Source organism: Zavarzinella formosa DSM 19928 (assembly GCF_000255705.1).
Taxonomy (GTDB): Bacteria; Planctomycetota; Planctomycetia; order Gemmatales; family Gemmataceae; genus Zavarzinella; species Zavarzinella formosa.
Genome location: NZ_JH636445.1, coordinates 9,818 through 52,601, shown reverse-complemented (window position 1 = coordinate 52,601; position 42,784 = coordinate 9,818). Strand labels below are relative to the sequence as shown.

Here is a 42,784-nt window from a genome sequence, read left to right as displayed (position 1 = left end):
CGGCTTGAATGGCGCCTTCCTGCTGAACAGCCAAACGATCTTCCGCGACACGGTCCCCAACCAGATCTTCGGCGGCCCCGGCAATGACTGGTTCTGGGCCGTGCGCACCACGACACTGGCCGACAAACTGACGGGTTACGCCAGCGGCGAAGTCGAGACGTTTGAATGATGACTGATTTGGTGGGCCATGAAGTCATGCGCGCTCACAAGAACGAACCTGCTTGCCGTTCATTCTTGGCGAGCCGAACGCCGTCAGACGTCGGGTAACGACTTTTGCCCGCCAGAAGCGTTCACCACGGGTCATGGTCTGGCCGGGAAAAAGGGAAGCGGTTCGCCCGCCGGAAGCCACCCGGCCGCTCACACTGCTCGGCTCGCCAATACCAAAACCAACCTTTGAAAACCCAAAAAGCGCAACATCAAAACTGGCGCGTCGGGCTATGATTGCGGATGGTTCCGGGGTGGAAAGGCGTCACCGATTCCCAAGCCCATAGCCCGATGCAACCATAGCCCGACGCGCCAGCGAGGGAACCGCGACTCCCGATGGTCCAACGGTTCCCCGACGGGCTGACGACGCTGCCGATCATCCTTCCAAAGGGTTGTCAGAGCAAAGCCCTGCCGGGCGTAAAGACGTAGACTCTGTGGGGATTTGGCCTTTAAATCGCTATATCTTGCGGAACTCTGCTGTAGCCATGTTGCGGTTCTCCAGTTCTTTTTCAGCCTTGCTTTTGGCTGCCTCCCGCATCTCCGTCGCCAGTTGCCCGTTCATAATCGTTTCCATCTCCACTAATGTCTTCGCGGCATGGCGGCCATCCATCACGCGGTGGTCGAAGATCAGGCGGACGGTCACGGTTCCGTCTTCGGAGATGGGACCGAACGTCAGATAGGCGGATAACGGCATGATCGGCGTGATGAGATCGACGCCGTAATTGCCGAGGCTGGAAATCGTGAACGTCCCGAAACGCTTGCTCCGTTTGCGGCCCGTCCAACTCAGATACCACCACAGCATCAGCCAGCGCATGAATCCCGGCAAACGAACGAGGCGAATCAGCAACAAGAAACCGGAAACGGACAGCACCGGGTCGTCTCGGAATCGCCGGATATGGTTGGTGATGTCGGCAAGTGAAGTATCCTCCGGGCTGCGAATCGATGAAGTGAGGACACACATCTCCCCCTCGTATTCCCGTTCCACGATCACGGCGCATTCGCTGTACGGATGCTCGTAAATTCTCCCCCAAGGAAGCCGGACCCAGCACCAGCGCAAGTTGGGGATGCGAAGCCCGGCGACCCCGTAAGCCTTGGCGAACAGGGCCACCCACGATGTGTTCGGCTCAACCAGCCGGCGGGCGGCCATCACTTCCGGCAATCGAAACTGGCGTTCGACGACGATCAACGGGACATCACGGGAATGCCGCATGATCTCGTTGATGAGGACTCGACCGGGAGTGACCCGGAGGTATTTGCCGCGGGGATCTTCGGCCATGATTCATCGGGGGTAGAGAGTCAAACATCGATTGTGATATGGAAACCTTTCGCGGCCGCCTTGAAGGCGAACCTTGCAAAAGGATGGTTTCTCCCGTCTGGCATGGTACATTGAAGCGCATTCCCGGAGGACGGTTTGTGGGTTCCATCGACATCCCGGCATTGCGGTCGCATTTTCCTGTCACCAAACAATGGGCCTTCCTCGATCACGCGGCCGTCTGCGCGCCGTCTGCCGCGTGTGCGGCGGCGATGGCCGAATGGGCGACCGATCTCGCCTCCAATGGCATCGCCAGTTTCCAAAAATGGCATGATCGTCTAAAGGCCGTCCGGTTGCTGGCCGGGCAATTGCTGAACGCGGACACCAAGGATGTCTGCTTTGTCGGCAACACCACGCAGGGGGTGAACATTGTGGCCGAGGGCTTCCCGTGGCGGGCCGGGGACAACGTGGTGACGGCCGCCGAGGAATATCCGACGAACCAATACCCGTGGATGAATCAGCGTGATCGCGGCGTCGATGTGCGGGCGGTTCCGAGCGTCGGCCCTCGGGTACGGGCGGCCGATTTGATGGCCGCATGCGATTCCCACACCCGCGTGCTGACGATCAGCAGTGTCGAGTTCGCCAGCGGCTTCCGGAATGATCTCATTGCCCTCGGCGACTTTTGCCGGCAACGCGGCATCTTCTTTTTCGTGGACGGCATCCAGTCCCTCGGGGTGATCCCGATGGACGTGCAAAATCTTCCGGTGGATGCCGTGGCGGCCGACAGCCACAAATGGCTGCTCGGCCCGGAGGGGGCGGGCATCACCTACATCCGGCGGGAATGGGTAGAACGGCTGCACCCTATCGGCGTCGGCTGGAACAGCGTGGTTCATGCCGGGGATTTTTCCCGCGTGGAGTGGAACCCGCATCCACACGCCGGGCGATACGAGGGGGGAACGCAAAACTACGGCGGTATCCTCGGCATGGGGGAAAGCATGCGGCTTTTGCTCGGCCTCGGGATTGAGGCCGTCGAAGCCCGGATCGCCGAATTGACGGACCATCTGGCCGAGCGCGTCCGGCAAAAAGGCCATGCCGTTTTCAGCAGCATGGAACCGGGCGAACGCTCCGGCATTGTCTCCGTTGACACGCCCGGCCACGATCCTCATGCGATCATGCGACGCTGCCGGGAGGCGGGCGTGATCGTGAATGTGCGGGGCGGGCGTCTCCGGGTCAGCCCGCATGTGTATAACACCCCGGAAGACCTGGACCGTTTCGCGGATGTTCTCCCTCAGTCACACTCCTGAGTTTCGCCAATGAGCCAATTGTCCTTTCGCCGGGCCGTGTACACGGGTGTCTTCGATCCGATTCACCTGGGCCATCTGGATGTGATCCAGCGAGCCAGCCGGATCGTCGACGAACTGATCGTCGGCGTCGGCAACAACCCGGACAAGACACCGTTCTTCAATCTGGAAGAACGAGTCGAGTTGGTGAACCGGGTCACCAAGCCATTTCCAAACGTGCGGGTGGTCCCCTTCACCGGCCTGGCCGTGCGGTTCGTGCGTTCGGTGGGAGCGAGCCTGATGGTTCGCGGCCTGCGAACCCTGAGCGATATGGAATACGAATTCACCATGTCCCTGATGAATTTGAACCTTGACCCGGAGATCGAAACGGTCTTCCTAATGTCGAAGGAAGAATATTCCCACGTCAGCAGCACACTGTTGCGACAGATCGCCACACTGGAGGGAGACCTGCGAAAATTCCTCCCGCCGGAAATTCTGGACGCGCTCAAAACCCGCGCGTTTGACCGCCGCCAGAAATAGGGATGGCAGATTCGTCGGCGTATAATTGACCAAATCAACGCTCTGCCTTTCAAACAAGGACAATCATCATGGCCGACATTCTTTCGCGTCGTTTGTTCACGGCGATGGCCGCCGGAGCTGTCTTTGGTTCCGGAAGCGAACTGTCGGCCGATGAAAAGCCGAAGGCCGAACTGCCCAAGGCGGGTGTTGGCCCGGTCGAGGCCCCTTTTGAACGGGATTATGCCCCGCCGGAATTCAAGCCTTCGTGGAAGAAGCCGCAGACCAATCGCTTGTTGGTGCAGGACTTCGTGATCTTCGCCCACATGGATTTGCCGATGGTCAAGAAGTTGCTGGACAGGGAACCGAGCCTTGTGCTGGCGACGATGAACTGGAGCGCCGGGGACTGGGAAAGCGGCCTCGGCGCGGCCTCGCACATGGGCCGTCGGGACATCGTGGAAGTGTTGCTGGAACGAGGCGCCCGGATCGACATTTTCTGCGCCGCGATGCTCGGCATGACTGACGTGGTGAAAGCTTTCCTGACCATGCAACCGAAACTGATCGACGCCAAAGGCCCGCACGGCTTCAGCCTGCACTTCCACGCCCAAGTTGGCGGGAAGGAATCGGAAAAGACGCTGGATTACCTGCAAACGGTGAAGAAGATCGAACTGAAGCCGAACCCGTTTCTGAAAAAGGATGATGCCCCCGCGAAGAAACCGGCGTGAGGATTGGGGCCGACGATCATTAGACGATGAGATTTGTGAAGCCGCGACGCGGAGTCTTCGGAGCGGAGCGCGGACTGCCCGCGTTCAATTGCCGATAGAAATGGCAATCACATGATGCAGCAAGTCCGCGCTCCGCTCCGAAGACTACGCGTCGCGGCTTCACGATATTACTCGATTCTACTTTCCAGATGATCCACAATCTTTATCGCTGAAAGATTGGCAAGTAGTCAGCGGGAACAGAAAGCATCAGCACAGCGATGGCCGTTTGATACACCGGGCCGGCGGATTGGGATTCGAGCTTGGACCAGCTACCGTCGCTTTGCTGGCTGGCGAACAGTTTCTTTTTGATGGTTGCGTAGTAGTCGTCCCAATCTTTGCCGCCGATTTGGTACATGGCGTGGCAGGCGTAGTAGTGGCCGTACCAGTAGTGTTCCCGCGGGTTCTCCATGTTGGCCTTCATATACTCGATCGACTTGTCAATCTTCTTGTCGTATTCGCCGACGAGTTTCAACACGCAGATGCCGGCGGCCGTGCGGGCAAAGCCGGGCTGGCGGTTGAAGGGTTGGTAGGTGTAACCGCCGGAGGGGGCGTCGTAACAGGAGTTGATGTACTCCAGGGCCTTCTTCATCGTTTTGTCCGGGATGTGCAGGCCGCTGTCCTTTGAGGCTCGCAAAGCCATCACCTGCATGATGGTGACGGAGATGTCCGACCCGGTGGGTTGGGGTTCATAGCGCCAGCCGCCATCCGGGCTTTGGCAGCGGACGATCAGGTCCACGGCCTTTTTCAACACTTTCTTCACGTCTTCGTCACCGGTCATGCCGAACACTTGCGACAGGGCCAGCGTGGCCATGCCGTGGCAGTACATATTCCCGGCCCGCGTGCCAATGAGATAACCATCCCCTTCGCGGGAGGAGGCCAGCAGGAAACGCACCCCCTTGGCCACTTCCGGGCCGTACTTGCCCTGATTGGGAACATGCCCCTGGGACATGAACGCCATCATCGCAAATCCGGTGAGGGCGGTGTTGTTCGGATAGCGGGTGTCGCCCCACGAACCGTCGGAGTTCTGTTTGCTGGCGAGCCACTCAAGAGCCTTGGCGGTGGCCTTCTTGGCCTCTTCGTCCATCTTGCCTTTGTTCTTGTCCTTGTCCTGAGCGAACGCCGGAGCGGCGAACAGACAGGACAGGGCGACCAAAACCGATGGTGTGATGGCTCGAAGAGAGATCATGTTGAAGTCCTTGCCTGCAAAAGTTCGTCGGGCAAACGCAACAAGGTGACATGGCTCGCGGCCGTGTCACCTTGTCATCATAGTCACTTCATCATTTTACTTCTTGGGTTGGGCGGCACCAGTGGCGGGTTTGCCGCCGGCGACGTTCATGAAGTACTGGCGGATCATCGCCCCGTATTCCGGGGGAAGGGTGCCGCCGAGGGCTTGCTGGATCATTTCCCGCTGACGGGCCGGGAGGTTGATGAAGGCGCCGTCGCCCTTGATGTCATTCAGCTTGGAGGCCGAGTTCTTCAAATTGCCGTCCGGATCGCGGTCACCCTTGCCCATCGGTTGGTTGTTTTCCTGCCCCATGCCGGGCTGCATTCCCATGCCCGGTTGCATGCCGGGCTGCATTCCCATTCCGGGTTGCATCCCCATGCCGGGTTTCATGCCCATGCCGGGCTGCATTCCGGGTTCCATGCCCATGCCGGGTTCCATTCCCATGCCCATCGCTTGCTGGGCTTCGGCTTGAGCTTGAGCCGCTTGCAGGGTTTGCAGGGCTTGTTGCAGGGCTTGTTGAGCCTGGGCTTGGGCTTGGGCCGCTTCCATCGGGGTCGCCATGCCGAGGGCCTTTTGGGCGTCGGCCAGTTGTTCGGCGGCTTTTTCAAGTTGCGGCTTCACGGCCATCGGAGCCTGAGCTTGGGCTTGTTGCAGGGCGGCTTGGGCCTGTTGGTTCGCTTCCTGAGCCATCTTCAGGGCTTCGGTCGCGTCCTTGATCTGGGCTTGGGCCTTGGCCAGTTCACCGGGGTCTTTGGCCATTCCGGGCATCGGTTCGCCCATGCCCATCGGCTTGTCGCCCATTGGTTTGTCCCCGGCAGGCTTGTCTCCGGCGGGTTTGTCGCCCATTGGCTTGTCACCGGCCGGTTTTTCACCCATCGGGTTCTCACCCATCGGCTTGTCTCCGGCGGGCTTGTCCCCATCGGTTTTTTCGCCCATCGGCTTGTCCCCGGCGGGTTTGTCGCCATCGGGCTTGTCGCCCATCGGTTTGTCTCCGGCGGGCTTTTCACCCATTGGCTTATCGCCAGCCGGTTTTTCACCCATTGGCTTGTCGCCCATGGGTTTGTCCCCGGCGGGTTTGTCGCCCATCGGCTTTTCGCCCTTGAGGGCATCCAAGGCTTTTTCCTGGGCTTCGATGGCGGCAGGCAGGTCGCCCTTGGCGAGAGCGTCGGCGGCCATCTCGGCGGCTTTTTGGGCCTCGGGTTGCTTCAGTTCGTCGGCCTTCTTCGCCACTTCCTTTTGAAGTTTCTGAAGGTCGGCCGCCGGGTTCTTCTGCATCGGCTTTTCACCCGCCATCGGCTTCTCGGCGTTCATCGGCTTTTCGCCGAGTTGGGCCTGGGCCTTCTCGGTTTGGGCTTGGGCCTTCTCGGCTTGCTCAAGAGCCTTGGCGATTTCGTCGGCGGCGTTCTTCGGGGAGACTTCGTTCGGTTGCAGTTTGGCTTGTTCGTTGGCTTCCTGAGCCTTCTTGTCGGCGAGGGCCTTGGCCACTTCCTTCTGGGCATCCTTCAAATCTTGGGCGGCTTTGTTGCCATCCTTCGCGGCCGGGTCCAGTTTCTTGTCGTCGAGGTTCTTCTTGGCCGCTTCCATCTTCTCTTCGGCCGCTTCCACCTTCTTGCCGGCCTCGGGAGCGGCGTTCTTCAGTTCGTTCTCAAGGTTCTTGGCTTCGGGCTTCAGGTCGCCTTGTTCCTTGGCCAGTTCTTTCGCCTTGTTGTCCTCGGCCTTGGCGTTTTCAGCCTTGGCTTTGTCATCGGCCTTCGGATCGGCGGCATCGTTCTTGGCCTTGTCGTCGGCGGCCTTGGCGTCGTCGGCGACCTTGTCTTGCTTCTTGGCGAGGTCGCCGAGTTTCTTTTCCAAGTCTTCCAGCTTGGCGATGTCCTTGCGGCGTTCTTCGATCTTCTTTTCTTGTTCCTCAAGGGCCTTCTTGGCGGCTTGGAGATCCTTCAACGCCTCGTCTTGGTTCTTGAGGGCGTCCATCGCCTTCTTGTTGTCGAGTTCCTTGGCCGCCTTCTTCATGCTCGTCTCGGCTTTGGCGAGGGCATCCTGAACCTTCTTGTCTTCCGGCAACGGCGTGGCCTTCAACTCGTCCGTCTTCTTGGCGATTTCCTTTTGTTCCTTGGAAATTTCCGGCAGCTTTTCCGTTTGGGTGCCCTTGGTTTGCTCGGTCTTTTCCTTGTTCTTGGTCTCTTCTTTGATGAGTTGATCAACCTTTTCCTTGGCGGCTTTCACGGCCTCCAGCGGGTCGGTCTTCTTCTTTTCTTCCTTGGCGATCTGGTCTTCGATCTTGTCGAGGGCCTTTTGCAGTTCGTTGGTGGCCTTCTGTTGTTCTTCGACGGCCGTGTTGTTGTCCGGCTTGTTCGGAGTGTTCAGCTCGTCCTCGGCCTTTTTCATCTCGGCTTCGGCCTTCTTGATGTCCTCGGCAGCCTCTTTGGCCACTTCCTTGGCGAGTTGCCGGGCTTCCTTGGTCTCAAATTCCACGCGGGCCTGCTTGGCGGCCATGTCGCGGTTGTGCTGATTGAGGGTTTCCTGCCACGGCTTGCGGAAGTCCCGTTTCGGCGGATTTTCAGTTTCTTTCTTCACTTCCTTCTGGTCCGTCAACGCTTTGTCCAGCTTGGCCTTCGCCTCTTTTAAGGTTTCCAGCTTGTCCTTCGGGGTGCGTAGGGCGATGGCCAGTTCCAGAAGGTTCTGGGCGGCGGTCGCTTGGTGCGGGTGGGCGGCGTTCGGCTCGTTGCGACGCAGGTGTTCGGAGGCGAGGAACTGGATGTCGAGAATCTTCTTGCCCTTCTCGCTCACCTTGGCGGCGGCGAGGCGTGCTTTTTGTTCGTCGTTCAGCACGGCGGGAAGCTTTTCAATCAATTTGAAGAGGGCTTCGAGATCGCGGTGCAGGTCGCTCTGGCGGTCGCATTGATCGGTGGAGCTTTCGACAATGCCCCGGCCCCGCGTGCGGCCTTCGCGTTGTTGGTTCGCCAGGCTGCGGGCGAGCAGCATCATTTCGTTCTCGTCCTTGGCGGCCCGGTCGAGCCGTTCGGCCGCCTGGTCGAGGGACTTGATCGTGTCGTACTTCAGCAGCAGGCCCTTGAGGCCCTTCACCACGTCCCGGTGTTTGTCGTAAGCCTTTTTGGCCTCAACAGTAGCCGTCTTCTCGTCGGGGGCCTTGATGGAGGCTTCGAGGTGGCTGATGACCGCTTCCATTTCGGTCTTGGTCAGCTTGTTCAGCGTCCCGGCGGCTTCGGTGAGGAGCTTTTGTTCCTCGCCTTGGTCGAGCCGGTGGTAGGCCATGAAGCGGAGCATGGTCCCGAGTCGCTGGGCGACCTTGTCCGTCTCGGCCTGGATGCGGCGTTGTTGTTCCGGCACGGCGGCGGTCGGCCGGTTGGATTCCACCACGGCCGGGGCTTTTTCCTCGGCCTTGGCGGACAACATAAAGATAGCTCCGCACAACACGGCGGAACCTCCGGCGGTTTGACGGCTGATACGGAACATGCAAACTCCTCTGGAACCCCCGGCTTGGTCCGGGTCGGTCTGGCGGGAAGATCTGTTATCGGTTTAAAGCCCCATCGGGCAGGCGGTCATCGGCGGGCGTTCTGGCGGGATTGAAAGGCGGGAGAGAATCCCACAACATACAACCTTCACAGTATCCGTTTACTTTCAGGCGAATGCAAGAGCGTTTTTCTCTCCGTTACCGGAAACTCGCTTTTTGTCCGGTCACCGTTTTCCCGGTGCCACCGGCACGCCGAAAATACTTCGCTGCTTTTGTTCAATGTCCCGGATTTTCCCCTCGGCTTGCCGGGTCTGGTCAAGCCGCAGCAACACGTCGGAGGCGCTGAGGATTTCCTTCATCCGCACTTCGGACTTTCCGGGGGGGCGGGGTTTGCCGTCCTTCGCCAATTTCGGATTTCGGTCAAACACCTCAACATAGAATTCGACGTGGTCGCCGACCTCCAGTTTGGTCGTTTTGCCCTCATCGGTCACTTTGGTCAGTTGGGCGGTCTGGAAATCGAAACGGCCGCCGCCGGTCAGGTAGTCCGGGGTGGATTCCCGGTCGGACGATTTGGCCGGGTGAAACTGGACCTGTTCGCCGTAGCCGGTTTTTTGGAATCCTCCGGTCAGCGGATTGAACGGGCCGGTTTTTTCGGTTTCTTCCACAGTGGTCAGCGGGAAAGCCAGCCACGGGCCTTTTTCGTTGATGCGGTAACGCAAAACACCCTTCGATACCCCTTGCGGGGAGCGGCTCGTATAGGCCACCGGAATCTGCCCCCCCAAGGGAATCGGCAAACCGTCAATCACGTCTTCATCCGAAGAATTACCGCCGAGTTCCGCATAACGTTCTTGCAGCAATCGAACCATCGGTGCCTCATCCGGGGCGAGCAGGATGCCCCGGCGAGGAGGCGTCGAGTTGGCGAAACCGTGGACGTCCTTGACCTCCACTCGGTAGGCGATCAGGTCGGGTGTCAAATCAAAGGTCAGTTCGGCCGGAAATTGGGCGGCGCCTTCGGGAGTTTGTTCTTCATCCCGCAGGTTCATGCGTTCTTCTTTCTTCACGACTTCGCTGGTGCCGTCGGTCCCGCGAGCGATCAGAATGAGTGTTGCCTCGGAGAGGGCCTTCTGGGCGCACACCCGGACGCGGGCCATCGAGTTGGGCAACCCGGCGATGTCCCCTTGGGACTGGTAAGTTTCGTAGGGGCCGCCATCCGGCTTGTTCCCGAGGAACTTCGGAAGCCGAACCCAGGCATCCGTGCGGGTGATGACCGGGCGGGGTTCAAACCGCACCTCGTAAGCCTGCTTGGTCCGGCCGTCGCCGATCCACGCCCGATGCCGGAAGTTCACCGATGAGTGCGGCACGCGGGCGGCGAACACCGGGCGGCCGTCGTCGAGATAGCGGGAGAACTTCAATTCGTAATTGTCGGCCGGAAGGTTTTCCGGCTTCACCCACGCCCGGCCGATTTCGCTTTCATCAATGCGGCCACCGGCGACGGCGAATTCCAACGTCACTTCATCCCCGGCGGGCCACAAGCCGGGGGTGAGGTTTTCCAGTTGATGGAACCGGGGAATCTCGGCGCTGGCAAACAGTTGCCGTTTGACCAGCACGCCGAACAGCGTCGGGCCATAAAGCAACAACATCACCGCGAACAACAACAGCGGCACGGCCACCAGCGACCCGGCCCATTTCAATCGGCGGGAATCCGCGAGGGCGACGAAGTCATGCCGCCGGGCGATGTCTTCCGATTCCTTCGTTAAGTTTTCGATCAGCAGCGGAGACATCCCGCGAGTGTCGGCGTTGGCCTTGTTCAACTGAATCGACGTGACGAGTCGATGCCCGAACTCCGGGTAACGCTCCTCGACCCGCCGGGCCAGTTTGACGATGGACGGCCCCCGCATCCACGGCTTGGCCAGCCAATGCCACCCGGCGAAACCCAAGACGGCAAACTGAATCAACGACAACGGCACGCGAACCCATTGCGGGGTTTCCCGAACCTTGTCAATTCGCCAGTCAATGAACGTGGTGACGGCCAGCAACACAAGGGCCAGACTGACCCACCGGACAACGCCCCAAGCGGCATGGTAAAGCTGTTCCCGCCCGCGAAGGGAGGATAACTTGGAGAGACCGATTTGGGGAACAATAGCCGCCATGATTTTATCTGTTACTCATTGCTTGATCGTGAGGCCGCGACGCGAATTCTTTGCTAACTCATGTTCGCAAACTTCCGCACCAGCCATTCCAGCGTGAACAACCCGATGATCGCCCCCCACACATACCAACTTGTCCAAAGGAGGACTTCCCGGCGTTGCGTCAGGCTGACCGTCTGCGGTTTCACATCGCCGGGGAGTTTGAACAAGTCTTCCTCGCGGTAGAACTTGCCGCCAGTTTGCTCGGCGAGGCTTCGCAGCGTTGATTCGTTCATCACGCCGGGGGCAAGTTCGTGTTCCGGCGGCAGGCTCACGCGATAGTCGAGCGTTGATTGTTCAGAACCGCTCTCCACTCGCAGGGCGTATCGGCCGGTGCGGTCGTTCGGCAGCGTGGCGGTGTATTCTCCGGGTTGGTTCGGCACGGCCTCGAAGGTCACCGTGCGATATTTTTCATCATTCGGACCGCCGTCAAGCCGTTCAATGGTGGCCGTTACCCGCTCTTTGGTCAATGGCCGAAATTCAGAAGTGAACAACCGGGCGAACACCGTGCCGGGTTTGCCGAGCAACGCCTCGCCCCCCGCCAGCGCCAGTTGGGCCGACTTGGCCCCGAGCGTGTGCGGCAGGCCGATGGCGTAGACCACCTGGCCCCAATAGCGGGAGAAATACTTGTCGGCCTCGTTGAACCGCCAGCGCCACGTTTCGTCGATGGCTGAGAAGTAAACCAGCCCTTTGCCGTAATACTGCATGGCGATCAGCGGCATCGGCTTGTCATCAACAATCTTTTCTTTCGGGTGGTCAAGCAGCGACATCGCGGCCGGGCGAAGTTTCGTCACCGGGTAATGCCAGTAAAAGCCGGGAAGCTCGTTCCAAATCTTGGCGTTTTCCGTCGAGTCGTCGGCAAGGCTCATGATCGAGCTTCGACGGCCGAAATCGTTGAGTTGCGGCTTGAACTCGGCCGGGCGTTTGTTGTCGTCCACCGGGAACTTGATGGCGGGAATCTCGACGGGCAACACCTCGGCCAACGGCGTGTTGAGCCAGCTTGCCGGGGCATGCAACCGGCCGGCGAGGACGACGAGGCCGCCCCCTTCCGTCACAAAGTCCTTGATCCAGTTTCGCTGTTCGCCGGTGAAGTAATTCGCGTCCACATCCCCGATGACCAGCAAGTCGAACGCGAACAAATCCTTCCGGGTGTCCGGGAAGTTCGGCAGGAACGGCGCCCCGGATTCCAGTGCCTTGCGATCCCCGTTGATGACGATAAACGTCGGCTCCACACGGCGGTCCCGCACGAAGGCCCGCTGCATGAACTTGAATTCCCAACGCGGGTTGCTCTCCACAAAGAGCATCTTCACTTTGCGGTCGGCGACGCGCACCACCTTGGCGAAGCGGTCTTCCAGGCTTTCGGTTCCCTGCGTCACCTTCACGGTGACAACCATTTCCTGTTTCGGCGAGTTGGCGTCTTCCTTGGTTGGCGTGAACGAAAGCGTCTCATTGGCTTCCTGCCCGTCCCGGATGGGAACCCGTTTGGTGGCGACCGTGCGGCCGCCGAGGGTGAGTGTCAGTTCGGCCTCACCGGCCTTGATGCCCTGCACCCAATATCGCACGGGAACGGTGACCGTGTCTTCGACGAAGATCGTGTCTTGGATCGTCGCGTCCTTCAGTTGCAAGAAGCCTTGGGCTGAGCCGCCGATGCCGTAGACATTGATGGGAATGCCAAGCCGTTTGGCCTCGGCAATCACATCCTCCCATTGGGCCGTGCTGCCGTTGTCCCGGCCGTCGGTCATCAGGACGATGGCGGCGGGGAGGTCTTTTTCATCCCGTTGGAACAGGTCGGTGATCGTGTCGGTGATCTGGCTCCTGGGATCTTCGGCGGTGAGATTCGCCAGCCAGTCGTTCTTGGGCGAATCGGCAAAGCCGCGAGTCTTGGAGCCAAACAAATACGGCTGAATCGGCCCGACCGGCCGCAACTTGTTCACAAGATCAAGCCGGGGGTTTTCGAGCGTCTTCTTCAACACTTCCAGCCGGGAGGGCTTGTCTGTCGGCACCGTGTCCGGCGAGGGGGGGGAGTTTAGCCCGAATTCCGGGGCCACCAAGTCGCGGGCAATGGCCACGCGCATTTGATCGCCAAGCGTGAGCCGGGGGTCTTTGAGGGTCATGCTCTGGCTGTTGTCCGCGAGCAACACGACCGGGCGTTGCTTATTGGTGGTGACATCCGACACCCAGACGGGTTTGCGGAGCAGCCAGACGACAGCGATGAGAATGAGCGACCGCATCACGGCCAGGCCGATTCGCCGAGGCGTGCTGATCTTCATCGATTCGGTGAAATAAAACCCGAATCCAATGGCCAGCGACACCACGACCAACAAGATGGCCATCCACAACGGGAACGACCCGCGGGAGACGATTTCGGCAAACAGAAGCGGACAGTTCATCAGACTCTCAAGCATTCAGATGATTACCAAGCCTTGCCGCAGAACCACGCAAACCCGGTTTCCAATCCCGCCAAGAGCAGCACCATTAGCAACACCGTGATCGTCCATTCGTTCCGATTTCGCACGCTGTCGGCCTTTTGCGAGGCTTCTTCCCCGGAGTTCAGATGCTCCGGTTTGAAACCGAGCAGGTCGTCGATCTGCGAATCGGGCAGCGGGTCCATCGTCTCGCTTTCGCGAAGGTCCGGGGCGACGGCGAATCGCACGCCTGTTTCGGCCCCCGACTCGACAATCGTGTAAATCCCCGCCTGACTGGTGCTTGGGATGGTCAGGGCCAATTGCTCGTTGGCCCCGCCGACTGGCTTGCCGAGGGTTTCCTTTGTGCCGTCCGGCCGGATCACTTGATAGGTCTTCGTGGCATCCTTCGGCGAATATCGGATCGATTCTCCGGCGATCTTGTTATATCCGGTGGTCGAGCGTTCAATCAGGTGCGTCATGGCCCCGTGAATGAACGGCTGGAACGTCAGGTTGGTGGCGAAAAAGCCCCAATCTTTGTCCAGACTAGTGGTGAGGAACAACACTTCTCCCTCGCCAACCCGCTTGGAAATCAGGGCCGGTTTGCCATCGTTGAACCGCATCAACACCCGCCCGGCGGCCTTCGCTTGCTCCCCTTGTGGTTCCACAGTTTGTAAAGCCTTTTGCACAAACGCTTCGCGGATTTGCAGGAACGGATCGTTCGCCGAGAGCCGGAAGCGGGCGAGGAAGGATTGCAGGTCGATGCTGTTCGGATCGGGGAAGAACGGTTTGTCCTTGGCCGCTTCGTACACATCTCCCAATTCAATCGGCAACAGGTCGGCGCCCGTCGGCCCAAGCACGCGGTTGTACGTATTCTTTTCGACGTTCGGCCCGGAGGAAACAAACAGCCCGTGCCCCTCGCGGACGAACTCGCCAAGCCGTTGCACGACATCGGCGGGCAAGGCCCCGGCCCCGCCGAGGGGGACGTTCAACATGATGCACACTTCCTGATCGGCCAGCATTCCGGGCGACACGTCGGAAGCCTTCACGATGGTCGGCCGGACGTGGTATTGAAGCCGATATTCTTCGGGCACCGGCAAAAGGGCATGACCCACAAAGAAGCTGCCGGCTTTTTCCGGTTCGCGGTCGTTCGGCGAGCCGTCGATCACCAACACGCGAACCTTCTCCCGCACAAGGATCACGCGGTCGAGGGTGTTGTCGTCAGCCAACTGATCGCTTTTCACTTCGGCCGTCAGCACCCGCCAACCGGCCTCGTCGATCTTGCCGGTGAGGGTAACCGGCTTTGTTTCTCCCGGCCCGAGCTTTTCAATCGGTTGGGCGTCTTTGTCAAGCGGCTTGCCGTCCACCTTCAGCGTGACGGTCAGTCCGTTGACGGTTTCTGAACTGGTGTTTTTGACAATCACTGTGAACGGCATCCGCGACCCGGTGTGCGGAATATCGGTCTGCGGCCGCAGGTCGAGAATGCTCACATTCTTGATGGACTGACCGCCGCATCGTACCAGATACAAGGTGCCGATGGCTTTGAGTTCTTCGCACTTGGCCCGGATCGCGGCCGACTGCCGCTCCCAGCCGCCACGGGACATGTCGCTGAACAGATACGCTTCTTTGGCGTTCCCCTCGGCCCGTGCGAAGGCAGAGACCGCCTCGGTGAACCCGGCCAGATAATCCGTCGATTGGGCGGTGGACTTGAGATTTTGAATCAGCAATTTGGCCTGATCCAGATTACGCGGCGACTTCGGCCCGGCGGCCACGGCCCGGTCGGTCGTCGTGATGACCTGCACGGTGGAATTCGGCGGCAAGTCGTCAGTCACCTTCAAGGCGGCTTGCTTGGCCATCTCCAGCCGGGTGATGTTCTCTTGGGCGTTCATGCTGTACGAGATGTCGATGATGAACACCGCATCGACGGCCTCGCCCCGGTTCCCGGCCGTCACCCCCGAACACATGACCGGCCGGGAGAGCGCCATCGCCAGCAAGGCCACGACCAAAATGCGGAGCAACAACAGGATCAGTTCCTGAAACCGCAACCGTCGGCTGGTCTGCTCGACGGCCAGCTTCAAAAACTGCATGGCCCCCCACGGCACCGGCTTGTACCGGGCGCGATAGAAGAAGTGCAACGCCAGCGGAATCCCCGCCGCCGCCACGCCAAACAACATGCTCGAAGCCAGAAAACCCATCGTTGATCCACTTGGAATTTACTTGTTCGCACAACCTGCCAATCGATGTTCCGACGGTGGCATCTCAGTCAGCTTGAAATCAACCAACTTCCAATCCACAAACACATTGAGAATTCCACCGATAAGCCAACTTCCTTCTTGGCACATCGACAACATTCGCAGACTTTCAGCATGCTCCCAAAGATACTCCCGCCAGTCATCTTCCCATTCATCAGTTCGCCAAGCGTCATCATTCGGGGAGAAATTGCGGCTGACCACAACAGGCAATTCATCCGTTATTTGATTCGCCACGACTCCGAAAAAACATGTTTCCTGCCTTGGGTCACACAAATGGGACAGTTCCAATCTCTCATTTTCGGAAAGTCGTTCCCACCAAATGGTCACTTTGCCGAGTTCGCTCTCCGGGACACGCAAAAGGAGAGTTGCGGGCGGTTTTCCCATAAGCCTCCATGTTTCTCACAATCGGCCCATCTGCAACCGTCTCACCAAGTACGGCGTCAATGCTTCCGTCAGCGGCGTGGTGGTGTTCAGTCGAACATAATCCACGCGGAAGGCGTCGCAGCCTTTTTGCAGTTGTTCCAGATAGCTTTGCACGGCCTTCAAGTAAGCGGGCCGGATCAGGTGGGGGCGGGTTTTGATCTCTTCCGGGATTTCCAAGCCGTCGAACTTGGTGTTCCCGGTGAAGGGAAAGTCGATTTCGTCCGGGTGCATCACATGGAACAGGGTGACATCATGCCCTTGAAATCGCAGGTGGCGAAGGCCCTTCAACACAGATTCAACATCGTCAAAACAATCGGAGATGATGAAGATCAACCCCCGACGGCGAACCCGGTCAGCCAACTGCTCCAAGAGAGGCCCCATGTCCGTCTTTTCACGCGGCTTCAACGCATCAAGCGTGTGCAGCAGCGTGGTGATCTGCGTCATGTTGCTGCTGGCTTGCAGTTGCTCCCGCCAGGCATTGTCAAACACGTTGAGCGCCATGCTATCGCGTTGCCGAATGACGACATAAGCCAGCGTGGCCGTCAGCAACTTCGCATACTCAAGCTTGTTGGCCTCCCCCTCGCCGTACCGCATGGAGAGGGAAGAATCCAACATCACATGAGCGGCATAGTTCGTTTCCTGTTCGTACTGCTTGATCGTGTACCGCTCGCTGCGGGCATAGCTTTTCCAGTCGATATGCCGCGTGTCATCCCCCGGCACGTATTCTCGGTGCTGGACAAACTCCACCGAGAACCCGCGAAACGGAGACTTATGATCCCCGACACGAAGGCCCTCGACGACGGCTCGGGCTTTCAAGCCCAAGGCTTCGGCGCGGGAAATGGTTTTCGGATCGAGATAGTTAGCCATCGCGGAAGAAATCTCTGTTGCCGTATTGTTGTTTCGGGTGGGTGAGTTCCAAGTTCTAACTTTCATGTTCCAAGTTGAAAAACCATTGACATTACTCGTTTTCCAACATTCATGCTCCAAATTGGAAAACCATTGGCGTTCACAATCGGCAAAACATCATTGGAATTTCCGGCCTTTCATATCCACTTGCTGAAGGTATTTCATTAAACCGCTGAGCATTCGTCCGATTTCAACGGTCATCAGATAGAGTTCTTCAAAATTCTCGGGGCTGGAATAACCCACATCAAGCGCACTGTACAATTGCGAGCGAACTTCTCCGGTTGATCCTTTGGCAATGGAAAGGAACTGGATAAACTCTCTGTTCCCATCCCGCTCAAAACCCTCCGCAATATTTGACATGATCGAAACGGCAGCGGATCGAATCTGTCTGACAAATGCAAAATCTTTGGAACACGCTCCTTGCATTGTCATCCCGTGAATTCTCGCGGACAACACCCTTGCTTTTTGCCAAACCTCCATGTCTTCAAATCGATTCCAAGTCGCCATCCCAAACTCCGTTGAGATAACCTTGCCAACTCAAATTTCAGCGATCTGCCTAGCGGTTTGGAGGCTTTTGCAAGTCAATTTTTCAACTTGCAAGTTGGAACTTGAAACTTGGAACACTCTCTCGCAGAGAGCATCAAGTCGTCGCAAACTCCTGAGCCGCCGCTTTCACCAGTTTCTTGATGATATCGTCCACCGTGATTCCCTCGCTCTGGGCGCTGAAGTTCACGATGATCCGGTGGCGGAGAATCGGCGTCGCCACGGCGACGATGTCCTCGCCGGACACATGATTGCTGCCTCGCAAAACGGCATGGGCCTTGGCGGCGAGGATCAGGTTCATGCTCGCGCGAGGTCCGGCTCCCCATGTCAGCCATTTGGTGGCGAACGGGGCGGCGTCCGGCGTGCCGGGGCGGCTCAGGCGGGTGATGCGCTTGGCAAACTTAAAGATCAGGTCGGACACGGGAACCCGGCGAACCACTTGTTGCAGGCCGATGATGTCCTCGGCATGCAGCACCGGGCTGACCTTGACCTTGTTGTCGGACGTGCCAAGCCGCATGATTTGTTCTTCCTCGTCGTCCGTGGGATAATCCACTTTGATAAGGAACAGGAAGCGGTCAAGCTGGGCTTCGGGCAGGGGGTAGGTTCCTTCCTGCTCGATCGGGTTTTGGGTGGCCAGCACGAAGAACGGGTTCATCATCGGGTGATCGACCCCGCCGATGGAGGCCTTGCGTTCCTGCATGGCTTCGAGCAAGGCGGCTTGCGTCTTCGGCGGCGTCCGGTTGATTTCGTCAGCCAATACGATGTTGGCGAAGATCGGGCCGGGGAGGAACTTGAACACCCGCTGCCGGGTGACCGGGTCGTCCTGAATCACTTCCGTCCCGGTGATGTCGGTCGGCATCAAGTCGGGTGTGAACTGGATGCGCTTGAAACTCATGTCGAGCGCGTTCGAGAGTGTGCTGACCATCAAGGTCTTGGCCAGACCGGGCACCCCCATCAGGAGGGCGTGGCTTCGGCAGAAGATGGCCATGAGGAGTTGATCGACGACGGCCTCCTGGCCGACGATGACCTTGCCGATCTCCGCCCGCATCCGCTTGTGGGCGTCGCGGAGTTTTTCCAGCATTTGAACGTCGTTTGTCTCGGACATGTCAACGAAACCCGGAAGAGGTTCAGGGATGGTCGGTCTGGGCGGTTCTATTGGGTATGGACGGTCCGCAATCAGGACCAAAGGCAGGCCAGCGATGAATTTAGGCGAAATCAGACCGGAACGCAAGTGTTGAATTGGAAAGATCGCAAAACAGTTCTCAGATTTGTGTTTTGACAGACAGGCATGAAAGCAAATCATCAATCGTTCCCCGTCTTGAGGGGTTTTGCTTGCCGGATGTTCAAACATGTCTCATTTCGACCAAAAAACGAACCGATTCGGGGTCGTTTTGGATCGCTTCGCGTCGAAACAACTGCGATGTGACGAACACTGGCCTGATGACAGCCGATATGGACCCCGCCGACGATCCCCGGTTTGCGGAAGGCATTCGCCTCTTCAATGGCCGCGATTTCTTCGAGGCCCATGAGGTTTGGGAAGACCTCTGGCATGAGATGGCCGGGCCGGATCGCCGATTCGTGCAGGCATTGATCCAGGCGGCCGTGTGTGCCTATCATTCGGGTAATGGCAATGCCCGCGGGGCTTGCCGGCTCTTTGAATCCGCAAAGCGTTACATGACCACCTATGGGTCGAGCCATTGGGGCGTGGATATCATCGGATTTTGGGAGTCGATGGCGGCCGCGTTGGCCGAGTTTCGTTGCGACCCGCCATCGGCCAGCCCGGTTTTGCTCGCCGACTTGTTGCCGATTATCGTGATCCGCCCGAATGAATAACCGCCCCCGACCCGATCCCCACGTGTCACCCCGCAAGGTATGATGCACGCAGACCTGCCCGATCCCGACCAGTTCGACGGCGTGGCGAGATTGTTTCCGCTTCCCGGCCTTGTCTTTTTCCCGCACACGGTGCAGGCCCTGCATATTTTCGAGCCTCGCTATCGGCAAATGGCCGCCGACACCCTCGCCACGGACAAGTTCATCGCCCTGGTGATGCTCGGGGATGATTGGGAAGAAAAATATGATCACAAGCCGACCATTCGCCCGGTGGCCTGCCTCGGCCGGGTCGTCGCCGATCAACTGTTGCCGGACGGTCGATACAACTTGTTGCTGCGAGGTGTTTCCCGCGTTCGCATTATTGAAGAACTGGACACGGACAAACTTTACCGGGCCGCCCGCGTGGAGATTTTGCCGGATAATGTGCCGGAGGACGTGACCGAATTGATGCGTCTCCGCACGATGCTTTCCGAAAAGATGATTCCGCGATTCAAAGACGAAACCGTTCGGACGCAAGTTCTCGCCCTTTTCAAAGGCGAGCTTCCCCTCGGCCACCTGTGCGATGTGCTGGCTTTTGCCCTGCCCATGCCCCCGCAACAAAAGCAAGAACTTCTGGAAACCACCTGCGTGATGACTCGGGCCAGATTGCTCCTCGCCGGATTCCACGGCATGGTCGGCGAACAACTCCCTGTCACCCCGACACCGTCCGGCCGGAAGTTTCCGCCGGATTTCAGCGATAATTAACCGGAATCTTTCAGCTCACATCCCGGCCAATCCTTGTGTCTTCATTGATTCGGCCAGTTCATCACGGATGCGTTGGCGCACGGAGAATTCGTCCGTGTCCAGCCAGGCTCGCACGCCGGGACCGGCGGCGAGGTCGTCGGCCACCACGGCCCGCACACCGGCCTCCACCAGTTGTAACGCGGGCAGGCAGAAATAGCGATTCGCCGTTCCCCGGACATGCAATCCGGAAAGACGCTGGAACATTTCGTCCAACCGGCCGAGGGCCACGCGAAAGGGGGCCTGCCCCAGCGTTTGCACGTAAGCCATTGCCAGCCGGGTGCGGTTCACCGGCGTGGTTTCGGCGTCGTAAAGGTCGGTCTTGGCCTCTTCCAGCACGGCATATGCTTGCTCGTCGCGCCCCGCGTAGTACCAACCGGCGGCCACATGCAGCATCGTTCGCAGCAAGCCGGGCCATTCCATCGGCCGGGTTTTGCGGAGTTTCGAGTACGACATTCCTTGGGTGACGTTCCCCGCCAGATGATGCAACACGCGGTCGGCCTCGGTCTTCAACCCCATGCGGCGCAGGCTGCGGAACGCCTGTGAAGTCATCGCCTCCGGCAAGTCCGGCCCGGCGGGGGCTTTCGCCGGGGAAAGCAATTCCTGCACGAACAACCGGGCGAGATCGGGGCGGTCCGCATAAGAGGCGGCGGCGAGGCCGTGTTCGATGAGACCGGCCCATTCAACCGGCGCCGACCGGGTCGCGTCGAGAGCCGTTGGCAGCAGCCCGAAAAGCGTCTCGATCGTCTCCGGTTGCAGTTCCGTCACCCGTCGCAAGGCATCCCCGGCGAGGCGGGCCAGTTCCACGGTCGCGCCCCGCTGGGAAACTTCCCTCTGCAAAATATCCGGCAAGCGTTCATTCAGCGCGGCGGTGTTCAACCGATTGAGGGTGAACGTGGTCGGGCCGGTTTGCCGGGCTTTTTGGAACACGGCCTCCAGATAAGCCGACGGCGGCGGGTTGGGTTGCAGCACGCGGGAACTCTCGAAAAACTTGTCCGCGAAGTAGCGTTCCATCCCCGGCAGTTGTTCCCGGCGGGCGTGCCATTCCGGCGGCAACGGCAGGCGTGCCGAACGGCCGTCCCGGAGGTTCCGCAAGCGATGCTCGAAGGCTTCGCGGATCAGTCCATGCACCGGGTCCGCGACCGGGAACCCCTCGTCGGCCTGCTTGATGACCGCCTCTCCCCGCAGAGATTCCGACAACCGGGTAAGCCCCCATCCGATCAATAAATCCACATACCTGGCCGTGTTAATCCGTTCCGGCTCCAGTCCGCTTTCCAGCAGAATTCCCGATGGGATGGAGTTCTTGTCGGCCACCAACGGCTTGGAGGCCAGCCCCGTGATCCACTGCCGGATCGGCCGGCGCTTTTCCTCCAGCCAGCGACTGGCCTCGTGGTGGCGGTTCCTGCTTTCCTCGTCCCCGAATCGCAAAAATGGCGGCGTGTCCAGTTCGAGGCTCAACCCGGCTCCGAGCAATCGCTCGGCGAGTCGGTCTCGCGTGCGGGCAAGGGCGAGAACATCCCCCCGGTTGAACTTTGCCAGCGCCCCCTGGGCCAGCCACGCCGCCCGCACGGGGAGCCAGTGTTCGTTGGCCCGCAGATGGTTTTGAAGTTCGACGGCCCGCCGGGACAACCCCTCGGACGTCGGCGATTGGCGGGAAGCCCAGACGACCCATGCCGCGAGGGCCCGAGTGAGATTGGCGGTCGGGGTGGCCGCCAGCCATTCCGCCGGGTCGGCCAGTTTCGCATCCAAGTGGGCATCCCGCGCGGCGGCCCGCAACCAACCCCAAGCCCACAACGGCGGGCTGGCCCGGTCGCCCCACAAGGCATTGAGCCAGCACAGGGCCGCATCGGACGGCTTCTCGGCCGCATCGTAAGCCGTGGCCAGTTCGGTCCACGCGGCGGCGAGATCACCGTCCGGTTTTTCGATGCGGCGAAAGAACGCCATTTCCAATTGGTGGCAACGCTCGCTGATTCCCCCCGGTCCGTCCGGCCGGGCGTGATGCAAGCGGTCGGATTGCCGCAACGCGGTGCGGACCGCCTCGGCCACCGGGATTTCCTCGGGTTCCTCCGAGACATCCGCCAAATCGCGTTTGCCCGGCGCTTTCAGCCAATCGACCGCCCGTGCCAGCAGCCCCTTTTTCTTGGCTTCCTTGGCCAGCCGCTGATTGGTCCGCTCGGGTTCGGGCGTTCGCCGTTCCCGCTCCGGTTCGGTTCGTTCAACGAATGTTTCCGTCACCCAATCATCAGATTGTTCCCACACGGTTCTGACGTTGGCGGCCTGCGGGGAACGATACTCGACCCATTTGGAAAGGGGATGAAAGGAATCAACCGGGACCGATTCCAACCGCCAGCTTGACCCGGTCTCGGCCATCCAGTAAATGCGATCCGACAGCATGTTCAGGGTGTCGAGAACCACATCGCGGCGCAACGGCGGTTCCAAACGCCGGCCCTGTGGCAAAAACAAATTCGAGCGTTTTTGCCACGACACATACGCCTCGGCATTGGCCACGAACACCGGGAGATTCCGCAGGGACGACGAACACCGGACCAGCACGGCGGGCGTTCCATCCATCGCCGTGACGGCCACCTCGAAGGCCGCGAGGGTCTGTTCCCCCGCCGTGCGGCAATGCCGGGAAAGCTGGGCGAGGGCGTCTTTCGTGATGATCCAGAGCGAGGGTGGGTCGTGGGCCACCCGCCGGGACATCCGGGGCGTGAGCGTGAATTTGTCAGGAACCGGCCCAGATCCGAGGACAGATCGGGCCAAACGGAGTGACAGTTGAGGGGCATCGACCGGAAGGGAGCCGATTTCCAGCAGTTCCCCCGGTGAACGGATCAACAGTTGCCGATGCGGTGGCCGGGTGAGAAATGATGCGGGCAACGGCGACTCGGGGACAAAGCCCAACTCCAGCCAGACGCCCGACGCCCATTCCCGGAAGACACGGACACGGCTGTCCCGGCGGGCTTCCTCCATCCGGCGTTCCCGCCAGATGATTGGCGGGTTGGCGACGATGAACACGGCATTGTCGTCGTTATGCAGCCAGGCGAACGAGACATCTTTTCCCGTCAGTTGGCGAAACTCGCCGATCACCCGGACGAGATCGGCGCCGGGAATTTGAAAAAGGAGCTTTGCCGGCCAGTCCGCGACGCCTCGATCCGGCAACAGCGGGACGGCAAGCGAAACGTTCTCGGCGGGCGTTGCAGCCATTGGATGTTGCTTGATGCCTTCACGGAGAGATTGCCGGACAACGGCTTCCCGCAACCAATCAAACCGCCCCTTCCTCCATCAATGCCGCAATCGTTGTTTCCACGGCCTTGACCGTCTTCACCACATCGTCCTCCGTGTGGGTGGCCATGATCCACCCGGCGAGGCCCGGCAGATCGACCCCGGCGAGCAACATGCCCTGCCGGAACAGATGCCGAAGCTTCGGATTGGCGGGAGGGCCGTCGAGTTTGTTCAAGTCTCCCTCGTAAGGGATCAATCCGTCGTTGTCCCCGGCGGCATCGCCCGGTCGCGGCCCTTGATAGTTGGGGATCAACCGGAACATCGAGAAATCGAGATAGGCCGCCCACGGCCAATTGTTCTTGGCGAAGAGCCGATTGAGCCGGTTGCGGAGTTGCCGACCGGTTTCGTTGGCCCGCTTTCCCGGTTCTCCGGTGGCGACGTGTTTCAACGCGGCGATTCCGGCGGCGGCCGATAGTGGGTTGCCGTTGTAGGTGCCGGGGTGTCGCATCTTTGGCTTGCCCGGCCGGAAATCAATGACATCCAACACATCGGCCCGCCCAACCAACGCCCCGCCGGGGAGGCCACCCGCGAGAATCTTGGCCAGCGATGTGAGGTCTGGTTTGATGCCGTATCGCTCTTGCGCCCCGCCGGGGGAGACACGGAAGCCGGTGATGACTTCGTCAAAAATCAGCAATTGGCCGTGTTTGGTGGTGAGTTCCCGCAAGGTCTTGAGGAACTCACCGCGAATCGGCACGGCCCCCCAGTGGCCGCCGGTGGGTTCGAGGATCACCGCCGCAATCGTCGGATCGGTCTTGAGCGTGTGTTCCAATAAGCCGTGGTCGTTCGGCGGGATCACCACCGTGTTCGACGCCACCGATTCGGGGATGCCGGGGACAGTCAGGTTGTCGTAAGGGGCATCGGCCCCAACCGCGACAGAGTCATGCCAGCCGTGAAAATGCCCGGCGAATTTCAGGAATCGGGGTCGGCCGGTGTGGATGCGGGCCAGTCGCAGGGCCATCAGCGTGGCCTCCGTGCCGGACCCGGTGAACCGGACCTTTTCGGCCGAGGGGATGAGATTTATCACCATCCGGCCCCATTCCACCTCCAGATCGTGACAGCCCCCCGCATGGGTGCCTCGCTCCATTTGCTTCTGCACGGCGGCCACCACATCCGGATGCGAGTGGCCGAGCAGCATCGAACCGTGACCGGACCAATAGTCGATGAGTTCGTGGCCATCCACGTCCCACTTGCGCGAGCCGACCTGCCGATCCACGAAGATCGGGAATGGCTCCATGTGCCGCAGATCGTGCGTCACCCCGGCGGGAAACACGGTGCGGGCCTGCTCGTACCGGGCCTTGGACCCGGCAAACTCGGCCGCGTAACGGTCGGTCAACATGCGTTCCTCTCCGGGGTGTCAGCCGGGGTTGGTCTGGGCTTTTCGCTCTTCCACCGGCCCGGTTTCCTCGGGGGCGGCCGGGGTGGCCTCCCCTTCACGCTCAACAATCACCTTGCCAACGCTACCTTTGCCGAGAAGTTTTTCAACGGCTTCGCGGTGCATGTTTTCATGTTCGTGAGGCAGAGCGTCGGCATCTGATTCCAAGTCGATGATGATATCATGTTTCCCCGTCTCGGGATCTTTGCGGAGACGGATCGTGAGTTCGGCCATGATGGGTGTTCCAAAAAATTTAAGCAGGTCACTTGTTCGGCCAACCTCACCCCCCGGCCCCCTCTCCTGACAGAGAGGGGGAGCAAGAGGGAGACCGTCTTCTTTCCGAGCCTGAAGCGTGAGCGAGGGCCACGCTTGGGTCGGGGAAGTTCTTCCCCAACGGACAGCATATCACTCAGGAAGCGTGGCCCTCGCTCACGCTTCAGGCTCGGACAAGGCATTAAAACACACTTGTTCCCCCTCTCTTTTAGGAGAGGGGATCAGGGGGTGAGGTTGCCTTTGGGTTTCAACTCCGGCGTCAGTGTCGCCAATGTTTTGGCGTCGATGGTCTTGTGTTCCAGCAGCATGTCGCGGAGCATGGCAATCATGTCCTTGTTTTCTCGCACGATGTTGCTGGCCCGCTGGCGTTGCTCTTCCACGATGGAGCGCACCCGGTGGTCAAGTTCTTCCAGCACTTTTGGCGAGAGGTCCGCGTGTCGAACGCCGCTGCCGTTCATCGGCCGGTATTGAACCAAATCGTCCCCGCCGTAGCCGTGCATTTCCACCAGTTCGCGGGCAATCGAGGTGGCCGAATGCAAATCACCGGTGGCCCCAAGGGAGAGATCATTGAGAAAAATCTTCTCGGCTTCCCTTGCCCCCAAGGCGACACAAATCATGTCGAGATAGAAGTTGATCGTTTGAACATACTTGTGGGCCGGGTCAGAATGCTTGACGTAGCCGAAGGCCCATTGCATTTCGCTGGCGATCGTGATTCGCTCGATGGCGGGGGCGTGCGGGCAATGCAGGGAAACGACGGCGTGCCCGGCTTCGTGCGTGGCCAGCACTTTCAGTTCTTGCGGCGTCATCTTCGGGCGGTCAAGGTATTCGGTCATCGCCCGTTCGACCAAGGCCGGGTCGGTCGGGCCAGTGATGTTGTCCCGCAATCGCATCCGGGCGACGGAGCGGGCGAGGGCGTTCAAATGGTCGCCGCTGTAGCGGGTGCCGGAGGCTGCCCCGATGACAAAGTCGTTGGTTCGCTTCACGACGAAGTCGATGGCCTCTTCGGTCATCTGAAGCCGCATTTTCTGGTTGTAAATGCGGATGATGTCCCGCCGGTCGTCTGTGTCCGGATAGGGAATGTGCAAGTGAAACTCGAACCGGCCGGGTCGCAGCAAGGCGGGGTCGAGGCTTTCGACAAAGTTGGTGGTGCCGACGACAAAGACGAGTTCTTCCTTGTGGAATCCGTCCATCTCGGTCAACAGTTGGTTGACCATCGAATGCTCAACGCCGGAACCGCTGTATGTTCCGCGAGCAGTGGCGAACGAATCCAGTTCGTCAAACACGATGATGGCCGGGGCCGACTGCCGGGCTTTGAGGAATATTTGCCGAAGGTTTTCTTCCGATTCGCCGACCCACTTTGATTTCAACTCGGGGCCGGAGACAACAGTGATGGCGGCGCCGATGGCCGAGGCCATCGCCTTGGCGAAGTAAGTTTTCCCGGTTCCGGGCGGTCCCCAGAAAATCATCCCGCGAGGGATCAATTCCTCAAGCCGGGCGGCGTCCTCTTCCGTGGTGGCACTGTCCCGCTTGGTCAACACTTCCAAGATTTCCTTGCGGAGCCGGGCCTTCACCTTGGTGTAGCCGCCGATGTCCTTTTCCAGACTCACTTCCGGGATTTCCAAGTTCCCCGTAAGCGTGGCCTGCCGGAGTTGCCGGTAGGCGTTCTTCGGATCGGCGGGATAATCTTCACCTTCGAGTGTGCTAAGCAGTTTCCGCAAACGGACGGCATTCACCCCGGAGACATACTTGTAAAGTCCCCACGGGTTGAACTCGCGGCCAAACTTGCGGCTTTCCTTTTGGGTGGCCAGATAGCGCAACCGATCCCGGCTCAGGCCCAGAAAACTCACCCGGTGGGCAAACAGGCTTTCAATCACCTTCGGCAGCGAGAACGACGGGTCTTTGAACCCGAGGAACACGATGGTCGGATTTTCGTAAAGAAGCACGATCACTTCGCGAGCTTCGCCGGTCAGCCCGCCCTGGCTGGTCGTCAGCAAATCCAAGTGAGGCAACACCGGGACCCGGCGCACGGGATTGCCGTTCTTGTCCACCGCTTGAGTCGAGCCGCGAACAGCATCTCGCAACTGGTTCACCATCAAGGCCATCAATCCCATCGGAACCGGCCCGGCTTGGTCGTTCTGCCTTGGCCGGCCGTCGAGGTAGACGCACTCCATCGCATGTTGACGGAGGCGGCCCCGCAGGTTCATGAACACATAAGGCCCCAGATCCTTGTCGCATTCGATCAGGCAGGGCAGACCGCGATGGAGTTTGGACGCCACCTCGGCCAGTTCGCGGGAATAAGCCGCTTCAACGGCCTGTTCGGGCGTCAACTCGGCGGGGAGATCCTTCTCGGCAATGAAACTGGACATGAGTTCCTTTGTGCGATGTGCGCGTGCAAGAAGACCGGACCCGGCTTACACTTCGACCTTAATCGTGAGCGATCCGGCCTCCGCGTCTTCGGTCATTTCCTTGATGCGGCCAAGCTGGGCGGCCTTGCGTTTCAGGGCTTCGCGGGTGACGGCGTTGACGGCGTCGTTGAGTTCTTTGCGAACGTCTGCCATCTCGCCTTCGAGGGCTTCCGTGGCCTCGGCTTGCAGGCGGTCCTGTTGTCTCTTCGCCCGCTTGGCCAAGTCGGCCTTCGCGGATTCGGCAAGGCTTTTTTTGATTGCGGATTCCTTGGGGCCGACATCGTCGTAGCCCCAGCCCTCGGCCTCGGACTCCAATTCAACGCGATCCGTCTTCACGGCCTTCACGCCGACTTCGCCGGACTTGGGATCGACCGCCACGGTGACGCCGTCCTTGTCGCGGATGAGTTTGCCGTCTTTCTCTTCAAAACCCCGGCCTTTGAGTTCACCCGCCAGCAAGTCCGCCATGACATCGCCGGGGAGGATTTCGAGGATTTCCAAGTCGGAACACACCTCATCCGAGGCGGCCAGATCCTGGCTGATGTTTTCCTTCACGCGGATGCGGTATGCCCGGCTCATGATCTGTCCTCCCGAAACTTGGCATGCTTCAGAATCGTAGGTCAGGCTTTCTAGCCTGACAGATCTGTCAGGCTAGAAAGCCTGACCTACTTTCCGGCAATCCCGGCCAAGGCGAGAATGCTTCCTACCCGATCCGAAGTGGTTCCACCTGTTGAAGCACACGGTCGGCCCGTTCGACCACCGTTCCCAATTGATAGCGTTCCCATTCGCCGAGCCAAAACTGGCTGACGGCATAATCTTCGTCCATGTAACCCGATTGCCGGGCGGTTTGTTCCCATGTCCGCAAGCGGACCGTCTGCCGAAGGACGCTTAAGGCATTGCGCTGGGTTTCCAACCGCTCGGCCAATCGGGGCGGTCCGGCTCCTTGCAAACCGCCGGTCCAGAAACTGGCCGACATGTCTCCGCTTGAAAGCAATCGGGACAACGTCCCGAGCAGGAATCGCCCCAAATCCCGGCGTCCGGCTTGTTCGATGGCTTCCAGATAGGCACCTAATACTTGAAGCTGGGCCAACCCCTGTTGGGCCATCGTTCCCCAATCGCCGATCTGGCCTTTGTTCCGCTCAACCTCCAGCCAGCGATTTTCAAGGAACGGCTGCAACGCCTCCAAGAGATAAATCCCCGGTTCTTCCAGCCAGATTTTGAACGAGGGCACCGGCAATGCCTGCCCCGTGGCAAAATCCCCGGCATACGCCAGCCGGATCAGGGAATTTTCCAGACAAACATTGCTCGTCCGCATGCTAGCGGCCAATTCCGCGTCGCATAGTTTCAGGGCTTCGTAGGTCAGGAAGCCGAAATACTGGTCCCCGATGCTGTGGCGTCGGATGTCGTCCCGCCAAAACGGTTTTTCCTCTTTGGCCCGCGTGGCGGTCAACCACATGAGCAGTTCCACCGTCGGTTTGCCGAAGGAGAGGGCCAATCGCTCGGCCACCGTCCGCTCCCACAATCGGCCAAATTTCGGCGTGCTGTCTCGCAAATAACGATCACGCTTCCATGCCCCGGCCCGCACCAGACACAATACCGATCCTTTGCGAAGCGAATCCTTCAGCAAATGAAGACAGTCGCCGCTGAGACAGCGGGGCCGGTCGATCTTGTCGACGATCAGCCGTTGCGCCTGCTCCACCGGAGATTGCTTCAGGATGAAGCGAGCGATACGAAGCAGGTTCGCCTCGAAGCGGGAGACGGTTCGCACGTCGGCCGGTTCGCTCATGATCGCACGTCATCCTTCCACACGGCGGGGCTTCTTCCACAATCCTACCGCTTGCGGGGCCGGAAAGCCATTGACGGAAATCTCCCCTTTCCGCACCCGGATCTCCAACGTGTTCGGCGACCGCCAGCAGGGATCGTCGGCCCGGTAGCGTTCCGTGAACAAGTGAACCCGCTGATTCGTGGAACCGATCCACCGCCGGGTGGTGTCAGGCTGTTCCCGCACATAGGGGCCGTCAACGAGAATATCTGTGTGGGCCAATAGTTCGGCCACCGCCGGGTCCGGCAATTCGCGGGCGGCTTCCAGCACATAACCGCTGTAAACCATCACGCTCAGGCCATGTTCCCAAGCGGTTTTCGCCAGAATGGCGGCCCCGGCGGCGTGGGCCAGCGGTTCGCCCCCCAACAGGGAAATTCCCTCGATGTTTTCTTCTCGTTTCGCCCGCAAGATTTGTTCAATGACGGCCGAAACCTCAACCAGTTCCCCGCCGTTGAAGGTGAGAAACTCCGGGTTGCAACATCCCGGACATCGCAACGGGCACCCCTGAAACCACAGGGCAAAGCGGCGGCCCGGCCCCTCGGCTTCCGTCGCGGGGACAATCTGAGCGATACGCAGGCGGTCTTCCGTCATAATTGATGATTATACCCCATACGGACGAACCCGCACCACTCCGGGCGAACCTTCTTCGCCGTCAATCTCGATGGTCGCCTTGTTGAACAAGTGAATGACAATGGCATTCGTCAGCAAATGTTGCGTCACTTCGGAAACGCGAAACACCGATTCGCCGTCCGCAAAGGCCAACGGCAGTAGCAATTGATCGGCCGTGTGCGGATCAACCGGGGCCTGCGACAACAGATGCGGCTTCAACTCGTCGATGGCCTCCGTCGAAACCGCGTCGGCCGGTTTGCCGCGAGAACCCAAACCGCAAACCAACGCAGGAATTGGCCCGTTTGTGAGGGTGGCCATCATCACACAGGAAGGGCCGCCGGACCATTCTTCCACCGTTGGCTCCGCCTCCAACCCAAGATCGCGGAGCAGCACCGCCGCCTTGCGCCCTAGTCGCTTACCGATGTCTGGGTCCAACCCGGCGACGGCCCCGACGACCTCCGCACAAGTATGCTTCACCGGCTCCGTGAGATTGATCGGCGACAGCCGTTCCACGGGACGGATTTCGGCTTCGATCTCGCCGCCGCCACGAGGGTAGAACCCCGGCCGGTGCATTTGCAGTGTGATTGAAAGGCCCGTTAGTGACATGGCCTTGGCCCACGTTCGTTCCAGAAAGTGGTAACTCGGTGCGTTGATGACGTGCGTGCCCCCTTCGATGACCACGCGCGAGGCCGCCTTGGTTCCCAGCGCCAACGGCAAATAGACCGTATGCAGCACAAGGGAAGTCGCCCCGGCCGTGCGAATGGGGAAGCGATAAGTGCCGCCGACAATCTCACCGGGGATGAACGACAAGTGGCTGGAACCGAGGCGGTCGCCATCCACACGGGCGTTCCCGATTTCGGCGGCCGCCCGCACACAGGTGAGATGTTGGGCCTGAAGTCCTGGCTTGGGAGTCCGGTTCGCCCGGATTTTGTGAATTTGAATCGGCGTCTTGGTGAGCAGAGACATCGCCAGCGACGTGCGCAGGATTTGACCGCCCCCCTCGCCCTGCGAACCGTCGATGACCAGCATAACCCACCCGTGAATGAACCTGTTAAGCAATCACGGGAAGAGAGAGACTTGGGGTTCCCGTGGTTCGCAGGCCGACCGGCAAGGCCGGGCCTTCGTCGATGTATTCGTAATAGACGTTTCGTTGTCGGGGGATATAGCCCGCTTCGCGGATGGAGCGTTTGATCTGTTCGAGCGTCAGGTAATGCACGGTGCCGGCTGAGGCGACGACGTTTTCCTCGATCATCAGCGAACCCATGTCGTTCGCGCCGTAGAAGAGGGCCACTTGGCCGATCTTCGCCCCTTGTGTCACCCATGAGGATTGGATGTTGGGAATATTGTCCAAATACAACCGGGCAATGGCTTGGGTACGCAGATATTCAAACACGCCGACTTGCGGGAAGTGGGACATCTTGTGTCCCGGTTGCATCGTCCAGCAGATGAAGGCGGTGAAACCGTTGGTTTCGTCTTGCAGACTTCGCAACCGTTCCAAATGTTCAATGCGTTCGGGGATGGTTTCGATATGCCCGAACATCATGGTGCAGGTGGATTTGCCGCCGAGTTGATGCCACACCCGGCTGGCTTCCAGCCATTCGTCGGAGAGGGCTTTGCCTTTGGTCAGTTCCTTCCGAACCCGATCAACAAGGATTTCTCCGCCGCCGCCGGGGAGGCTGCCCATTCCGGTGTCTTTGAGTCGTTGCAGGACTTCCCGCAGGGGGATTTTGTTGATGCGGTGAAAGTGCCAGAGTTCCGGCGGGCTGAAGGCGTGGAGATTGACTTTCGGAAACCGGGCCTTCAAATCACGCAGCAGTTCTTCGTACCATTCCAGTTTCAGCGAGGGGTGCATTCCCCCTTGCATCAAAATCTGGTCGCCGCCGAGGGCGATGGTTTCTTCGATTTTTTTGTAAAGCACTTCTCGAGAAAGCACATAAGCATCGGCATCGGCCGACTTGCGATAGAACGCGCAGAAATCACATACGGCCGCGCAGACGTTCGTGTAGTTAATGTTCCGGTCGACGTTGTAGGTGCGATACGGTTCCGGGTGCAACCGGGTGGTGACGGCATGCGCCGCCCGGCCGAGGGCGTGCAGGTCCATGCAATCGAATAGTTTCACCCCCTCGTCAAACGAGAGGCGGTTTCCCGCGACGGCCTTGTCCAAAATTCGCTGGATATCCGACATCAAACACCCTCCTCAACCGATCCCGACAATCAATTGACTCATCATTTCATCGGCAAACATCAGGCGGCGACAAGCGGGGCGGCATATTCCCGCAATTCCACCCCTTCCGGGGCAAGATCAAGCTCGCAAGCCAGTTGATAAAACCGGCGAAGTCCGGCAAGTTCGGCCTCGCCTAAATCGAAGCTCAAAATATTGCTGAGGTACCGCCGACACATTCCGGCGTCCAGCTGAAGCCCCGGCGCTTCCCGCCACGCGATATGCCCGGCCCGTTGCAAGCCGTGATCGCGGGCCTGTCGAAGACCGGCATCGACGCCTCGCAAATCAACTCCCGGCCGCACGGCCCACACGGCGAAGACGAACGGCAGGCCGGTCCAGTCGAACCACTCTTGGCCGAGGTCGTAGGCGTAGGTGAAGCCCGGCAGGCAGGATTGCATCGCCCGGTCGCCGATCAGCAGCACGGCATCCGTGGTCATGTCATCCGCGGCGACCTCAATCGGCAGTTGCACCGTTCGGGGCCGAAGACCGTGTTTGTGGTGAAGAAGCACTTTCGTCAGGGCGGCACTGGTGCGGGAACCCTCGTCGAGGGCGACGGACTGGATTTGTTCCCACGGAACCCGGCTGAACAATGTCACACTCAGAACCGGCCCGCGCGAGGCGATCGACACCCCCGGCACATGGGTGTAATCCCCGGCCCGGAAGTATTCGATCACCGGGATGAGAGCGACATCTAGCTGGCCGTCTCGCATTTGGTCCGCGAGGCGGCTGGGAAGGTCGAGGCGAAGATCGGCGTTCGGGGCGAACGTGGTCAGGTCTTCGATGAGAGGCTTGGTGTTCAGATAGTTCACCGCCCCCACGCGCACCTTGGCGGGCATGGCCTGTTCTCCGGTCGGGGCGGTTCGCTTCTCCATCAGTTTGGTTTTAAGAACTGGAAACGAAACCGGCCCACGGGATTAACCGCGGGCCGGAAGGATTCACAACGATTGAGCGAGGAGCTTACTTGCCGCAGCAGTTGGCGATCCGGGTGAAGAAGCCGCTCTTCCATTCGGTGGCCACCGGCATGGCACACGGGTCACACACCGGCTCGCAGACGGGTTCACAAACCGGCACATAGCGGCAGGTTTGGTAGCTCACGCAGTACGGTTCCATGCTGCAGGTTGTCTTGGGCACGCACCGGGTGTGGGTTTCTTGGATCATCTTGCAGGTCGTGTAAGGAACCTGGCAAACCTTTTCCTCACACACCCAGTTCGTCCGGCAGCACCGCACCGTGCGGCACATTTGCTCGGGGACCATCTTGCAGACCGTGTAAGGAACCTGGCAAACTTGCGGTTCGCAAATCACATTGCACTTGCGGCGGGTTTCATACCGGACATGTTGTTCGGTAATCATCTTGCAGGTCTGGTAGCATTCCCGGCGGCAGAGCGTTTCACACACCGTGTAGCAGTGGCGGCGGGTTTCACACCGCACATGGTCTTCCTTCACCATCTTGCAGGTCGTGTACGGCACATTGCGGACGCATTGTTCGTTCACGGTGTAGCATTGCTTCCGTGTTTCATACCGCACGTGGTCTTCCTTGATCATCCGGCAGGTCGTGTAGGGGATGTCCCGCACACGCTCTTCGCAGACGGTGTAGCAATGACGGCGGGTCTCGCAACGCACGTGCTGTTCGGGAACCATCTTGCAGGTCGTGTAGGGGATGTCCCGCACATGTTGTTCCGGCACCGTGTAGCAGCGGGTGCGGTTTTCACATCGCACATGCTGTTCGGTCACCAGACGGCAGGTCGTGTAACATTCGTCCCGGTAGGTCGTGTAGCATTCCGTCCGGCAAACCGGCACTTGAACCGTCGTGGAGTACGGCTTGCAAACAAAGCTGCAAGACTTCACCAACTTGGTTTCTTCCTTCGGAACCCAAACCTTCTTGCAGGTCCATGTGCCCGGACATTGAACTTGGTAGCTCACCGTCTGCCCGTCACAATAACGGCTGGTGCAGGAACACGGGTCGAACGACCAGCAACCGGGGGTCTTGGCGCACTTCGTCACCACCGGGCCGGGACAATATTCCCGGGTTTCCACCCAGTCGCCGCCGCAGACCTTCACGCATTGTGTGGTTTCCACCGGCTCCATGCGATATTCCGTCCGGCATTCCGTCCGGTAATCGGTCACCTGTCGATAGCACGTTTGCGGAACCTTGCGAACATGCTGTTCGTAAACCGGCCGTTGCGTGCAGTAAGGAATCTGAACCTGATAAGGTTCCGTCACGGTTCGATAGGTGCAATATCGTTCTTGGCGAACGTGTTGCTCATACACCGGCTTGCACACGGTGTAGGGAATCTGAACCTGATACTCTTGCACCATCGGCTTGCTGACGGTGTATCGTTCTTGCCGAACATGCTGTTCGTACACCGGCCGTTGCGTGCAATAAGGAATCGCCACTTGGTATTCCTGCACCATTTGCCGGGGCACGGTATAGCATTCTTGGCGAACGTGCTGCTCATACACCGGGCGGTAGGTGCAATACGGAATTTGCACTTGGTATTCCTGCACCATCGGCTTTTGCACCGTATACGGCACGTCACGATAGTGAGTTTCGTAGACAGGTTTGCAAGTTGTGTACGGGATGGCGACTTGGTATTCCTCGACCTGCTGTCGATACGTGTTATACCGATGCTCGCGATAATGCTGCTCGTACACGGGCTTCATCACCGTGTAGGGTTGCTGCACATCGTAGTATTCAGTGACCGGACGTTGCACGGTGTAACGATGCTCGCGGAAGCATTGTTCGTACACCGGCTTGCACACTGTGTAAGGCTGTTGCTCCATCACGGTTTGATAGACGGGACGATAACAAACCTTGGTTTGTGTCTCGGTGACCGCTTCATACCGTACCCGATGCCGGACGGCCGGCATGCAGCATTGATCGCTGCTGAGGATGGTGGGGCTGGAATAAGAACACACGCCGCAAAAGGCGGCTGAGGAGTACTGCGTAAGGGCGAATACCCCCAGCAGACTAAACAGGCTGATCCGTAATTCCTTCATGAACAGGTCACTCGGGTCATGGAGTCTGATGGCGGAAATACCGTCCTGGAACGATTCCTGCGGTTACATGTATATTTCTGCCTTGCGGGGTTGGTTTCTCCAAGGCGATCCGGCGGTTATTTAGACAAGGAGGGGGGCTTGCACTGGCATGGCTGGCTTTCCGGGCATGATGCGGAGAATTGCAAGATCCCGGATAACCGGAATAATCAAAACAGATTCACAAAAAGTAATGTATTTGAAGCGCTGGGCGGCTCAGGAACGGGGGCGGGCCAGTCGCACGACGAGTCGTTCGAGTTGAAGTCGTTCGGGGAGTTCACTGCCTCCCTTGAGGCCGGAATTGAGTTCCAGAAGCCAGTCGTGGATCTTTTCCAGGCGGGCCATGCCGAGATGATTTAACTGACGCCGGGCGGCATCGCGGGCGGCGGGGAAGTTGGGCACTCCCGCTTTTGCAAAGGCATCTTCTAAAGTTGCCCCTTGCTTTCTGGCGCGGGCCACGCGGGCCAGCTTGCGAAGCTGGAAGCCCAACCCGCCGAGTAGCTTCATCGGTTCTTCGCCGTGATCGAGCAGTTCCACCAAAATGCGAACCGCTTCCTCGGTCTTTCCCTCGCCGACGGCATCCATGATCCGGAAGACAATCTGCTCGCGGCTCTTGCCCACGAGTTCGTCCACATCCTTCGCTTCGATGCTTGGACGATCACCGACAAAATCTCGAAGTTTTCGCAATTCCTGGTCAAGCTGGCCCATTCCGGTGCCGACCAATTCGACCAATAACTGAGAAGCCGGGGTGGCGATTTTCTTGTCGTAATGGGTCTGGCACCAATCGACGCACCAAAGCGGCAACCGATAATCCGGCGGCCCCTTGCACACCAGATGGGCGTCCTCCGGCAGTGCCTTCGCGAGTTTGGTGGTGGCGGGAAAGGATTTCACTTCCAGGACCAACACTCCGACAGACGAGGGCTGGGCGAGATATTTTTCCAGCGTCGGCCGGAACTTGGTGACGAAGTCCTCGGCCTGTTCGACAATCACCAAGCGAACTTCAGAGAAAAATGAAACGGAATCGAGTTCATTCCGCACCGTCGAGAAGTCGAGGTCTTCGCCGTTGTAGACGGTCAGGGCGTAGGCGGGATCGGTGTCCCCCAAGATGTGCGATTCAATGATCGTCCGACAATGTCGCTTGAGAAAGTCTTCATCACCGGACAGCACATAGACGGGCTGGCGTTTCCCCTTCGACTTCGCATTGATGAACTTCAGGGCATCCATCGGCGGTCACCCGGCGTCTCGGCGAGCCTCGTCAAGTAGTTTCTTCGGCACGCCAATGTCGATCACATGAATTTCGCCGGTGAACAATTTCGCGTTTGAATTTTGAAACCCCGCTTTGTGGGCGACGAAGGTGGCCGTGTGACCAGCCCGCACCGTCGGCCCCGGCGATTCGCCGCTGTTCGCGTTCAACCCGCTTGGCAAATCGATGGCGAAAATCTTCTTTCCGGAAGCGTTGATCGTCTCGATGGCTTGAGCATGCACTCCCGCGACGGGCCGGGTCAACCCGGTGCCGAACAGGGCATCCACGATCCAACCGGCTTGGCGACACGCTTCCTCAAAGGGCGCGAGCCAGTCGCCCGGTTCCAACAGATCGGTGATGACCAGCGGGATTTCGGCCGATTTGGCGATCTCGAAATTGATCGCGGCATCATCGGACAAACGGGGACTGCCCCGGCGGGTCATCGGGGCGAATAGTCGCAGTTCAACGGTAATGCCGAGATTTTGCAAATGGCGGGCGATCACAAAGCCATCCCCGCCGTTGTTTCCCTCGCCGCAGACGATGAGGACCGGTTCGCGGTCGGCGTTTAGACGGGCTAGCGTTTCGGCCGCCCCGCGTCCGGCGTTTTCCATTAGGAGAACACCGGGCATGTGGAAAAGGGCCATCGCCGTTGCGTCGATGGCCCGGACTTGTTCACGTGTGAGATACCAAGGTTCGTTCATCACTTCTTTTCTAGCAGTCCTTGCGTCTTCATCCATGCGGCCAATTGGTCGGGCCATTTGGCCAGCCCGCCATCGGCCCCTTTGGTCCACTTCGGATCACGGGCCAAGCCGACGCCGTGCGGCCCTTTTTCATGGATGTTCAATTCGGCCGGAACACCGGCTTTTTTCAGGGCCTCGTAAAACTTCTTGGCATTCTCCACCGGCACGGCCTTGTCGTCGGCCGTGTGGAAGATGTACGTCGGCGGGGTGTCTTTGGTCACTTGCTTTTCATTGCTGAAAAACTCAACCAGTTTCTCGTCCGGTTTGGCCCCGATCAGATTGTTGCGGGAACCGCCGTGCGTGGTTCCGGTTTCCATCGAGATGACCGGATACGCCAAAATGGCGAAATCGGGCCGGCAGCTTACTTTGTCAATCGGGTCGGCGGCATCGGCCTTGCCGGCGTCAAAATGCGTGGCGGCCGTCGAGGCGAGGTGGCCGCCGGCGGAGAAGCCCCAGACGCCGACTCGCTTCGGATCAATCTTGTATTTCTCCGCGTTGGCCCGCACATAACGGATCGCCCGCTGCACATCGTGCATCGGGGCGTTCATCAACGGTCCGGGCCGTTCCTTGGACGCGATGCGGTACTTCAGCACAAAAGCATGGACGCCGAGACCGTTTAGAAACTCGGCCACCTGCTTGCCTTCATGATCGTCGGCCAAAAAGCCATATCCGCCGCCGGGGCAAACCACGACGGCCGCACCGTTGGCTTTGTCGGCCGGGGCCGCGAAAACCATCACGGTCGGCTTGTTCTTATCCGGCGCGCCGACGACATCGGGAACTTTGCCGTCTTCCCACAACGGGACGACGGGTTCGCCGGCCCCGATCACGGAGGCAAGCAACAGGGAGAGAGAAAGCATGTGACGATTCCTTTGGGAAAAAGATTAGTCGCCGGGCGAAGAGGTTTCACGCCTTGACCAAGGTCCATTTCGTGCCGTGGGTGCGTGTTTTGTCGTACACGAGCCGCATGAGGGTCAGGTGCTTGTTCACCAGATTGGGAGTGACTTCCAATTCCGAGCCATCGGTGGCCTTGATCGTGAATTTGGTTTCCCGGTTCATGAACGGCCGGTCGTTCTCGTCCCGGCCGTCCTGTATGCGGGTTTGTTTCACTTCGGTGATGTCCTCGTAGGGGAACCAGCGGATTCCCTTGGGATGCTCGAAGGCCAGACCGTCTTTGCAAACGATGATCCGTGTTTTGCGGTTGTTGTAGGCCCAGCGCAGAGTCACCCAACCAAAGACGGCGACGAAGGGAAACACCAGTGCCTTCAGCACGCGAGCGTCAAAATGTTCCTCTGTCAGGGCATACCAGATCAGGAAGCCGGTCCCGCCGATCCCGGCGAGTATCATTAGCGGCCCCACGATAAAACCGGCGATCACATTTAACATGTTACCGGGGTAAAGCGCCACAAACGGCCCGAGTTTTTCGGTGATGCCGTCGATGTCCGGCGGGGGTTCGTTGTTCATTGCGATGCACCAAGGGGGAGAAAGTGTTTTTATGGAGAAAACCGAGCCGAATCCGTGACATCAATGCCAAATCGGCGTCACTTTCTGGCTTTCCATACTCCCCGCAACATTTCCCGGAAACCGGCCCAGCGGCTTCCGCGTTGTTCGGCATGTTTCCATTGCAACAAGCCGTTAAGAATTTCGGCCGTGCCCGGCGCGTCCGGGCCATCATAGTGCGGGCGAAAGCGGCCCGGGCGGGTGAGAACCGCCTGCGGGGTCGTCATCGCCATCAAGCCTTCCTCGCCGCGGGTTACCCCCCACCCGGCCGACCGGCAGCCGCCGAATGCCGCCGCCGGATGGGCGGTTGGCATAATCACATCGTTGACCACCAACGCCGACACTGTCAAAACTGCGGCCCATGCCTCAATTTTGGCCGATTCTTGTGTGAAGACGGAAGCGGATAGCTGAAAGGGGCTGGCCTTCCATTTGTAGTATCCATCATCGAAATCATCGAACGGCATCACGGCCGCAATGGGGGCGAAGGACGCCTCCCGGCAGACCGCCATTTCCGGCGTGGCATCCCACACCATTGTCGGTGGAAATCGGGGCGGGTCGTTTTCGGCGGCTGGGGGATTACCGGCAATTAACTTGGCCCCTTTTGCAAGGGCGTCATGGATGAGCCGTTCCGCTTGTTGTGCTTGCGGCCACAAGGCGAGAGGTTCGGCACGGGAGGCCGGGGCGTGCTTGCGGAGAGCTTCAATCATCGCGGGATAGACGGGCCGTTCCGCCAAAATTCGGCGAACAGCAAGGCAAGTTTGCCCCCGATTAAGCGTTACCCCGTGCCAGGCGGCCCGCGCGGCCAAATCGATGTCGGCATCCGCGAGGACGATCATGGCATCACACCCGGAAAGCTCCAGCGTGGAGGGGATCAGGCGTTCCGCGAGCCGAACCGCGATCTTCTTCCCGGCGGCCTCGGAACCGGTGAATACCAGATGGTCGATGTCCGTCTCGATCAACTCTGGCCCGGCTTCGCGGGTGGCGGGAAGCGTTGTCAATAAATGGTCGGGAAAGCCCGCTTCTTGGCACAAACTCGTGATTTTTTGTGCAACCGTGGGAGTGAGTTCGGAAGGCTTCCACAAGACAGCGTTTCCGGCAACGAGTGCTTGGATGATTGGCACAAGGTTCAGGATAATCGGATAATTCCATGTGCCGATCATCCCGACAACACCCCAAGGAACACGGTTAATGTGTTCCCGGCCGCCAAAGAGCCAAACCGGCCGGACACGGCGGCTCAAGTGTTTTCGTTGAAGAATTCGAGAAGCATTTCGTTCGAGAAACCAAAGGGCGTCGGCCGAGGGAAGAATATCCGAGGCGAGGACTTCGGTGGCCGAACGTTCGACATCTTGGGTGACGGTGAGGGCCAGTTCGCGGGCGTCGCGGGCCAATAAATGCCGCAATTTCCTCACCGGAACCAGTCTCTCATTAAGAGAGGCGCGGCCCCAGATTTGCTGAGCGGTTCTGGCGAGGCGGCAATGCTCGGCAAGGGTGTCTGGCATTCCGGATTTATAGCAAAGGTTGTCCCGGACTTGGCGGCTCTCCTAGATTAATGTTCTGACCCGGAGGATTTGGCCTGTGATGACGAGACGTTCCCGAGCGCGTGAGGTGGCTTTGCAGTTGCTCTTCCAGCGTGACTTAAACGCGGACGTGCCCCGGAAAGCCATCGAGCAATTCACCCGCGACCGGCTCGGCGTTCGTCGGGATGAAACGGGCCGAATTCGTCCCGAAGAGGCGGCGGCCTACGAGTTCTGCCTCGGTTTGTACGATGGCGTCGTGGAAGTGCTGAAAACACTGGACGCCCGCATCTCGGCCGCCTCGGAAAACTGGAAACTTCACCGGATGGCCGCGTCGGACCGGAACGTGCTGCGGCTCGGGGCTTACGAACTGGTTCATGCCAAGGAACCCACCCCGGCGGCCGTCGCGCTGGATGAAGCCATCGAACTGGCCCGGCGTTATGGCTCGAAGGATTCACCGTCGTTCGTGAACGGCGTGTTGGACAAAGTTTTTCGCGTCTACACGGAAGAAAAAGCGAAAGCCGCCCCATCGGCCCCGGTGGCCGTTGCGGAAACCGTCGGATGAATGGTTCCCGGTTCACCCAAATCTGTTCGCAACTGGCCCGGTTGCGCGATCCCTTTCGAGCCGACTTACACCTTCACACCAATTTCAGCGACGGCACCCACACCCCGGCAGACCTGATCGCCCGAGCCAGCGCGGCGAAGCTGGGGGCCATCGCCGTCACCGATCACGACACGACAGCCGCCGTCGCCCCGCTACGATCACTTGGCCGGATGCCGACAGTCATCGCCGGGGTGGAAGTCGACTGGAACCGATCCGGCTTTTCGTCGCCGCAAAATCCGGCCATGCCGGAAGTGATCGCCGGGGTGGAAATCACTTGTGTCTGGCATGGCCGGGAAATTCATCTTCTGGGCTACTTCATCGATCCCACGAGCGAGCCGCTTCAAACCCGCCTGCGTTGGGTGCGGGATGGCCGACGGGAACGGGCCATTGAAATGGGGCGGCGATTACCGGCCCTCAAGGCGTCCGTTGAAGAACGAGTCGCCCTGCTCTCGCCCGACGTGTCGCTCGGCCGTCGGCACATCGCCCGTTGGCTGATCGAAGAGAAAGCGGCCGGTTCCCTGCATGACGCCTTCACCCGATTGCTCAATCAACCGGAGATGAAGGAGATTCCCAAGCAACGGCTCCCCTTGGAAGAGGCCATTCAACTGGTTCGGCAAGCGGGCGGCGTGAGCAGCTTCGCCCACCCGCCGGAAGAGACGACGCGGGAAACGCTTGCCGAGATGCAATCACTCGGGTTGGATGCGGTCGAGGGGGAATACCCGTGGCCATCGAAAGCCCGAGGGAAGCGTCTGCGAGAGTGGGCGGCCGAGTTGGGTTTGCTGGTCACGGGGGGCAGCGACAGCCACGATCCGGCCCCGGCGACACGAAATGTCGGGAGTCGGGCCATCGGACGCCCGGAACTCGATAAACTACGGGCGTTGGCGAACGAACGACGCGGATGATCGCAAAGGGATATCAAGACTGCCATGTTCGGGAAATTCTTCACGAAGCTGAAAAAAGGACTGACCAAAACCCGTGACGTCTTCACGGGCGTCGTCGATCTATTTCGTGGTCGCGGCCGGGTGGACAAAGCCTTTTTGGAGGAACTGGAAAAACGCCTCTATCTCGCGGATGTCGGCGGCTATGCCGTCGGTGTGATCGTGGAGCGAGTGCGGCAGGGATTTCTCGACAAAGAAGTCTCCGACGACGTGCAAACTTTCGTGAAGCAGCAACTCCGCGAAATGCTCACGGACGCCTCGCCGGGCATCAATTACACCATGAACGGCCCGACGGTGGTGATGATCGTCGGCGTCAATGGTTCCGGCAAAACCACCACCATCGCCAAACTGGCCAACCGGCTGAAAAGCGAAGGCAAAAAAGTGGTGGTGGCCGCGTGCGACACCTTCCGGGCGGCGGCCGTCGAACAACTGACGGTCTGGTGCGAACGAATCGGCTGCGACATCGTGAAAAACGCCCAAGGCAGCGACCCGGCCAGCGTTGCCCACGATGCCTGCGAAAAAGCCAAGGCCCGCGGCTTTGATGTGCTGATCGTGGACACCGCCGGCCGATTGCACACGCAGGCCCACTTGATGCGGGAACTGGAAAAAATTCACAAGGTCGTCACCCGCCAAATTCCGGGAGCGCCGCACGACACGCTGATGGTGCTGGACGCCACCACCGGGCAAAACGCCGTCACGCAAGCCGAGATGTTCTCCAAAAGCGTGAAATGCACCGGCATCGTCCTCACCAAACTGGACGGCTCGGCCAAAGGGGGCGCCATCTTCGCCATCAAGCAAAAAGTCGGCCTCCCCGTGAAATACGTCGGCGTCGGCGAAGGGATCGAAGACTTGGATGTCTTCAACCCAGATGAATATGTGGAAGCGTTGTTTCAGAAGTGAGACGGCCAGTTTTTCAAAACCCGTGAAGCCGCGACTCGAAGGCTTTGCGGAGAGGAGCGCGTCCCGAGACCGTCACACAAGTCCTCGAATCAAGGTCTTTGGTGACAATCTCCGGACTCGCTCCTCTCCGCAAAGCCTCCGAGTCGCGGCTTCACGGGTTTTGCTTCAATCAATTTTGCTTGATCCGGAGTTCAGAATCCGGAGAACCCGCTCTCACTTCTTTACACAATACAGTGAGTCCGTGCTGCGGATCAGCACCGATTCCCCGGCGACCGACGGGGTGGACCAGAACATTCCCT

At 59.4% G+C, this 42,784-nt stretch carries 34 protein-coding genes; 8 read left to right on the top strand and 26 right to left on the bottom strand.

The annotated features are described in order from the left end of the window. Window positions 1-661 precede the first annotated feature (661 nt). Window positions 662-1,480, bottom strand: a complete 819-nt coding sequence (locus BGIM_RS53520; protein WP_020473768.1) for a 2-oxo acid dehydrogenase subunit E2 — start codon at window positions 1,478-1,480, stop codon at window positions 662-664. 137 nt (window positions 1,481-1,617) lie between these two features. Here BGIM_RS53520 and BGIM_RS0132145 point away from each other — a divergent pair, with 137 nt between their 5' ends. The 3 genes from BGIM_RS0132145 to BGIM_RS58655 all read left to right on the top strand — a co-directional run bounded on the left by BGIM_RS0132145 (window position 1,618) and on the right by BGIM_RS58655 (window position 3,977). After that, window positions 1,618-2,760, top strand: coding sequence for an aminotransferase class V-fold PLP-dependent enzyme (locus tag BGIM_RS0132145; RefSeq protein ID WP_020473767.1), 1,143 nt, complete (start codon window positions 1,618-1,620; stop codon window positions 2,758-2,760). A gap of 9 nt (window positions 2,761-2,769) precedes the next feature. After that, on the top strand, window positions 2,770-3,276 hold the full coding sequence (gene coaD, locus BGIM_RS0132140) for a pantetheine-phosphate adenylyltransferase (protein WP_020473766.1): 507 nt from the start codon (window positions 2,770-2,772) through the stop codon (window positions 3,274-3,276). Between the two features lie 68 nt (window positions 3,277-3,344). Further along, window positions 3,345-3,977: an ankyrin repeat domain-containing protein gene (locus BGIM_RS58655; protein ID WP_020473765.1), complete on the top strand. Its 633-nt coding sequence runs from the start codon at window positions 3,345-3,347 to the stop codon at window positions 3,975-3,977. A gap of 202 nt (window positions 3,978-4,179) precedes the next feature. On the opposite strand, the gene BGIM_RS0132130 is transcribed toward BGIM_RS58655, so the two are convergent. The 9 genes from BGIM_RS0132130 to BGIM_RS0132090 form a co-directional block, all read right to left on the bottom strand. Next, on the bottom strand, window positions 4,180-5,202 hold the full coding sequence (locus BGIM_RS0132130) for a prenyltransferase/squalene oxidase repeat-containing protein (protein ID WP_020473764.1): 1,023 nt from the start codon (window positions 5,200-5,202) through the stop codon (window positions 4,180-4,182). A 96-nt stretch (window positions 5,203-5,298) separates the two neighbouring features. After that, the gene (locus BGIM_RS67395; protein WP_238537774.1) at window positions 5,299-8,715 is read right to left on the bottom strand and encodes a hypothetical protein; all 3,417 of its coding nucleotides are present in this window, start codon (window positions 8,713-8,715) and stop codon (window positions 5,299-5,301) included. Between the two features lie 222 nt (window positions 8,716-8,937). After that, on the bottom strand, window positions 8,938-10,863 hold the full coding sequence (locus tag BGIM_RS0132120) for a hypothetical protein (RefSeq protein WP_020473763.1): 1,926 nt from the start codon (window positions 10,861-10,863) through the stop codon (window positions 8,938-8,940). A gap of 53 nt (window positions 10,864-10,916) precedes the next feature. Beyond that, window positions 10,917-13,289, bottom strand: a complete 2,373-nt coding sequence (locus tag BGIM_RS0132115) for a hypothetical protein (protein ID WP_020473762.1) — start codon at window positions 13,287-13,289, stop codon at window positions 10,917-10,919. A gap of 23 nt (window positions 13,290-13,312) precedes the next feature. Further along, a complete protein-coding gene (locus BGIM_RS0132110) occupies window positions 13,313-15,496 on the bottom strand; it encodes a BatA domain-containing protein (protein WP_020473761.1) in 2,184 nt (727 codons plus the stop codon). A gap of 18 nt (window positions 15,497-15,514) precedes the next feature. After that, a complete protein-coding gene (locus tag BGIM_RS0132105) occupies window positions 15,515-15,880 on the bottom strand; it encodes a hypothetical protein (RefSeq protein ID WP_157369588.1) in 366 nt (121 codons plus the stop codon). Between the two features lie 72 nt (window positions 15,881-15,952). Beyond that, window positions 15,953-16,843 (bottom strand): DUF58 domain-containing protein, encoded by an 891-nt coding sequence (locus BGIM_RS0132100; RefSeq protein ID WP_020473759.1) that lies wholly within the window; start codon window positions 16,841-16,843, stop codon window positions 15,953-15,955. Window positions 16,844-16,999: 156 nt separating this feature from the next. Beyond that, the gene (locus BGIM_RS0132095; protein WP_020473758.1) at window positions 17,000-17,389 is read right to left on the bottom strand and encodes a four helix bundle protein; all 390 of its coding nucleotides are present in this window, start codon (window positions 17,387-17,389) and stop codon (window positions 17,000-17,002) included. A gap of 133 nt (window positions 17,390-17,522) precedes the next feature. After that, a complete protein-coding gene (locus BGIM_RS0132090; RefSeq protein ID WP_040891060.1) occupies window positions 17,523-18,530 on the bottom strand; it encodes an AAA family ATPase in 1,008 nt (335 codons plus the stop codon). A 335-nt stretch (window positions 18,531-18,865) separates the two neighbouring features. Here BGIM_RS0132090 and BGIM_RS0132085 point away from each other — a divergent pair, with 335 nt between their 5' ends. Continuing rightward, complete coding sequence (locus tag BGIM_RS0132085; RefSeq protein ID WP_040891132.1) at window positions 18,866-19,258, top strand: DUF309 domain-containing protein; 393 nt, start codon at window positions 18,866-18,868, stop codon at window positions 19,256-19,258. A 39-nt stretch (window positions 19,259-19,297) separates the two neighbouring features. Further along, window positions 19,298-19,999 (top strand): LON peptidase substrate-binding domain-containing protein, encoded by a 702-nt coding sequence (locus BGIM_RS53510; RefSeq protein WP_052640084.1) that lies wholly within the window; start codon window positions 19,298-19,300, stop codon window positions 19,997-19,999. Between the two features lie 15 nt (window positions 20,000-20,014). Here the strand turns inward: BGIM_RS53510 and BGIM_RS0132075 are convergent, their stop codons facing one another. The 16 genes from BGIM_RS0132075 to BGIM_RS0132000 form a co-directional block, all read right to left on the bottom strand. Further along, window positions 20,015-23,239, bottom strand: a complete 3,225-nt coding sequence (locus BGIM_RS0132075; RefSeq protein WP_157369587.1) for a hypothetical protein — start codon at window positions 23,237-23,239, stop codon at window positions 20,015-20,017. Window positions 23,240-23,297: 58 nt separating this feature from the next. Continuing rightward, window positions 23,298-24,653, bottom strand: a complete 1,356-nt coding sequence (locus tag BGIM_RS0132070) for an aspartate aminotransferase family protein (RefSeq protein WP_020473753.1) — start codon at window positions 24,651-24,653, stop codon at window positions 23,298-23,300. An 18-nt stretch (window positions 24,654-24,671) separates the two neighbouring features. Next, window positions 24,672-24,923, bottom strand: coding sequence for a hypothetical protein (locus BGIM_RS0132065; RefSeq protein WP_020473752.1), 252 nt, complete (start codon window positions 24,921-24,923; stop codon window positions 24,672-24,674). Between the two features lie 260 nt (window positions 24,924-25,183). Further along, complete coding sequence (locus tag BGIM_RS0132060; RefSeq protein ID WP_020473751.1) at window positions 25,184-27,328, bottom strand: AAA family ATPase; 2,145 nt, start codon at window positions 27,326-27,328, stop codon at window positions 25,184-25,186. A 45-nt stretch (window positions 27,329-27,373) separates the two neighbouring features. Then, on the bottom strand, window positions 27,374-27,943 hold the full coding sequence (locus BGIM_RS0132055; RefSeq protein WP_020473750.1) for a hypothetical protein: 570 nt from the start codon (window positions 27,941-27,943) through the stop codon (window positions 27,374-27,376). A 124-nt stretch (window positions 27,944-28,067) separates the two neighbouring features. Further along, complete coding sequence (locus tag BGIM_RS0132050) at window positions 28,068-29,150, bottom strand: hypothetical protein (RefSeq protein ID WP_020473749.1); 1,083 nt, start codon at window positions 29,148-29,150, stop codon at window positions 28,068-28,070. 9 nt (window positions 29,151-29,159) lie between these two features. Then, window positions 29,160-29,777, bottom strand: coding sequence for a 4Fe-4S single cluster domain-containing protein (locus BGIM_RS0132045; RefSeq protein ID WP_020473748.1), 618 nt, complete (start codon window positions 29,775-29,777; stop codon window positions 29,160-29,162). 9 nt (window positions 29,778-29,786) lie between these two features. After that, on the bottom strand, window positions 29,787-30,824 hold the full coding sequence (gene rtcA, locus BGIM_RS0132040; protein WP_020473747.1) for an RNA 3'-terminal phosphate cyclase: 1,038 nt from the start codon (window positions 30,822-30,824) through the stop codon (window positions 29,787-29,789). A gap of 22 nt (window positions 30,825-30,846) precedes the next feature. Continuing rightward, the gene (gene mqnC, locus BGIM_RS53505; protein WP_020473746.1) at window positions 30,847-31,980 is read right to left on the bottom strand and encodes a cyclic dehypoxanthinyl futalosine synthase; all 1,134 of its coding nucleotides are present in this window, start codon (window positions 31,978-31,980) and stop codon (window positions 30,847-30,849) included. A gap of 59 nt (window positions 31,981-32,039) precedes the next feature. Next, window positions 32,040-32,852, bottom strand: coding sequence for a menaquinone biosynthetic enzyme MqnA/MqnD family protein (locus BGIM_RS0132030; protein WP_029631011.1), 813 nt, complete (start codon window positions 32,850-32,852; stop codon window positions 32,040-32,042). Between the two features lie 121 nt (window positions 32,853-32,973). Beyond that, the gene (locus BGIM_RS58650; RefSeq protein ID WP_020473744.1) at window positions 32,974-35,013 is read right to left on the bottom strand and encodes a hypothetical protein; all 2,040 of its coding nucleotides are present in this window, start codon (window positions 35,011-35,013) and stop codon (window positions 32,974-32,976) included. Between the two features lie 252 nt (window positions 35,014-35,265). Then, entirely contained in the window at window positions 35,266-36,273 is a 1,008-nt protein-coding gene (gene holA, locus BGIM_RS0132020; RefSeq protein WP_020473743.1) for a DNA polymerase III subunit delta, read from the bottom strand. Between the two features lie 6 nt (window positions 36,274-36,279). Next, window positions 36,280-36,993, bottom strand: coding sequence for an NAD(P)H-hydrate epimerase (locus tag BGIM_RS0132015; protein ID WP_020473742.1), 714 nt, complete (start codon window positions 36,991-36,993; stop codon window positions 36,280-36,282). Beyond that, entirely contained in the window at window positions 36,993-37,889 is an 897-nt protein-coding gene (locus tag BGIM_RS53495; RefSeq protein WP_020473741.1) for an alpha/beta hydrolase, read from the bottom strand. Before BGIM_RS53495 ends, BGIM_RS0132015 begins: the two co-directional genes overlap by 1 nt. A gap of 46 nt (window positions 37,890-37,935) precedes the next feature. Continuing rightward, a complete protein-coding gene (locus tag BGIM_RS0132005) occupies window positions 37,936-38,493 on the bottom strand; it encodes a hypothetical protein (protein ID WP_020473740.1) in 558 nt (185 codons plus the stop codon). Window positions 38,494-38,570: 77 nt separating this feature from the next. Continuing rightward, window positions 38,571-40,028 carry an aldehyde dehydrogenase family protein gene (locus BGIM_RS0132000; protein WP_072022295.1) on the bottom strand — a complete coding sequence of 486 codons (1,458 nt, stop codon included), beginning with the start codon at window positions 40,026-40,028 and terminating at the stop codon, window positions 38,571-38,573. A 79-nt stretch (window positions 40,029-40,107) separates the two neighbouring features. Here BGIM_RS0132000 and nusB point away from each other — a divergent pair, with 79 nt between their 5' ends. The 3 genes from nusB to ftsY are packed head-to-tail and all read left to right on the top strand — an operon-like array spanning window position 40,108 to window position 42,485. Further along, window positions 40,108-40,608 (top strand): transcription antitermination factor NusB, encoded by a 501-nt coding sequence (gene nusB, locus BGIM_RS0131995; protein ID WP_029631006.1) that lies wholly within the window; start codon window positions 40,108-40,110, stop codon window positions 40,606-40,608. Beyond that, a complete protein-coding gene (locus tag BGIM_RS58645) occupies window positions 40,605-41,549 on the top strand; it encodes a PHP domain-containing protein (RefSeq protein ID WP_020473737.1) in 945 nt (314 codons plus the stop codon). The genes nusB and BGIM_RS58645 overlap by 4 nt, the downstream gene beginning before the upstream one ends. A gap of 24 nt (window positions 41,550-41,573) precedes the next feature. After that, on the top strand, window positions 41,574-42,485 hold the full coding sequence (gene ftsY, locus BGIM_RS0131985; protein WP_020473736.1) for a signal recognition particle-docking protein FtsY: 912 nt from the start codon (window positions 41,574-41,576) through the stop codon (window positions 42,483-42,485). Window positions 42,486-42,784 lie beyond the last annotated feature (299 nt).

Bases quoted from the DNA above. Each gene is read 5' to 3' on its own strand.
- BGIM_RS0132090 (WP_040891060.1), bottom strand. From the start codon at position 18,530: ATGTCCGAGACAAACGACGTTCAAATGCTGGAAAAACTCCGCGACGCC.
- BGIM_RS0132030 (WP_029631011.1), bottom strand. From the start codon at position 32,852: ATGCCCGCCAAGGTGCGCGTGGGGGCGGTGAACTATCTGAACACCAAG.
- BGIM_RS0132120 (WP_020473763.1), bottom strand. From the start codon at position 10,863: ATGGCGGCTATTGTTCCCCAAATCGGTCTCTCCAAGTTATCCTCCCTT.
- BGIM_RS0132065 (WP_020473752.1), bottom strand. From the start codon at position 24,923: ATGGCCGAACTCACGATCCGTCTCCGCAAAGATCCCGAGACGGGGAAA.
- mqnC (WP_020473746.1), bottom strand. From the start codon at position 31,980: ATGTCGGATATCCAGCGAATTTTGGACAAGGCCGTCGCGGGAAACCGC.
- BGIM_RS0132045 (WP_020473748.1), bottom strand. From the start codon at position 29,777: ATGACGGAAGACCGCCTGCGTATCGCTCAGATTGTCCCCGCGACGGAA.
- nusB (WP_029631006.1), top strand. From the start codon at position 40,108: ATGACGAGACGTTCCCGAGCGCGTGAGGTGGCTTTGCAGTTGCTCTTC.
- BGIM_RS0132060 (WP_020473751.1), bottom strand. From the start codon at position 27,328: ATGTCCAGTTTCATTGCCGAGAAGGATCTCCCCGCCGAGTTGACGCCC.
- BGIM_RS53495 (WP_020473741.1), bottom strand. From the start codon at position 37,889: ATGCTTTCTCTCTCCCTGTTGCTTGCCTCCGTGATCGGGGCCGGCGAA.
- BGIM_RS0132110 (WP_020473761.1), bottom strand. From the start codon at position 15,496: ATGGGTTTTCTGGCTTCGAGCATGTTGTTTGGCGTGGCGGCGGCGGGG.
- BGIM_RS0132050 (WP_020473749.1), bottom strand. From the start codon at position 29,150: ATGAGCGAACCGGCCGACGTGCGAACCGTCTCCCGCTTCGAGGCGAAC.
- BGIM_RS53510 (WP_052640084.1), top strand. From the start codon at position 19,298: ATGATGCACGCAGACCTGCCCGATCCCGACCAGTTCGACGGCGTGGCG.
- coaD (WP_020473766.1), top strand. From the start codon at position 2,770: ATGAGCCAATTGTCCTTTCGCCGGGCCGTGTACACGGGTGTCTTCGAT.
- BGIM_RS67395 (WP_238537774.1), bottom strand. From the start codon at position 8,715: ATGTTCCGTATCAGCCGTCAAACCGCCGGAGGTTCCGCCGTGTTGTGC.
- BGIM_RS0132005 (WP_020473740.1), bottom strand. From the start codon at position 38,493: ATGAACAACGAACCCCCGCCGGACATCGACGGCATCACCGAAAAACTC.
- BGIM_RS0132130 (WP_020473764.1), bottom strand. From the start codon at position 5,202: ATGATCTCTCTTCGAGCCATCACACCATCGGTTTTGGTCGCCCTGTCC.
- BGIM_RS0132100 (WP_020473759.1), bottom strand. From the start codon at position 16,843: ATGGCTAACTATCTCGATCCGAAAACCATTTCCCGCGCCGAAGCCTTG.
- holA (WP_020473743.1), bottom strand. From the start codon at position 36,273: ATGGATGCCCTGAAGTTCATCAATGCGAAGTCGAAGGGGAAACGCCAG.
- BGIM_RS0132095 (WP_020473758.1), bottom strand. From the start codon at position 17,389: ATGGCGACTTGGAATCGATTTGAAGACATGGAGGTTTGGCAAAAAGCA.
- BGIM_RS0132115 (WP_020473762.1), bottom strand. From the start codon at position 13,289: ATGAACTGTCCGCTTCTGTTTGCCGAAATCGTCTCCCGCGGGTCGTTC.
- BGIM_RS53520 (WP_020473768.1), bottom strand. From the start codon at position 1,480: ATGGCCGAAGATCCCCGCGGCAAATACCTCCGGGTCACTCCCGGTCGA.
- BGIM_RS58655 (WP_020473765.1), top strand. From the start codon at position 3,345: ATGGCCGACATTCTTTCGCGTCGTTTGTTCACGGCGATGGCCGCCGGA.
- BGIM_RS58645 (WP_020473737.1), top strand. From the start codon at position 40,605: ATGAATGGTTCCCGGTTCACCCAAATCTGTTCGCAACTGGCCCGGTTG.
- BGIM_RS0132015 (WP_020473742.1), bottom strand. From the start codon at position 36,993: ATGAACGAACCTTGGTATCTCACACGTGAACAAGTCCGGGCCATCGAC.
- BGIM_RS0132000 (WP_072022295.1), bottom strand. From the start codon at position 40,028: ATGCCAGACACCCTTGCCGAGCATTGCCGCCTCGCCAGAACCGCTCAG.
- BGIM_RS0132055 (WP_020473750.1), bottom strand. From the start codon at position 27,943: ATGAGCCGGGCATACCGCATCCGCGTGAAGGAAAACATCAGCCAGGAT.
- BGIM_RS58650 (WP_020473744.1), bottom strand. From the start codon at position 35,013: ATGAAGGAATTACGGATCAGCCTGTTTAGTCTGCTGGGGGTATTCGCC.
- ftsY (WP_020473736.1), top strand. From the start codon at position 41,574: ATGTTCGGGAAATTCTTCACGAAGCTGAAAAAAGGACTGACCAAAACC.
- BGIM_RS0132075 (WP_157369587.1), bottom strand. From the start codon at position 23,239: ATGGCTGCAACGCCCGCCGAGAACGTTTCGCTTGCCGTCCCGCTGTTG.
- rtcA (WP_020473747.1), bottom strand. From the start codon at position 30,824: ATGCTGGTCATCGACGGTTCGCAGGGCGAGGGGGGCGGTCAAATCCTG.
- BGIM_RS0132070 (WP_020473753.1), bottom strand. From the start codon at position 24,653: ATGTTGACCGACCGTTACGCGGCCGAGTTTGCCGGGTCCAAGGCCCGG.
- BGIM_RS0132085 (WP_040891132.1), top strand. From the start codon at position 18,866: ATGACAGCCGATATGGACCCCGCCGACGATCCCCGGTTTGCGGAAGGC.